The sequence below is a fragment of the Ruegeria sp. CE6 genome (genome assembly GCF_056537485.1).
Genome location: NZ_JBQFRR010000001.1, coordinates 1,014,690 through 1,069,424, shown reverse-complemented (window position 1 = coordinate 1,069,424; position 54,735 = coordinate 1,014,690). Strand labels below are relative to the sequence as shown.

Below are 54,735 nucleotides of genomic sequence, written 5' to 3'. Positions count from 1 at the left end.
TAGGCCAAACTCATGACACGCATTCCGACCAAGCAAGAGGTCCTCGACTGGATCTCGGCGAACCCTACCCTGACCTCGAAACGTGATATCGCCAAGGCTTTTGGCATCAAAGGCGCGGATCGGATCGATCTGAAGCGTATCCTGAAAGAACTTGAGGCCGACGGCCATCTGGAAAAACGCAACCGCAGCTATCGCGATCCGGATCGTCTGCCGCCGGTCAGCGTGTTGCAGGTGAAGGCACCGAACGTAGATGGCGACCTGTTTGCGCGCCCGTTGGAATGGCACGGTGAGGGAGTCGAGCCCATCGTTCTGCTCGTAACGCGTGCCAGCGATCCGGCGCTGGGTGAGGGTGACCGCATTCTGGCCCGCCTGACCGTGGTGCATGAGGAAGATCACAATTACGAAGCCCGATTGATCCGCCGCATCGGCACCAACCCGCGCAAGATCGTCGGCATTTTCCGCAAAGGGGCCGAAGGCGGGCGGATCGTGCCCATCGACAAGGCTGGTCAGACAGAGTGGCTGGTCGCAGACGGGGCCGTTCTGGGGGCCAAGGATGGTGAGTTGGTTGAGGCCGAACAGGCCGGACCCAAGAACCGCATGGGTCTGCCGCGTGCGCGTATTGTTGAACGGCTCGGCGATCCGACCGCGCCCAAGGCTGTCTCATTGATCGCCATCCACCAACACGGTATTCCCGACGACTTACCGGACAAGGTGATCGAAGAAGCCGACAAGGCCAAACCCGTTGGACTGAAAGGGCGTGAAGACCTGCGGGACATGCCGTTGCTGACCATCGATCCTGCGGATGCACGGGACCACGACGACGCATGCTATGCCCATGCCGATGACGATCCCAAGAACCCGGGTGGCCATGTGATCTGGGTCGCCATCGCTGACGTCGCCGCCTATGTGAAACCCGGTACGGCTCTGGATCGCGAGGCGCGCAAGCGGGGCAACTCCAGCTACTTCCCGGACCGCGTAGTGCCGATGCTGCCGGATCGCCTGTCCGGCGATCTATGCTCCCTGCACGAAGGCGTCCCGCGCGCTTGTATTGCCGTGCGGATGCAGATTGATGCCGAAGGCAACAAGATCGGCCACCGGTTCGTGCGCGGCCTGATGCGCTCTGCCGCCTCGCTGAATTATAACGAGGTGCAGGAGGCGATCGACGGCAACCCGAACGACCGCACTGGGCCGCTGTTGGATACGGTGCTGAATCCGCTTTATGCCGCGTATGCTGCGCTGAAAAAGGCACGTACCGTGCGGCAGCCGTTGGAACTGGACCTGCCTGAACGCAAAATCGTACTCAGCGATACGGGTGAGGTGACCAGCGTCGCGTTCCGTGACCGGCTGGATGCGCATAAGCTGATCGAGGAATTCATGATCCTCGCCAATGTCGCCGCTGCCGAGACCCTGATCACCAAACGCCGCCCGCTACTGTTCCGCGTCCACGAAGAGCCCGCGCCCGAAAAGCTGGAAAGCCTGAGAGAGACGGCGCAGGCGGCGGGATTAAATCTCGCCAAAGGGCAGGTATTGCAGACCCGACATCTGAACGCGCTGCTAAACGCCGCCGCTGGTACCGAGGATGCGGAGCTGATCAATCTGACGACCCTGCGGTCGATGGCGCAGGCCTATTACAACCCCGAAAATTTCGGCCATTTTGGGCTGGCTCTGCGGAACTATGCGCATTTCACTTCTCCCATCCGGCGCTATGCTGATCTGATCGTGCATCGCGCGCTGATCTCAGCCCATGGCTGGGGCAAGGACGGATTGACCGAGGATGAGATTGCACGGTTGGAAGAAACGGCGACCCATATTTCGGATACCGAGCGCCGCTCGATGATGGCCGAGCGCGATACGACTGATCGCTATCTGGCGGCCTATCTCAGCGAGCGGGTCGGCAATGAGTTTTCTGGCCGGATCAGCGGTATTGCCCGGTTCGGTGCCTTCGTGAAGATGGACGAGACCGGAGCGGACGGTCTGGTTCCAGTGCGTTCGCTGGGGCGAGAGTTTTTCCATTTCGACCGAGAGGCCGGGACGCTGATGGGCTCGGACACCGGGCTGATCATCGCCATTGGCCAGCGTGTCACGGTGCGGTTGACCGAGGCGACGCCGGTGACGGGCGGATTGGAATTGGAGTTGTTGTCCATCGATGATCAGGCGCTGCCGCGCGGCCGTGGCCCCGCCAAGCGCGGAACGCGGCGCAAGGCCGCCAGCACCAAGCGCAAGAAGGACAAGATCAAGCGCAAGGTCGAACGCAAACGCCGTCAGAGATGATAAGTAAGCGCGCGCGCAATCAGCCAGCCATGGCGCGTAGGATCAATCTGATCGGGCCGGTCGAACAGAATCGCGCGATTGCCGTCGATCCGATCCTCGCCAGGAAAGGCGGAAGTAAAATCCCCCATCAGTCGGCTTTGGCAGTGTACGAACAACGCAAAGCAAGCCGCCTTGTGTCCGCCCAAACGAATCGTCGAGCCTTTGGGCGCCAGATAGGCGGGCTGGCCCCACCGCAACGCTTCTTCCAGAGGCTGAGCGCTTGGCAGCGAGGCCGCAGTTTCGAAGATCAACTCGCGCAGCGCTAGTGCCCCATTGCGCGTCTCTTCCGGTAGCGCCTCATAGGCTGCAGCGACTTTTTTGTCCTCAAAGGCTGTCATGATAGCGGGATCGCCTGCTCCATTCGGTCGATATAGCTGTTGAGCAGTTTATCTTGTTTAATCCGACGGGTCAGGGGGGTGTTTGATGGTGTCGCGCGCATCGCCGCCAGCATTGGACCGACGCTCATGTCCGCCGAGGTAGGTTTCTCTCCCATCAGATAAGGCGATTGCCAAAGATAGGCCGAGATCGCCTCAAAGTCGCGCTCCAGCCGGTCTTGTCGTTCGACGGGCGAAAAGCGGGATACACCTTGAAACGCGAGCCCCTTGAGAACGGATTTCCGGATCGAATTCGAAACCGGCTTGCGGATCAGTGCGGGAATGACGGTAAAGAATGTATCGCGCAGGATTGGCCAAACCTCATCATTGGCCCAACGGTCCTGCACGACATGAAAGTAAAGGTGTTCCTCGGCCATGCGGACCAGTGCGCGGGACTGGGCTTTTTGCAGGTCGGTCAGGCCAGCATCGAAATCGGCCCCCTGAGCCTCAAGCCAGTCGCGGATCAGGTCGCTGTCCGGAATCAGACGTTCAGGCGTGCGCAGAACCGGCAGCTTCTGGTGTGGCATCTTGCGTGGATCCAGCAGATCGGACCGTTGCCAGCGCAGGCCCGCGTTTTGAAGCATCAGGGCCGTTTTCACACAGAATGGGCTGGCGCTGAACAGGCCAAAGGCAGAGGGGAAGGTGAGAAGGGTCAGCATCATCAGCTCCATAGTTGGGACGCCTGATGGATACGCCGGACTGATGACAGATTCTGACATTAGGCTTAGAGTAGACTATACTATGTCCCGCACCGCCCGTCTTTTTCAGTTGATGCAGGCCCTACGATCTGGCCCCTCGCCCAGAACGTCGGTTCAATTGGCGCAGGATTTAGGCGTTTCGCCGCGCACAGTGCACCGGGATATCGATGCATTGCGTGGTCTCGGGGCGATAATCGACGGAGAGGCCGGGTTCGGGTTCACCCTAATCGAGGATGCGACCCTACCGCCGTTGGGTTTCACCAATGATGAGCTCGAAGCGCTGGTGTTGGGCTTGCGCGAGGTGCAATTGATCGGAGACCCGGCGCTGTCGGATGCTGCAAGCGCGGCCCTACGCAAGCTGCAGGGCCGGTTGCCGCAGCGCCAGTCGCATCGGCTGAGCCATGCTGTTCTGACCGCCACGCGATTTGACAGGCCAGCCGTGCCAACAATTGACGTCGCCATTTTACGCCAAGCCGCGTGGGATGAACGCGTGATCGAGTTCGCCTATACCGATGCCAAAGGCGCAGACACCCGTCGTCGGGTCAATCCGCTGAGCATCGTCTATATGGATCGCGCCAGCGTACTGCTCAGCTGGTGTCACTTGCGCCAGGATTTCCGAGTGTTTAGGCTGGATCGTATGCAGGGCATGGATGTGACCGAGGATAGCTTTCGACCCAATCGCGTATCGCTTTTGCGTGATGCCATTGCCCGTATTCGCGCGGAACGTGAGGAACAGGATCACGAAACCTGACGTTCTGCGTTTTGAGAAATCCCGATTGTGCGCTATCATCGGCTCTGAGCAGTAATCAGGATAAAACGGAATGCGTAAGTGTGTAGGTGGCGTTATGACCGCCGCATTATGGGCATCCATCGTGCAGGCGGATACAACAGAAAATTCGATACAGCCTCTGGCCCGACCTATGGTCGACAATGTGCAACTGGCCTCGGCGGACGTGACGGTCTCGGTACGGCCCGTGCTGCGGCCTAAAGTCGAGGTGCAACGTGTATCGGCAGACGGGAATGCCCGATTTCAGGCTTGGCTGGGGGCATTTCGCAAGCGGGCGCAAGAGCAGGGCATCTCGGTCAATACGCTGGATCGGGCGTTGGCTGGGGTGACCTATGACAGTGACATCATCAAACGCGATCGCAATCAGGCGGAGTTTTCCAAACCGATTTGGGAATATCTGGACGGAGCGGTTTCAAAAACGCGGATATCCAACGGTCGCGCTGGGCTAGACAAGCACCGAGAGACTTTGACCCGGATCGAAGCCCAGTACGGCGTCGAAAAAGAGGTCGTGACCGCGATCTGGGGTCTTGAGACTTCGTTCGGCACCTACCGAGGAAGCAAGCAAACCATTCGGTCGCTGGCGACTTTGGCCTTTGATGCTCGACGAGCAAACTTTTTTGAGGGACAGCTGATCGCCGCGTTGCAGATACTGCAGGCAGGGGATGTCGACCCTGAGAATATGGTTGGCAGTTGGGCTGGGGCGATGGGGCATACACAGTTCATGCCGACCTCGTTTCTTGATTACGCGGTTGATTTCGATGGAGATGGGCGTCGCGAGATCTGGTCCGATAATCCAACTGATGCCTTAGCATCAGCCGCTTCTTATTTGGCAAAACATGGATGGACCAAAGGCCAACCTTGGGGGGTCGAAGTGCAACTACCATCCGACTTTGACTACGCCAACGCGCGGCGAGATTTCACTATGATGCCGTCGGAATGGGCGGCCCGTGGGGTTCTTGCTTACTCGGGCAAGGCCGTGCCCGATCACGGTCAAGCGGCAATTCTGTTACCGGCTGGTGGTCGAGGTGTCGCCCTGATGATCTTCAATAATTTCAAAGTGATCGAGGCCTACAACGGCGCCGATGCCTACGTGATCGGCATCGGGCATCTGTCCGACCGGCTTGCAGGAGGCTCTCCGTTTGAGGCCGATTGGCCGCGTGGCGATCGCGTATTGAGCTTTACTGAAAAGAAAGAACTACAGCGTCGGCTGACTCAGGCGGGCTTCGATACACAAGGGATCGATGGGCGCACCGGGCCAAATACGATTAACGCGGTGCGCGCGTTTCAGGTTGCTCAGGGGTTGATCCCGGATGGATACCCGTCGCTCGGCCTGCTGGAAAGGATGCGCTGATAATTAGGGCGGCCCACTTGGGTCGCCCATGATCTAATGATCAGGACGCAGGCTTCATCAGACCTTTTTCGTTGATTTCAACCAACGCATCATCCAACGATTTTTGAATGCGCACGAACATCTCGTCGATTTCGGCCGGGGTAATGACCAGCGGCGGAGAGATGACCAAGCGGTCATCCACATGACGCATGATCAGATTGTTTTTGAAGCAATGTTCGCGGCAGATATATCCGATCGTGCCGGGATCTGATGCGAACTTGGCTCGGCTTGCCTTTTCAGGCGTCAATGCGATGGACCCCATCAAGCCTGCGATCTTTGCCTCTCCGACCAGCGGATGCTCGACCAATGCGTCCCATTTCTTTTTCATATAGGGCGCGGCCACGTTGCGCACATGATCGACGACGTTTTCTTCTTCGAGGATGCGCAGATTTTCGAGCGCAACTGCTGCGGCAACCGGGTGGCCGGAATAGGTGTAGCCATGGTTGAACTCGGTGGCGCTGATGACACGGGCGACTTCGTCGCAGACGATCGATCCGCCAATAGGTGCATAGCCTGAGCTAAGGCCCTTGGCGATTGTCATGATATGCGGTTTGATCCCGACGGTTTGCGAGCCAAACCAGTTGCCGGTTCGGCCAAACCCGCAGATCACCTCATCCGCGATCAGCAGTATATCGTACTTGTCGCAGATGCGCTGAATTTCAGGCCAATATGTGTCGGGTGCGATGATCACGCCGCCTGCGCCCTGCACAGGTTCGGCGATGAAGGCAGCGACGCGATCTTCGCCCAGTTCCTGAATGGCTTCTTCCAGCTCGCGCGCGCGGGCAAGGCCGAATTCCTCCGGGCTCATATCGCCGCCTTCCGCCCACCAATTTGGCTGGTTGATATGGTGGACATTCGGGATTGGAATGCCGCCCTGCGCATGCATTCCTGCCATGCCACCCAACGACGCCGATCCAACAGAAGAACCGTGATAGGCATTCTTGCGGCTGATGATGATGTTCTTGTCCGGCTGACCTTTTTCGGCCCAATAGGTGCGCACTAGACGGATGTTGGTGTCGTTGGCCTCGGACCCGCTTCCGGCAAAGAAGACATGGTTCAGATCACCTGGCGCAAGCTCAGCCAGTTTTGCAGCCAGCGCAATGGCGGGCGTATGGGTCGTCTTGAAGAAAGTATTATAATACGGCAGCTCGCGCATTTGACGTGCGGCTGCATCGGCCAGCTCGTCGCGGCCATATCCGATATTTACGCACCACAATCCGGCCATACCATCCAGAATTTCATGACCTTCGCTATCGGTCAGATAGACGCCCTTGGCACGGGTGATGACCCTGACACCTTCGTCTGCCAGCGCCTCATTGGTCGAAAAAGGATGCAAATGGTGTGCTGCGTCCAGCGCCTGCAATTCGGCAGTGGGCATGTGATTGGTGATGGTGGACATCTCGGATTCTCCAGCAAGCGTCGTTGCCAGATAGAATATGATCAAATTTTATGCTGTCAATCGAATCGCTGGTTTCTAGGTGCTTGGCAAAGCATCGCCCATCATTCCCATACCCTGCTCAATGTCCTGCGCTGTTGCCAACGCGGCCTTTTCTGCATCTCGCTCACGTAGCGCGGCAATAATGTCTTTGTGTCTGTCGGGCAGGCTTTGAGTGCCGAAGCGACCGCAAACGATGCGCAACGAAGGGCCGAATCGCAGCCATAGCCGTTCGGCTAGATCAACAAGTATCGGAGCGTCCGCGTGGGAATACAGAGATTGGTGAAAGGCGTGGTTCAAACGCAGGTAACCCCCTACGTCCCCATCCGCGATCATATTGTCCAATCGTTGATCCAGCTGCTCAAGATAGTCGATCTCGGTTATAGATATGTTCTTTGTGGATCGCCTGGAAAGCTCTGTTTCTATTGAAATTCTTGCAAAAATCATCTGCTCGATGTCGTTGGCTGAAAGCAGCGGGACGCTCACGCGACGATTGCCCTGAAAAATGAGCGCGCCGTCGGAAATCAGACGGCGTATCGCCTCGCGCACCGGAGTCATGCCGACACCAAGCGAATCAGTCAGTCCCTGGATCGTGACCGGCTGCCCGGGCACGAGATCGCCAAACAGAATCTGGGATTTCAGTGTCCGATAGACCTGCTCGTGCGCTGGGCGTTTTTCTTCATCTACCGGAGGTGTATCTGCTTTATTTTTGATCAAATCCAAAAGGTTTGCCCCAATCCAAGTGTTTCTGTCTTGCCAGAATCTTCACCTATTCCGACCATAGGTGAAACCGTCGTGAAACGCAAAACTTGATCAAATCCAAAAAAAGGTCAAAATGGCCGCACAGTTGCAGGGAGAAAAATATGAAACTGAAAACGCTGGGGATGACAGCGATCGTCGCATTGGGGACTTCGGCCGCGTTTGCTGAAGAAGTGCGCGTCTATAACTGGTCCGACTACATCGACGAAGATCTGCTGAGCAAATTCGAAGAAGAAACAGGGCTAACCCTGATCTACGATGTGTTCGACAGCAACGAGGTTCTGGAAACAAAAATGCTGGCCGGTGGGTCAGGCTATGATGTGGTTGTGCCTTCAGGCACGTTCCTACAACGCCAGATCCAGGCCGGCGCATTCCAGGAACTGGATGCCGCCAAGCTGTCGAATGCAGGCAACCTATGGGATGTGATCCAGGAACGAACCGCAGGGTATGACCCCAACAACGCCTACTCGATCAACTATATGTGGGGCACGACAGGTATCGGGTTGAATGTCGGCAAGGTCAAAGAAGTGCTGGGCGACGATGTTGCGCTTAACAGCATGGATCTGGTGCTCAAGCCCGAGAACATGGAAAAGCTGGCCTCGTGTGGGGTGCATTTCCTCGACGCACCGTCTGAGATCATTCCGATGGTGCTGCAGTATATCGGCGAAGACCCTGACAGCCACGACACGGATGTAATTGGGAAAACCGAAGAAATTCTGACCAGTGTGCGCCCGTATGTTCAGAAATTCCATAGTTCGGAATACATCAATGCGCTCGCCAATGGTGATATCTGCGTTGCTGTCGGCTGGTCGGGCGACATCTTGCAGGCACGCGACCGTGCGGCGGAAGCGGATAACGGCGTGGACATTGAATACCATCCCTTTGCGGAAGGCTCGCTGATGTGGTTTGACCAGATGGCTATTCCGGTCGACGCACCAAACCCCGAAGGCGCGCACCAGTTCCTGAACTTTATCTTGGATGCCAACAACATGGCTGCGGCGTCGAACTATGTGTACTACGCCAACGGCAACAAGGCCTCGCAGGAGTTTCTTGAAGAGGACGTGATCGGTGATCCGGCGATCTATCCGGATGATGCGACCATGCAGAACCTCTACATCACCACACCTTATCCGGCAAAGACCCAGCGGGTGGTGACACGTCTCTGGACCAAAGTGAAATCAGGCACCTGATCTGATCATAGCGCAAGGCGGGCCCACTGCCTTGCGCCATTTTTATCCTGACCGATAAACGGGGGCCGCCTTGAATTCTGAAGTCTTTGCGCCGTGGGATGACCCGCAGGCGAAACCCTTGATCCAGTTCCAGAACGTCACCAAGCGTTTTGGCGCATTCACCGCAATCGACAATCTTTCATTGGATATCTACGAGCGTGAGTTCTTTGCGCTGCTCGGCCCGTCGGGCTGCGGCAAGACCACGATGATGCGGATGCTGGCCGGATTCGAAACCCCCTCCGATGGTCACATCCTTCTGGGTGGACAGGATATCGACCCGATCCCGCCCAACAAACGGGCGGTAAACATGATGTTTCAGTCGTATGCGCTGTTTCCTCATCTCAGCATCTGGGACAACATCGCCTTTGGCCTGCGCCGGGACAACATGCCCAAACGCGATCTGGAAGAGCGGGTCGATGAGATGCTGCGCCTAACCCGGCTGGAACAGTTCGCACGCCGCAAGCCGCACCAGATCTCGGGTGGTCAACGCCAACGCGTTGCGCTGGCCCGGTCATTGGCCAAAGCACCAAAACTGCTATTGCTCGACGAACCTTTGGGCGCTTTGGATAAGAAACTCCGTCAGGATACTCAGTTCGAGTTGATGGACATTCAGGAAAAAACCGGCACGACCTTTGTCATCGTGACGCACGATCAGGAAGAGGCGATGACCGTTGCCAGCCGAGTGGCCGTGATGGATCAGGGCAAACTGATGCAAGTGGCAACTCCAGATCGCATCTATGAGACGCCAAACTCGGTTTATGTTGCTGATTTCATTGGGGATGTGAATATCATTGAGGGACGCGCTACCGCAGCAGGCGACGAAAGCTATCAGATTGAGTGGGCAGAAGGGCAGCCCCCGTTAGCGGCGTCTTCTGCGACCCAACTGTCCAATGGTCAGGGCTGTCATCTGGCGATCCGGCCTGAAAAGGTCGCGATCTCTGCCGAGCGCCCGGTCGATGCGATCAACGCCATTCAGGGCAAGGTGCATGACATCGCCTATCTGGGCAACTTGTCGACCTATCATGTCGAACTGCCAAATGGCACGATCATCAAGGCGCAAACAGCGAATACCCGCCGCATCTCGCGCCGCTCGTTCACCTGGGAAGACCCGGTTTGGCTGTCCTGGACAGCGACTGCCGCAGTTCTGCTGGAAAACTGATGCGCCGCGCTGTTCTTATCGCTGTCCCGTATGTCTGGTTGCTGGCACTGTTCTTGGTGCCGTTCTTTATCGTCCTAAAGATATCGCTTTCAGACACCGCACTTGCCATTCCGCCCTACACTCCGACGCTGGACCTATCCGCAGGTTGGGCGGGTATCAGGGATTTCTTCAGCCAGCTTGATCTGGAAAACTTTGTCTGGCTGACTGAAGATGATCTTTATTGGAAGGCCTATCTGTCCAGCGTAAAGATCGCGCTGATCTCAACGGTGTTGACGCTGATTGTCGGGTATCCGATCGCATATGCGATGGCGCGCGCACCTGAAGAGTGGCGACCTACATTCATGATGCTGGTCATCCTGCCGTTCTGGACTTCGTTCCTGATCCGGGTTTACGCATGGATGGGCATCCTCAGCAACGAAGGCTATCTGAACCAGTTGTTGCTGTGGACAGGCATCATCTCAGCGCCGCTGACCATTCTGAACACGAATACCGCAGTTTATATCGGTATCGTTTATACCTACCTACCTTTTATGATCCTGCCGATTTATTCGTCGCTTGAACGGATGGACGGGTCGCTGATCGAAGCCGCCGAAGACCTTGGGTGTTCGCGTCTGCAGGCATTCTGGTTGATCACAATCCCCTTGTCGCGCCCCGGTATTATCGCGGGCTGCTTCCTCGTGATGATTCCGGTGATTGGGGAATTCGTAATCCCCTCGCTACTGGGCGGATCGGGGACCTTGATGATCGGTAAGGTGCTGTGGGAAGAGTTCTTCTCGAACCGCGATTGGCCCGTCGCCAGCGCGGTGGCCGTGGTTCTGTTGCTCATCCTCGTGATCCCGATTGTGCTGTTCCAGCGCAACCAGCAAAAGCAGACGGAGGCAGAACAATGAACAGGCTGAGCTGGTTCAACACAGTCTCGCTGACTCTGGGATTTGCCTTTCTGTATATCCCGATGATCATCCTGATTATCTTCAGCTTCAACGAAAGCAAGCTTGTCACCGTTTGGGCCGGGTTCTCGACCAAATGGTACGGCGAGTTGATGCAGAACGAAGCCTTTCTTGATGCAGCCTGGGTCACGCTGCGCGTTGCCGTATTTTCATCAACGCTGGCCACGATTCTGGGCACCGCAGCGGCCTATGTTCTGGTACGCGGTGGGCGGTTCTTTGGGCGAACGCTGTTTTCCGGGATGATCTATGCCCCTCTGGTGATGCCCGAAGTGATCACGGGCTTGTCGCTGCTGCTGCTGTTCATTGGAATTGGCTTGGATCGGGGTATCCTGACCATCGTACTGGCGCATACGACGTTTTCGATGTGTTTTGTCTCGGTCGTAGTGTCCTCGCGCCTTGTGACCTTTGATCGATCGCTGGAAGAGGCCGCACTGGATCTGGGCTGTTCTCCTGCGCAGGCGTTTCGCTTGGTCACCCTGCCGATCATCGCTCCGGCGGTGATTTCAGGATGGCTACTGGCTTTCACCCTGTCGCTGGATGACCTGGTGATTGCCTCGTTCACATCTGGGCCTTCTGCCACCACCTTGCCGATCAAGATTTTCTCGGCTGTGCGTTTGGGCGTCAGTCCCGAGATCAATGCGCTGTCGACGTTAATGATCGCGGTTGTCACGGTGGGCGTTATTACCGCGTCCCTGGTGACCAAGCGGGCGATGGTTCGGCAGAAACAGGATGAGTTGGCCGCGGCAAGCGCTGAATGAGGCGTATATTTCCTGATTACGCCTACGGACCTGCGCCACGCACGGGTTGTTGGTGGGACGAGACGATCGCGACCCCTGCTTGGCCAAAGCTCGAAGACGATATCAGCGTTGATGTCGCCGTTATCGGGGGCGGGTTTACCGGCTTGTCCGCCGCATTGCATCTGTCCGAGGCAGGGGTTTCGGTCGCTGTGTTCGAGGAGGAAACACCGGGCTGGGGGGCGTCCGGTCGAAACGGGGGCTTTTGTTGTCTGGGCGGGTCAAAGCTCAGCAAGGCTGGTCTGACCCGTCGCTATGGTCAGGTGGCAACGCAGGCCTATTACCAAGCGGAAGAAGACGCCGTTTCACTGGTTGCTGACCTTCTGCGTGATAACCAAATCGACGCCGAAACGCATTCCAAGGGTGAAACTCAACTGGCCCATTCACGGCGCGCGATGGAACGATTGCGCCGGTCGGCCGATCCGGCCGGACAATTGCACGAAATCGGCGAACTGAGGAGCCTTGGGTTGGGCGGTGCGTTTTTCGGCGGCTATACAACTCCGATTGGTTTTGCCCTGAACCCCCGAAAGTATCTGTTCGGCTTGGCAGGCGCTGCCCAGGCAAAGGGCGCAACTCTGTTCCAGAACAGCCCGATCACGCAGATCAAACAGGCCGCCTCTGGATTCGTGCTGACCTCACCTGCGGGTCACATTCGTGCCTCGAACGTTTTGGTGTGCACAAATGGCTACTCAAGCGAGGATCTGCCACCCTGGTTGGCCGCGCGTTATATGCCTGCACAGTCAACGGTTCTTGTGACGCGGCCTCTGACTGATGTCGAGCTGCAGGCGCAAGGCTGGACGTCGGATCAGATGGCCTATGACACGCGTAATTTATTGCACTATTTCCGATTGATGCCTGATCGACGATTTCTGTTCGGGACACGAGGGGGGCTGCTATCATCTCCTGGGGCTGAGGCGCGCATTCGGCAAAAAGCTTTCAGGGATTTCAAGGGGCTATTCCCCGCCTGGAACAGTGTCGATGTCACACATACGTGGTCCGGCTTGGTTTGCCTTGCCCGCAACCTCGTGCCCTTTGTTGGCCCGGTTGCTGAGCATCCGGGGATGTTTGCAGGATTTGCTTACCACGGCAATGGCGTGGCGATGGGAACATATTGCGGTCGTGCTTTGGCGCGACTGGTGCTGGGGCAATCCGCAGACATCCCGTCCCCTATTGCGGGTACGCCGGGGCGGTTTCCTTTTGGCCGTTGGCGTCGCGCTGTCATGCCGCCAGCCTATGCGTATCTGGGTCTGGCGGACCTATAAGGCCTCAACTTCCAGCTCATACCCAATGGCATAATCAGCCGCACCGTTTTCGGCCCGCCAAAGACAATAAGCGGCCATGCGCCAGGCAAACCAAGGCCTCAATGACAGATAGCGTTCGGTGATATCGGGTTGGTCGTAGGCCTTAAGAAACTGCGTCTCTTCGGCCTCGGACAAGGGCGCGCCTCGATAGAGTTGCTGCATCGCAGGTGAAAGGAATATCGCCAAGTCTTCACATGGGTCACCGAAGGCCGGGCATTGCCAATCGATCAGCGTCAGCCCATTTTTCGATTGCAGGATGTTTCCCGCGACCGGATCGCCATGGATCAAGCACCGCGCGGATAATGGCGGTACTTGGGCCTGAGGTTTTTTTGCAAGCAACGATCGCCGCTCTTCCGCGTGGCAATCAGCCAGAATTTGACATGCGTGCTGTTCCAGATCTTCGCTGCCATTGCAGCCGTTAGGGAGGTCCAGATTGACCGGAATTTGGTGCAACCTTCCAAGCAGATGGGCCACGCCCGAAACATCGTCCTGCCAAGGGACGCCCGGTGCGTGGTCATAGTAGACCCAGCTGTCGTCTCCAAAGGAACCCGTGGCACGTAAATTGGGCACGAAGCCAAAGCTGTTGAGCGTGCGCAGACATTCTGACTCAAGCCGGGCATCGTTGCGAAACAAGGGGTTCTGAAACCCGGTGCTGAATAACTTCAGAACGGCATCACTATTGCCGGACAAAACCTTCCAGACATGATTGGTCCGCCCACCGTACAACACCTCGAAGGTCACGTCGTGGCGGATCAAACCTTGGGTGCTGAGCTGGGCAACAAGACCCGGGGGAGGTTGGTGATGATTAGACAGGAGAGATACCGGTTTAGGGGGCGAGTCGCGATGCACCAAGCTTTGGCCCGCCTTGCCTTCTAGATCAAGCACCCGTGCGGATTTGCGTGACCATTTCGGCGGACACCTCTGCACCGCTCTCCAGTTTCAGGATGATGCCACCTTCACTGACCTGTGCCTCTACCACCCGACCGAAGGCAGATGCGGGCGTGCTGGTTAGTAACTCACCTCTTTTGAAGCTCTCCAATGTGGCTGAGTAACTGCCAGCGGGAAAGGGATCACCGGCACTGCTGACCCCGGCCCACTCGAATTCGGCCTTATTAGTAGGCACAGGGATACGATCGACAATGGTGCCCTGGTCATTGCGGATGACCAGCTCGGCCCGGTCGGCAGTGGGTTCGGCCTGAGCAAAAATCAGAACAGGCTGATCTACAAAGCGAAACGGTGCATCGGTTTTGACATTCATCCCAACCCACCCGGTGAGCTGATTAAGATCGACTGCCCCCATTGTCAGCGCGAGACCAGACAGAAGCTCATTGGCTTTGACTTGTTGTTCGACCATCGAGAACTGCGCCAGCTGAGAGGCATATTCGGAGGAATCCAGAGGTTCAAGCGGATCCTGATTGCGCGCCTGCACGGTCAGCATGCGCAGAAAGGTCTCGAAATCTGACGTCAGTGCCGAGCGTTCCGAATTGTTGTTTGCGCCGGGATTTGCACCCGTTGCGGTCACTGAATTGGTCGCTGAAATCATCAATTAAAGCCTCATATCAAGGCCCCTTTCAGGGCCGGCCGAAAGTGTGGGTGCCTTATGGTCCGCGTCACGAACCATTTCGACCGTTTCTGAGGAAGGGTCAGGCTCTGATGGATCACCATGCCGGGACGAGTCCCCGGACATGCTAAGATCAAGCGACAGATCCCCATAACCCAGCTTTTCGAACTCAGCCGACAGAATCGCAATGTGTCGCCGCATCAGGTCCAGTGTTTCGGGCCGTTCGGCCGCGATCGATAGATGAAACCCGTCTTCTCGACCGTTGAGCGTGATTGATACGCGCCCAAGCTCTTCGGGGTTCAGGGCTATTTCAACGCCACCGGTATTTGGTCGGGTCAAAATCGAAGCGGCCAGTTGCCCCGCAATCGTGCGTGCCGTTTCCGCGCGGGCTGCGGCGACGGGCATCGCTTGCGTCGTGTCGCGTATCGTGTGGCCCACCGCTGTGTCTTTGACAGCAAAAAGGTCATCAACTTCCGCGCTGATCGCCGTTTCCGCAATAGCATCGCCCGGAGCCCGGTCGAGATTCCAAGCTGTTGCCTGCGGTTTCAAGGCGGCAGAAATGACAGTTTGCTGGGTTATTCGAGCCTCTACAGGCTCAACTGCGCGTGCGACGAGTGGCACCTCTGTTTCAGGACTTGGCGGTTCCAGTTTCGAAAACGTATCCCCCACAAAGCTAGCATTTAGCGCGTCTGAGGCCGGCATTTGGTGTAGATATCCATTTCCGCTAACATCATGGATCGGAACTTGGGTTGGCGCTCGAAGAACGTTTGCGTCAGGCCTTGGGGCAGCCGCTTCGGGCAAGCCTGTATTTTGTCTTAGCGTTGAGTTTTCAGAGGCCAACTGCGAAATTTGCTGTACCGGGCTGGGCGGAGCGGCAACATGGTTCGTCTCACCGACGGCAAAATCTGCGTGGTGTTTCGGCGCATCTGCGACCTCTTGCGCAGCCACCTGCAGTTGGGCGGGCTCTAGTTCGTCGGTTTTGATTGTCTCAGTTGAATCTGCCGTAGAAACAGATGGAATTTCTGATTGTTCGGATGGCAGGTTTGAATCAGCCACAAACGGATCTACATCCTTCAACTCGATTTGTTCGACATCCTCATTGAGCACTTCCTCAAAGGCAAACCCACCTTTGGTATCACGCTCTTTACCCTGAGATGCCCCCGGTTTGTCACCCGTGGCAGATGCAGGCGACATGATCGTCAGCGGGTTGGTCATTTTTCGCTCCGGGGTTTCTTTGATCTGGCCGGCACTGTGCCCACAGGAAGTTACGTTTATTTTAACCGCTTTCCCCTTTGATCGAGAAAGTTCATAGCAATTTTCGGAGAATCCGATGACGATTACATCTACCAGTGCGACCATGCACTCCGCCCAGATTCCACAGAAGCTGAAAGCCGCCTCTGTTGAGCTGGAAGCCGCTTTTCTGGCTGAAATGCTCAAGTCAGCAGGATTCGGCCAAGCACGAAGTTCCTTTGGCGGTGGCGCAGGCGAAGATCAGTTTGCTTCGTTTCTGGTGCAACAGCAGGCACAGCAAATGGCAAAGGCGGGTGGAATCGGCCTTTCGGAAATTTTGTTCAATGCAATGATGGAGAAGTCCGATGGATAAAGATCTGATTCAGGCACTGGAAGACCTTTTGGATCTGGAGCGCACAGCCCTGGTTCAGGGGGATTTGACCGATCTGGATCGATTGGTGCCTGAAAAAGAGAATCTGATCGATGCAATAAATGATCTGCAGGTGTTGGAAAGCGATGATCTGATCCGGATCCAGACGAAGGTCGTGCGCAATCAAGCCCTATTGAATAGTGCGGCCGAGGGTATTCGGGCTGTGGCGGACCGAATGGCGGAACTGAAACAGGTCCGGCAGGAGTTCAGTACTTATGACGCCTCGGGGCAGCGTAGTGGGTTTGCCTTGCGATCGCGGGCAAAGCTGGAAAAACGGGCATAGCATCAGGTTTGATTCAAATTCGAGATTTCGGATTTGCCCGTCTTAGCACTCCGTTAGGAGATCGGGGGCAAATGTGGCGATGCACCTGAAACAACGGGTGGCGCGAAGGCCACAAGGCACGACGCACAGGTCAGAACGACAGAATGCCTGCCGGTTTGGTGGGTCCAACATGGGCGTCAAACGCGCCCGAACGCTAAGAGGATGACAAATATGTCCAGCATTCTGACGAACAATGGCGCAATGGTTGCGCTGCAAACTCTCAAATCGGTCAACAAGAACCTCGCACAGACGCAAAACGCGATCTCGACCGGCAAGGATGTGGCTACAGCCAAGGATAACTCGGCTGTCTGGGCCATCTCAAAGGTGATGGAATCAGACGTCAACGGCTTCAATGCGATCAAGGACAGCCTGGCCTTGGGTGAATCCACTGTCGCAGTTGCTCGAAACGCCTCAGAAACTGTGACGGATCTGCTGAACCAGATGAAAGGCAAGATCGTTGCGGCGCAAGAAGACAACGTTGATCGTGCTAAGATCAACACCGATGTGGCCGCGCTTAGGGATCAGATCGAATCGGTTGTCGGCGCTGCCCAGTTCAATGGCCTCAATCTGGTGAACGGTGGGGCTGGCGCAAGCATTCTGTCCTCTTTGGATCGAGACAATGCAGGCAACGTGACAGCGTCTTCCATTAGCGTATCGGCGCAAAACCTGTCGACAGGTGGTTACACTGCTGCCGACGTGTTCACTGGAACTGACGGGGTCACTGCGGATACGGCCGACGCATTCGGATTTTCGTTGGATGGAAACGGCGGAAGCGATGATGATGGAAGCATCGTGATCGCTGATCCGGGCACATTGTCCGCTGGTGATACTTTCACGGTCCGACTGGGCGACGATGTCGCGTCTTATACAGTCCGGGCTGAGGATATCGCCGCAGGCAACGCGCCCGAAGAGATCATCGCTGCGGGGCTGAAAGCTGCCATCGAAGCTTCGGATGCCAATGTTTCGGTCGTCTATGATCCGGGTACGAATGCTGCACAGCTCGATATCACCAACGAAGGGTCAGATTCGCTGCAGATCAGCGGTCAATATGCCAACGCCAACTCTGGCGGTCTAGGCGCTCTGGCCTCGATTGATGTGTCGACTTCTGCCGGCGCATCCGCAGCGCTTGGTGCGATCGAAGGCCTCATCGATACTGCGATTGATGCCTCGGCGGCCTTTGGTTCGGCGCAGGGTCGGATCGAGACCCAGAAAGAGTTCATCTCGAACCTGTCTGACTCGTTTAAATCCGGTATCGGCTCGTTGGTTGACGCTGACATGGAAGAAACCTCGGCGCGACTGCAAGCGTTACAGGTCCAGCAACAGCTGGCAACCCAATCGCTATCGATCGCGAACCAGGCGCCACAGTCCATCCTGTCGCTGTTCCGCTAACTTTGGAACTGATCCGGGGCACGCACGCTGTGCCCCGGACTTAATCGCCCGCTGAAGGACAATTGGAAGGATTTCAAGTGACACCGCAAACGCTTGCTCACCGCGCTTATGCGCAATCTGCTGCACCGACGCGAACACCTCGGGATACAGAGTATGAGGCGATTTCCAGGATTACACATCGGTTGAAGGCTGCTTCCACGCGGAAAGCGGCTGATTTCGGAGGGTTCGTTCAAGCCTTGCACGAAAATCGCCGGCTGTGGACTGTGCTGGCAACCGATGTGGCGGATGCGGATAACGGGCTGCCGAGCAATCTGCGGGCGCGGATTTTCTATTTGGCTGAGTTTATCGAACAACACAGCAGCCAGGTGCTGGCGAACAAGGCGACCGTTGAGCCGCTGCTTGAGATCAACATGGCCGTGTTGCGCGGGCTACGTCAAATGAGGGGCAACTGATGGGGGGTCTGGTCCTGAAACTTGCCCCAAAGGAACGGGTTCTGATCAATGGTGTTGTAATCGAAAACGGGGATCGACGCAGTCGGTTTTCGATCATGACACCTCAGGCAAATGTCCTGCGCCTGCGCGATGCCATTCACCCGGAAGAGGTCAACACGCCGGTACGCCGTGTCTGCTATGCCGCGCAGTTGGTTCTGTCAGGCGATACCGAACCTGAGCAGGCGCGCCAGCAACTTCTGCGGCGCGTGGAAGAGCTGAGCCAGGTTTTCACGGATGCCGACAGTCGCCGGGTCCTTGCCAACGCAACTGAAGCATTGGTGGCAGAGCAATACTATAAGTGTTTAAAGGCCTTGCGTTCACTGTTGCCGCGCGAAGAACGTCTGATGGCGTATCAGCAGTGACCTTCCAGCCGGTCATACCTTCAGGTGGTCTGGTTGGCTGGCGCTTTTTGCAGCGTACCTATGAGGCGCAGCTTCAAAGCTATTCTGCCTCGGGGATCAATGAACGGGACTCAAGGTATTTTCTAGACAATATCGGCAAGGTCCAGACGGCCGAGGATCTGGTTTCGGACCGACGGTTGTTGCGGGTGGCATTGGGTGCGTTTGGCTTGGAAAGTGATCTCGACAATCGGTATTTTGTCCAAAAAATCTTGTCCGATGGAACGCAGGCTGACGATGCGCTTGCGAACAGGCTGGCCGACGGCAGGTACCGTGATTTTGCCAATGCCTTTGGACTTGGTCCCGGCGATGTGCGCAAGACCGGATTGGTGGACGCCATGGAAAAGATCGCTGACGACAACTTGATTGCGCGATTTGAAATCTCGGTTGGTGAAGCAGATGAATCGATGCGTATCGCGTTGTACACCCAGCATGCTTTGCGCGATCTGGCTGGCCAGGGTGGCAGTGAGGACAGAAGGTGGTTTGATCTGATGGGGCTGCCTCCCTTGCGCCGCATGATGGAAACGGCATTGGGGCTGCCTTCAGCATTTGCGCAACTGGATATCGACAAGCAGCTTGAGGTGTTCAAAGATCGATTGCAGCGCGTTACAGGGTCATCCGATTTGGCGCAGTTCACTGAAGGTGAGGCAATCGACAAACTGACCGACACGTATCTGGCCCGCAATCAGATCAATCAAATCCAACAGACGATCTCACCTGCGCAGACGGCTCTGATCCTGCTGGGCGGTGGTTTTTGAACCATTGATGTCAACCAGACACGGTGTGTACGGTTTCTCGCGCAAGGCCATAGGTTGACCGATCCGAGATAGTGAGTGGCACAATTTGAGGTTCAACTCTTGCGAAGTAAACTGTCAAATCAGGCATCGGCTGAGGTTTGCAGGGCAAATGATTTGATCGGTTGCGAGACGTTGTGCAGCTTGATCGCCCCTAAAGGGATCGCCTGTTTGCAAACAGGTTCGATATCTTGCGAGACAACAATTCTATGTCCGACGGTTTTGCCATATTCGCCCAATCTGGCAGCGACATTGGCGGCCTGACCGATCACGGTAAAGTCCAACCGTTCGCGTGAGCCCACATTGCCATAGGTGACGCGGCCATAGGCGACACCAATCGAGCAGTCGAAATCATGATCACTTCCGTCACTGCGCAATTCACCCAGTTTTTCGACGATCTCAGTTGCCGAAAGCTGCGCGCTGGATCGGGCTTTGGCGGCATCGTCACCCGCCGGGAAGACGGCAAGAACAGCGTCGCCGATGAATTTCAGAACTTCTCCGTCATGGTCGTGCACGATCCCTGAAACTGTCTCAAAAAACGCATTCAGTAGCTCGATATAGTCATCACGCCCCAGTTTTTCTTCCAATGCGGTTGAATTTCGAAGATCGCAAAACATGATCGCCGCATCTATGTCATCGCCATCACCGCGGCGAATCTCGCCCCCCAGAACGCGCGCACCGCTGCGCTTGCCTACATAGGTTTCCAGCAGAACCTGCGCGTTTTCGCGCTGCATGAAGACCTCGTAGAACCGCGCGATGACAGTAGAGCATTCAAAAACCAGACCCAGATTCTCAGTCGTGAACCCATCGGGATGATCGCAAGTCAGGGTCAGGACATTCGTCCGCCCATCCGAGAAAGGCAGTGGCATGGCAACGTAATCGGTGGCCCCTTTTGCGCGCAGGTCTTCGATGATCGGAAAGCTGTTATGCGGATTGTCGTTGTTCAGGCGCTGGCGGACACCACCCAACCCGTTTGAAACGTGACGCAGAGGGCTATTGGTAAAGGCAGGGTGATCATGAATTTCATAGGTCGGAGTGTGGGTCGAAATCTCAGCCAAGTCTTTCTCCCAGATATAGTGTTTGCCTGCGATCAGCGGATGCAGCGACCAGACCAGAATGCTTAGGCGTTGAATAGCGATGCCATGTTCCAGCATTTTCTCGGCCAGCGTTTTTGTAAAGGCATCAGGAGTGTTAATTTCGGACGCACCGCGCATCAGCCAATCGATCAGGGGGCCGCTGATATTGCCATCGTCGGGTTGACGCAGTTGGTTGTCGCCGAGGTCGATCTGCGTCGCGGTATCCGGCATGAATCCAATATGGCCCTGAATGGCCGCGCTTTCAGGGAAGGCGTCTTCATAAGCCCAAATCGAGTTCGTAAGGCGCTCTTCCGGTAGGCTAATGTCGTGATAGGTTGCGGTACCCTTGAAGGGGCAGAACGTCTGCAATTCGGTCTCAGGGCTGAGTTCGACGCACAGGTCTTCGCGCGGAACATAGATCGCGGGAGGTAGCCGCGTTTCGTACATGACTTTGGCGTTGTGGCTTTCGGCCAGCAGTATATCACCACGGTAGATCGCGATCCGTCCCTGCAGCGGCTCAACTGATATCCCATAGCCTTTGACATTCGGTGTGGCATGGACGTTCATCTGCAACCTCCCTTGGCCAAGCCCTTATATCATGGGTCTTGAGGACGAGAATTCCAAGATGCGCACGTAGATTTTACCGCAATGGCATCCTCAGACCATTTGAATAACGTCTTTCTCAATCGATAGCATATAGCCCTTCTTGGCGATGTTCTTCACCAGCAGCTCACTGACCATCTGATTTCCCAAGGCGTCGCGCAGGCGTTTGATCCGGGTTGCCCCGGCGGCCTCATCGCAATCTGCAGCGTTTCTGCCCGAGATCATCGCTTCGATCTGGGCACCCGACAGGACCTCGTCATCCAGCCGGGATTCAGCCAGAACCGAAAGCGTTTCCATCGCGGCGGGGGTCAACTTAAAATCCATGTTGTTGAGATAAACGGTATTCTCTTCACGGCTGATCAGCAGGGATGTTACCTGGATCCCCGTCCGCTCAATCTGGGCCATGCGGCGGTTCAGCAGAACCAGCATGACCAGAAAAACAAGCGCGGTGATCAGCATGGCGCTGGCAAAGACCAACAGCACGAAGATGACCATTCGATAGCTGGATAGCGTATCGGCAAAGGCGGTGCCCGATTGCGCCAGAATCTCGAGCAGACGGATTTCCGATTGCGAGGTCAGGTCAGCCTCGACAAACAGCCGTTCAACCCGCGCGTTGAAGGCATTTGCGTCCGGTAGCGTCCAGAACAGGAAAACCGCTGCAGTCACCAGGATCGCGACGATTGCCGCAATCCCCAGACCAACCAGCCGAACCCCCGAACGACGCGCCTCAGTAACGGAGATAGTATTTTCCGGCATTGGCCTTCCTTTGATCCAATCCACCCGCCTCGAAAACGGTCATCACGTTCAGCAGGGTCCAGCCGTTTGATTCCAGCCGCTTGGCGACTTCTTTCCGGGCCGAGCCTTTATCGCAGCTTGAGACCTGCATGACGCCATAGTGCAGGCGTAAGGGATTGTCCTGCTTGGCCTTGTAGTCGGCATAGCAATCTGCCGCGATGGCTTGCGACCCAACCGATATCAGGGCCGTCAGAGCCAGAGAAGAGAGGATCTGTTTCATGGGCTGCATCCTGCGCATGGGTTGGGTGGATATTCAATAACCTCAGGGGGTTTGTGGTGCTGATATTGAATAACAGTATGCCGTTATTGCTTGTCTGAACGGGGTGGTCGCAGTGTCAGGTTATCAATTCCGCGGTCGGTAACCGGCCTGCCCATTATCCGAAAGGACACGCATCATGCACCGGAAATTTATCGCTCTGATCATAGCAACCGCCGTCGCCATCACGGGGATCTCGGCGTCGCAGGCACGGGCGGCAGATACCCGAGATATTCTCGGCGGATTGGCTGCGATCGCGCTCATAGGTGCTGCGGTCAACCACTATCATCAGGAGAAAAAGCGCGACGAAGAGGCAGAGCGCCGCAAGCGTCACAAGCAGGCTGAAGCCAAGGCGAAGAAGGCCAAGAAAAATCATGCTGTACGCCCGTTGCCAAAGCGCGTGGCCCGTTATGACCTACCACAGCGTTGCCTGCGCACGTTCAATGCCTATTCGAACAAGCGTCCGCTGCTTGGGCCGAATTGCCTGAAGAAGTACTATAAACATGCCGATAGCCTGCCACACCAATGCAAGGTTGGTTTCTGGAATGGTAAAAAGGTAAAACGGGCATACGAACCCGCCTGCCTGCGCCAGAAAGGATACCGTGTCGTTTACCAGTAACAGGTTTCGAGCAGGAGTGGCGCCATAGAAGCGCCGCGCGGGAGAGGGTGGCGCAAGCTGCCCTCTCTTTTTTCTTGCGAAGCGCTACGAAACGCGATTTGCCAAGGGTATGATGACACCTGATTATGAACTCGAACGGGCTTTGCTGGCACGCGGATATACCCGAATTGCCGGGGTGGATGAGGTTGGGCGCGGTCCGCTGGCCGGCCCGGTTGTAGCCGCAGCGGTTATTTTGAACCCGGATGACATTCCCGCTGGGTTGAACGATTCAAAAAAACTGACGGCCAAGCGTCGCGGCGGTTTGGATGAGATATTGCGCGACCGGGCAGAGGTCGCGGTGGCCGAAGCCACGGTTGCAGAGATCGATGAGCATAACATCCTGCGCGCCTCGCATCTGGCGATGGTACGCGCGGTAGCTGCGCTGGACCCGGCTCCGGATTTCTTGCTGATTGATGGCAACATGATCCCGCGCGGTATGAAATTACCCTCGCAGGCGGTGGTGAAGGGCGACGCACGGTCGGTGTCGATTTCGGCAGCGTCGATCATTGCAAAAATCTGGCGTGATCAGCTGATGGTGGATTTGGCGCAACAGCATCCCGGCTATGGGTGGGAGGCGAATGCCGGATATCCGACAAAACGGCACCGCGAGGCGTTGCAAAATCTTGGCGTGACCCCACACCATAGACGTTCGTTCAAACCAGTCCACAATATCTTGTATCAAGAGTAAATCGTAAGTCGCTGATTCAAAAAAGAAATTGACGGCGAATCATCTTTGACTCATCCTTGTCTCAACCAAATGAGCGCAAAAGCGCCGTGGAACTGAGGCAGTGATATGACCACAATCAAGACAAAGGGCGCAGCCGCGCTCCCTTTAAACACGATTCTATCCGGCGACTGCATCGAGGCGATGAACAGTCTGCCCGAGGCGTCGGTTGACCTGATTTTTGCGGACCCCCCATATAACTTGCAGCTGAAAGGTCAGTTGCACCGGCCTGATAACTCGCAGGTGGATGCGGTCGATGACCATTGGGATCAGTTTTCCAGTTTTGGGGCGTATGACCAGTTTACCCGCGACTGGCTGAAAGCGGCGCATCGTTTGCTGAAACCCAATGGCGCGATCTGGGTGATTGGCTCGTATCACAATATCTTCCGTGTGGGGTCGGCCCTGCAGGACGCGGGTTATTGGATTCTGAACGACGTTGTCTGGCGCAAGTCGAACCCGATGCCGAATTTCCGCGGCAAGCGATTTACCAACGCGCATGAGACGATGATCTGGGCCTCCAAGCGCGAAGGCGCGAAATACACCTTCAACTATGAGGCGCTGAAGGCCCTTAACGAAGGTGTGCAGATGCGCAGCGACTGGGTTCTGCCGATCTGCACCGGGCATGAACGGCTCAAGGATGAAAACGGCGATAAGGCGCATCCGACGCAGAAACCGGAATCACTGCTGCATCGCGTGTTGATTGGTTCGACCAATCCCGGTGACGTGGTGCTGGATCCGTTCTTTGGCACGGGCACCACAGGTGCTGTAGCGAAAATGCTGGGGCGTGAGTTCATTGGGATTGAGCGCGAAGAAAGTTATCGCAAGGTGGCTGAAAAGCGTATTTCAAAGGTCCGTAAGTTTGACCGCGAAGCGTTGGAAGTCAGCGCTAGCAAGCGCGCTGAGCCGCGCGTGCCCTTCGGCCAATTGGTCGAACGCGGCATGCTGCGCCCGGGTGAGGAACTGTATTCGATGAACCAACGCCACAAGGCCAAGGTCCGCGCCGACGGGACTCTGGTAGGGCAGAACGTCAAAGGTTCGATCCATCAGGTTGGCGCGCATCTGGAAAATGCACCGTCTTGTAACGGCTGGACCTATTGGTGCTTCAAACGCGATGGCAAAACCGTGCCCATCGACGTGTTGCGTCAGCAGATTAGGGCCGAATTGCATAACTGAATACCGCCGGTGCCTGTGGCCTGACACAAGGCACTACGCCTTGCCCCGCCGTTACCGGCGGGGTCTTTTGTTTTTGCCTGTGAGATGATTGCATAGGGCAGCCCCTGACAGCCCTTTTGGGAGATAAAGGCAATGACCGAGACCACCGCCAGTCAATCCCGCCTTAGCCGGTTCTTTGTTACGCAACCGGACAACTTCGATCTGGACAACAAATATACTGAGGCAGCACTGGAACGACACAAGCGAGAGGGGCTTGAACTGGCCGTTCGTGCACGCTGGATCGCGATGGCGTTGACCGGGCTTTTGCTGATCTATCTGAATCCCCAGTGGGAGGTCCTATGGTACCATTTCATCCTGCTTCTGATCTGCGCCAATGGTTGGCTGATCCAACGCGCGGGTCGTGTGGGGCAATCCCGGACCGAGTTGCTTTTGATCTTCGTCGATCTGCTGATCATGACGCTGGGGATGATTGTGCCCAACCCGTTCAGCGACGATGTGCGACCACTGGCGATGCAGTATCGGTTCGACAATTTTCAATATTTCTTCATTATCCTAGCAGCAGGGACGCTTGCCTATTCTTGGCGCACTGTCATTGCGATCGGTTCGTGGACGGCGATGATGTGGACGGCTGGATGGGTGATCGCTTGGTGGGTCGCCACCCCGATCCCCGGGATTAGCGAGCGTGTGGCCGAGGCTTTGTCAGGCTACCCGGATGTGGCCGAGTTCATGGATCCCAACAGTTTCATGCCAACCCTACGCATCCAGCAGGTGATCGTTTTTGTCATGGTCGCAGTGACGCTTGGGGTGTCGATGCGCCGCCTCAATCGCTTGCTGATGTCCAATGCTGGGCTTGAACGTGAACGTGCTAATCTGTCTCGATACTTTTCGCCGAATGTGGTGGATGAGCTGAGCCAGAACGACGAACCTCTGAAGCAGGTCCGCAAAGAGGATATCGCGGTTCTATTTATCGACATCGTTGGCTTCACCAAGTTTTCGGCTGGCCGTGATCCATATGAGGTTATTGAAGTTTTGCGTGGTTTCCACGCCCGAATGGAGACCGAGGTGTTTCGCCATCACGGAACACTCGACAAATACTTGGGCGATGGGCTGATGGCCACGTTTGGAACCCCCGTACCCGGAGAGCTGGATGCAAGCAATGCACTGGCGTGCGCGCGGTCCATGGTCGAGATGATCGACCGTTGGAATTTGGAGCGCAAGCGCGCGGGTGAGCCAGAGATTCAGATCGGGGTCGGGGTTCATTATGGCTCGGTCGTACTGGGGGATATCGGTGCAAACCGGCTGGAATTTGCAGTGATCGGCGATGCGGTGAATGTTGCCGCGAAGCTAGAGGCCCTGACGCGCGATTTTCAAGCGCGCATCATTGTCAGTGATGCATTGCGGTCTCAGGCCCTAAGCGAGACGCCAAATGCGCAAGACATGATGACCGGGTTTGCACAGTACTCGGACCAGCCTGTTCGCGGTGTTACAGCCCCGATGGATGTCTGGGTGCTGTAGCAACCAGGGCTCCCGCCTGTCAGCACCGCATCTAAGATGCGATCCTTCCCGTTGGGCCGGGCAGCGCGCTGCAGTCAGGTGCGAGGGGCAGGGTTGTGCGCTTTGTTGTAAGGCTTCCAGTTGGTGATTTCGGGATAGTATTGACGCCGCCAAGCGCGGACCCTCGGATTCATGATACGCCGCCACAAGGGCGGAATCATCGCGGCAAGGGTCATGACCGGATATCCATGAGGCAGTTGCGGCGCTGCGTCCTGCGTATGGTGTTGCAGCAATGGGAAGCGGCGGTTGGGCTTGTAGTGGTGATCCGAGTGGCGTTGCAGGTTGATCAACAGCCAGTTTGAAGCCTTTTGTGACGCGTTCCAGGAATGGCGCGGGTGCACATGCTCGTACTTGCCATCGCCCAGATATTTGCGCGTCAGCCCGTAATGTTCGACATAGTTGACGAGTTCAAGCTGCCAGATCGCGGTGCCGGCCTGTACCAAAAACAGGCCTAGCCCTGCCCATCCGCCGATCAGAAATGCTAGCAGCAGCATGGCTCCTTGCAGGCCCCAATAGCGCCAGAACGGGTTTGCCGGGTCGGTCCACGGGCGGTCTTTGCGGGCCAGTTTTTCCCGCTCGGCGCGAAAGGCTGAGATGAGGCTTTGGCGCAGAACGCGCGGATAGAACCGGTGGAAACCTTCGTTGTAGCGCGCGGTTACCGGATCGCGCGGAGTTCCGACGTAGCGGTGGTGAACCAGCAGGTGCTCGGACCGGAAATGGGAATAAAGGACCATCGACAACAGGAAATCGCCCAGCCAGCGTTCCAGTTTGCCTTTCTGATGCATCAGCTCGTGGCTGTAGTTGATCCCGATCGTTCCGGAAAGGACGCCCATGCCGAAGAACACGCCGATTTTTTCGACCGAGCTCATATCTACGGCTCGGGTAGTGTACCAGATCAGCCCATAGAGCGTGAGGAATTGCACCGGTGCCCAGGCTTTGGTCAGCCAGATATACCATTGCAGCCCCGCATCTGGCGTATCCGGGTCGGCGTTTTCAAGGTTTAGGCCGGTCAGCCGGTCAAGCACCGCAAAGACCCACCATGTCGAAAGCGGTACCAGCAGGACCCACCATCCGCCTGCAGTGGTGGTCATCCAGATCAGTGGGATCAGGAGGTATGAGACCCAAAAGGGAAGGGCGGATTGCCAGCGGGACAGGGTGTCAGATGCGATCATGTTGAGGCTCCGAAACGTTGGCGGCACCGTAGACCGCGCACTGGGCTTTGCCCAGCAGTCTATTGGCCGCGCCAGAGGTCAAAAGCCTTGCGCATAACCGTGGGCAGGTCGCTGGGCCTGAATTGGTGTTTGTCCATGACAGTCAGACCGTTCGGATCGCAACCGTCTGGCAATTCGGTTGTCCAAATACGCAGGATCAGGTGAAAGTGGGTGAAGGTGTGTCTCACTTCACCGGGGATTTCGTGCCATCGCGCCGGGAACGGAGGGCTTTCCAGCGGTGTTTCGGACCAGTCCGAGCCAGGCCAGCCCAACATTCCGCCCAGCAAACCCTTATCGGGGCGGCGTTCCAACAGCAGGGCACCATCTCCGCGTTGGGCGATGTAGATGTGGCCCAGCCGGGTGGGTTTGGGCTTCTTGGGCGTTTTTTGCGGCAGTTCCACCTGCGTCCCCGCCTTCCGCGCCAGACAGGCCGCATGTAGGGGGCAAATACCGCAAGTCGGAGATTTTGGAGTACAGATCGTTGCACCCAAATCCATGACAGCCTGCGCGTAATCTCCAGGCCGGTGCTGCGGGGTCAATGCCGCGGCTTTTTTCTTTAACAGGGGTTTTGAGGCGGGCAGGGGTTCGTGAATATCATAGAGCCTTGCCATGACCCGTTCGACATTGCCGTCCAGGACAGTTTCGGGTCGATCAAATGCGATGGCTGCTATGGCCGCCGCCGTATAGGGGCCAATGCCCGGCAGTTCCAGTAGTGCATCGTAATTGTTGGGAAACTGCCCGTCATGCGCGGACGCAACCACCCGCGCGCATTTCAGAAGGTTGCGGGCGCGGGCGTAATAGCCCAGGCCAGCCCATTCCCCCATGACCTGATCATCTTGCGCATTGGCAAGGGCTTCGACGGTTGGCCAGCGCGTGGTGAAACGAACAAAATAGTCGCGAACAGCGGCAACGGTCGTTTGTTGCAGCATCACTTCGGATAGCCAGACGCGGTAGGGGTCTGGTGCTACGCCTGCGGCACGCGCTGCCGGGCCAATACGCCAAGGCATTTCACGTGCGTGGCGGTCGTACCAATCCAGCAGCGTATTGCTCAGGTCAGATTCGGTGCAGTCACGCAAGTTTTATGTAACTCTCTGTCGGGTTTCACTGGCGTCCGGGTATCAGCCTATTACAATAGCGGCGCAGGAGTTGGAAACCAGATGCAACGCAGACGTTCCTCGACCCGCGGGTTCAAGCGCACCGCCACTTTGCTGAACGACCGGATCAGGCAGGCCGGGGAAAGCCGGGGATTTGCCGTCTCGCGCCTTTTGACCCATTGGGCCGAGATTGTGGGCCAGGACATCGCGTCGATCGCCCGGCCGGTGAATGTGGGATACGCCAAGGGTGGCTTTGGCGCGACACTGACGGTGCTGACCACCGGGCCGCAGGCGCCAATGCTGGAGATGCAGAAAGAACAGCTGCGCGACAAAGTGAATGCGGTCTATGGTTACAACGCGATCAATCGGGTGCGTATCACCCAGACCGCGCCTACCGGATTTGCTGAGGGGCAGGCGAGTTTCGATCACAAACCGAAACAGACGAAACCGGTTGTTTCACCAGAAATCGCAGCTGAGGCCGACAATGTGTCGCGCGCGGTTGATGATGAAGATTTGCGCGCGGCCCTTGAACGTTTGGGCCGCAACGTTTTATCCAGACAGAAACGCTAAGAAAGGGCTGATGAATGAGCCGGATTGCAACCGTAATATGTGCGGCTGTCGCCGTGGCCGCTGGCGGCTATTGGCTGACAACGTCGAGTAACACGATCCCTTCGAACCCGCTTGTTGGCGCTGCTGAGGCGCAAGAGGCGGATTTGGACACCTCGACCATCGTCGAGATGGTGCAGGGGGCCGAAGACGCGCCAGTCGAGATCATCGAATATGCATCGTACACCTGCCCGCACTGCGCGAATTTCCATCAGGGCGCGTACAAGCAGCTCAAAAAGGACTTCATCGATACCGGCAAGGTAAAGTTCACTTACCGCGAGGTGTATTTCGACCGCTATGGCCTGTGGGCCTCGATGGTCGCGCGCTGTGCAGGACCTGACAAGTTCTTTGGCATCACCGACCTGCTGTATGAAGGCCAGTCGGAATGGACCCGTGCCGGAGGTCCTGCCGAAATCGTTGATGAACTGCGCAAGATCGGGCGTCTCGCTGGCATAGACAATGATCAGCTTGAGGCTTGCCTGCAGGACGGTACCCGCGCGCAGACACTGGTGGCCTGGTATCAGGAAAATGCCGAACGCGATGGAATTCAGGCGACGCCTACTTTCGTCGTGAATGGGAAGAAGGTTGAAAATCAGCCTTATGACGACTTCAAGACGCTGATCGAAGCCGAGCTTGGCAGCTAAATCCTGAATGGTCAGCCTGTTTTGGGCTGGCCATCTGCCTAAGGTGAAGGCGCGGCCTTCGCCAACAACTCTTTGACTTTGTCATCCTGATTGATTTGCAACCGAACCGGTAGGGTCAGAACTTTGCTGCGGAAAGTGGCGGGCAGGCGCACGGCGTCTTTCTCGGTTGTCACCAGTTGCGCGCCCAGTGCTTTGGCCTCGTTCTCAAGCCGCGTCATCAGCGCTGAAGTCAGTGGTTGGTGATCATCCAGTGCCTCGGCCCGCAGCAGTTTAGCGCCTTGCTGTCGCAGAGTTCCAAAGAACTTGTCCGGATAGCCTATGCCCGCAAAGGCCAGAACGGGTGTATTGTTCCAGTCCATTCCGGTTTGGAGCGGATACACCTCGCCGGTGGCGTGTGGGACCGTCAGGGCAGGTTCCCATCTTTCTGAAAATGTTGACTGCGCTGCGGCGTCCCCAAGCGACAACACGAGATCGGCACGTTTCAATCCAATGGCCACAGGCTCTCGCAGTGGACCAGCAGGAAGGCAAAGGCCATTGCCAAATCCGCGCTGCGCATCCACCACGATGATGGAAAAATCCTTGGCAACTGCGGGGTTCTGAAAACCGTCGTCCAGCACGATCGCGGTTGCCCCTGCCGCTGCGGCTGCCTGCGCGCCCGCTGCACGATCTTTGGCGACCCAGACCTCGGCAAACGCGGCGAGTAACAGGGGTTCATCCCCGACCTGAGCCGCTGTGTGTTTGCGCGGGTCGACCTGCACCGGGCCTTCCAGCGAGCCACCATGGCCTTTGGTCACGACATGAGGTTGATGCCAGGTATCCCTCAAATATTCCAAAACCCAGATCACCGTCGGTGTCTTCCCTGTGCCACCGGCATTCAGGTTGCCAACGCAGATAACCGGTACGCCCGGCGAGATGCCTTGCCCGCTCGCCACGCGACGAGCGGTTGCAGCGGCATAGAGGCGACCAAGTGGCGCCAACAGCCTGGCGCGCAGATCCAACCGATCAGGGGCTGAGTTCCAGAAGTCAGGTGCCCGCATCGTCACGCCCTCGCCGGTCCAGTGTATCCTGTACCATATCGATCAGTTGGTCCGCCTGTGGAGCCCCTTCGGTGACAATCCGCCATCCGGCCAATGCCATGTCTGCTGTGCGGTCAGGTGCCAACAATTCGACAACGCCATCGCCCAACTCTGTTGCGGTTCGTATCTTCAACGCGGCTTTTGCCTGCCCCAATCTGTCATAGAGACTGCGATGCTTGCTGACATGAGGCCCATGGATTACCGCAGATCCCAAGGCGACTGCGGTCAGAGGGTCGTGCCCCCGCGCCCCGCGTTCCAGTGAACTTCCCATGAAGGTAACTGCGGATACACGATGCCAAAGGCCCAGATCCTCGGGCTCGGCTGTTAGAATCACTTGTGTGGTGTCTTCGATTGGATGGCCTTCATCCCAGTTGGCGCATCGAAGGTCCATCGCTTCGAGGCGTTTAAACAGGGGCGATGCCTCGGACATATCCGCCACATGCAGGACCAAAGCCAGACGTGGCAGCATCCGCAAGGCCTGACGATGGGCCGTCAGAACCGAGATGAATTCCTTGTCCTGAACCCATGCGGCCAGCCAAACTGGGCGCCCGGCCATTGTGTGAGTGGTCTCGATCAATTCATCTTCGGGCCAGGGCTCTGGGTTGGGGCTGATATGAAGTGGTGGCGCGACCGAGATTTTTGCCGAGTTCACTCCCACGCGTCGGATTTGGCGTGCGCTGTCATCATTGGGCGCAAGTATCGCTGTAAAGCAATCCAGCGTGTATCGCGTGATATCAGGTAGCCAACGTCCACCCCTTGCGGTTTTCACGTCGACCACAGCCTCAAGCAAAATTAGCGGAATGCCCCGCTCCTGTGCGCGTGTTATGACATTGGGCATCAGCCCACCGCCAAACCACAGCCCCATATCAGGGCGCCAGTGATCCAAGAACGTGCGCGCCGCGCCGGTATGCTCGGCGGGCAGCATTGTGATCGGGGTATCGCAATCTTCCCAGTCCTTCAGATCAACATCGGGTGGGGCGGTCAGCAACAGCGAAAGTTCTGGTCGCACAGACAGCAGCCGACGGCAAATATTGTCGACGGCCCGCAACCGATCGGGTGTACTGACATGGACCCACAGAAGTTCACCTTCCGGGCGCGCAATCTCGGGGTGACCCGTGCTTTGCGGGACGCCCCAGGACAGGACTCGATAGGCCGCAAGGCTCAGAGATCGCGGCTTGCTCATGCCGGAATTCCGGCCCCATTCGGGTTAAGTCGGGTCTGAAGGTCCGAATGCACCGCTGAACCTGCCGCCACCACGCCGTTCAGGCGCGGGTGGGTATTGTTGAAGCGCAGAGGTTGCCCCAAACGATCGGTACAGAGCCCGCCTGCCTCGCGCAGGATCAGATCTCCGGCGGCGATATCCCATTCCCAACTGGGTCGCAACGTCAGCATCCCGTCAAACCGTCCCTGCGCAACCAGCGCCATCCGATAGGCCAGAGACGGGCGGTATACACGGCGAAAGTCAGGTGCAGCACCGGATTGCCAGTGGCGCGGATCTAGATTGGGTTTTGCCGCCAAAATCTCGGCTTCGGGCAGGTGCGCTTGCCCTGACACTTGGATGGCAGTGCCATTCAACGTTGCACCTTGCCCTTTTGCAGCCGCATACAGCAGATCACGTAAGGGCAGGTAGATGACGGCTGCCGTGACCTCACCGTTCTCGGTTACGGCCAGCGAATGGGCCCATGTGCGCGACCCCTCGGCAAAACTGCGGGTGCCGTCGATGGGATCGATGACGAAGACCCGATCACGGGCCAGACGATCGGGTGAATCCTCGGTTTCTTCGCTCAGCCAGCCATAATCCGGGCGGGCCGCCTGCAGATCACGTTCTAGCATCGCGTTGACGGCCAGATCGGCCTCGGTCACCGGGCCTGCGCCTTCGGGTTTATCCCAGCGCTGGGCATCAGGACCCGAATAGCGCGTGGCGATCTTTCCGGCCTCAAGCGCAGCGTCGATCAGCAGGGGCAGGTCAGTTGCCGGCAAGTGTCATCCCTTCGATCAACAGCGAGGGTACAACGCGCGATAGGTAAGGCCGCGCATCGTTTGCCGGAATGATTCGCATCAGCATGTCGCGAAGATTGCCAGCGATGGTACACTCGTTGACGGGATGGGTGATCTCGCCGTTCTCAACCCAAAATCCCGAAGCGCCGCGTGAATAGTCGCCGGTATTCGGATTGATGGTCGATCCGATCATCGAAGTGACCAAAAGCCCGGTACCCATGTCGCGCAACAACTCGGCGCGGGTCTTCTCGCCTTGCGTCAGGCTCAGGTTCCAGTTGCTGGGCGACGGCGGCCCGGATACGCCGCGCGCTGCGTTGCCGGTCGAGGTCATTCCCAATTTGCGGGCGCTGGACAGGTCTAACGTCCAGCCGGTCAGTACGCCATCTTCAACGATCGCCCTGCGCCGTGTTGCCAGCCCTTCGGCATCGAACGGGCGCGAGCCCGAAATGCGCGGGCGATGCGGGTCTTCAATCAAAGACAAATGTGCCGGTAGAACCTGTTGCCCAAGGCTTTCCTTCAGCCACGAGGCCCCGCGGGCTATCGCCGCGCCATTGCTGGCGGCCAGCAGATGGCCGATCAGGGATGATGAAATCCGTTCGTCGAACACCACCGGAAAACTGCCGGTCTGGGGCTTGCGTGCTCCCACGATCTGAACCGCACGTTCACCAGCCGTGCGACCAATCTCGGCGGGGCTGCGCAGGTCAGACTGAAAAGTCCGGCTGTCACCGTCATAGTCACGCTCCATTCCCGTCCCTTCGCCGGAAATGGCGACGCATGAGGTTGAACGGCTGCTGCGCATGTAGCCATCCGAAAAGCCGTTTGTTGCGGCAAGATGGACCCGGTGGGTACCATAGGCGGCCGCAGCGTCGGACACCTGTGAGACTCCCGCAACGTCCAGCGCTGCTGCCTCTGCCGCCAGCGCATCCTGCATCAGAGCTTCAGCGCCGGGTTCAGGGGCTGGGTCAAACAGCTCCAGCGCGTCGATATTACAGTCGGCGACCAATTGGTCAGGCGCGGCCAAGCCGGTGAACGGATCTTCGGGCGCTTCCCGTGCCATGGCCACGGCGCGCTCGGCCATCGCGGCAAGCGTATCGGGGCGACTATCCGAACTGGATACGATTGCCTGCTGTTTGCCAAGGAAGACCCGCAGCCCTAGATCGGTCGCTTCCGAGCGTTCGGCATGTTCCAATGCACCACTACGTACTTCCACAGAAACGGATGAGCCATCAATTACTATGGCATCCGCTGCCTCGGCACCTGCCTTGCGGGCTGCATTCAGCAGCTCTTCACTGATTGTTTGAGGTGTTCGCGTCATGAGGCCTCCGGTCTTGTTGTTCTGGACCTAGCCTCGGATAGTCTGTCCCGCAAGGCCTGCAGCCCACTGGCTTTATGTGCCTCGGGCGGGAAAGGCCAGCGCAGCGGCCTTTCCCAATTTGTTTGTCACTTGATACGCTGACCGTTGGCCAGGATCTGTCCATCCTCGGTAAACTCGATTTTCGAGTTCAACGTGTCCGGTTCTTCACCCGGAACAGCCATCAGACCCATCATCATACGCGCGCCCAGCGCGTCGTTTTCCGACACAAAGCCCATGCCGATCAGCTTGTCCAGCAGAGCGTTGGCCCCAACAAGTTTCAAGTTGGCAACACCTGACGGGGCAGGCAGGCCATCAAACTCTTCCGTGTTGGAGTTGTCGAACGCAAAGTCGCCATCACCGCTCAATTGGGCTCCGACCAATGATACGAGAAGCTTGTTGATCTTCAGCGAATGCAGTTCGCCCGGAACGATATCAGATGTCTCAAGCTCTTCGACGGCTTCCGGGTCCATGAAATCGACCAGAACTTTGGCGGTGCCGGTTGCATCCAACGCGATGGTCGCCGGATCGCGCGGCAGCGCACTAGCAGGGTCGAACATGCTCCACAATACGTCGGACATGGTGAAATCCGTCAGGTTCATGCCAAACCCAAATGGCTGGATTTCTTCCGAGGCCTGCACCGGAAGCTCGAATTTCAGTCCTGCATTTGCCATCGCGATTTCGATTGGAAAAGGCAGATCCGACGTGGTGACGGCTAGTTTGGTGCTGTTCTGCGCAAGATCGTAGACAAGGCGCTGTGCATCGATGCTGCCGGTAAAGCTGCCTCCTTCGGAACTGCTGCTGAGCGAGAATGGCTCACCCTCGGCAGTGCCTGCCATTTCGGTGCTGCCCGAGGCGTATGTGAATGTACCTGAAGCGGCGAACCCGGCCTTGTAGATGTCTTCAATGTTGGCGACATCCATACCGGGTGGAATGATTGTATCGCCATCAAATTTCAAACCATCTAATTTACCGCTGATCCGGCCCGTGTCTTCACTTTCGGGCTCGTTGAAGGCCACATCATAGGACAGGCTGCTGGCCGTGAACTGCTGCGCGATATCGCGCATCTCGCCGATCTGCATCTGCGATGTGCCTGCGATTTCGTTCATCTGAACGTTCAAGGCAAACATGTCGCTGGATACGGTTTCGCCATCAAACTCCATCGAGTCCATCGACAGAGTCAGGCTGTTCGCCGTATAGTCATATGTCATGTTTTCGGGGGTACCCGAAACGACCATTTCCAAGGCGTCGTGAGCGTACATCAGATCAGCCGAAAATGTCTCGCCCTCGGCTTCACCGGAAATTGTCATCGGGAAGCTGGCAGGAAAGCCGATATTGACTGTACCGTCGCCATTTTCGGTCAACGTCATCTCGGGGATGACCATGTCGAAGGTGCCTTCGGTGTCCGGAATGGCCATGGCCATCGTCATGTTCGCGATGGTGGTGACGTTGCCGGAAACGCTCTGATCGCCAGTGACGTCATAGCCCATGCCGCCCAGATAAGCCTGCCAATCGGCCCAGACATCATTGGCGGTAACATCTGCAAACGCGCCGTTGGTTGCAACAGCATAGGCCAAAGCTGCACCGCAGCTACGGCGAAGGAAAACAGTCATAAGAGAACCCTTCTTGATCAATTTGCCGGCATGGTCGTGCCTGTAGCGGCCAGCGTCAAGGGGGAAGGGGTGGACCAATTCCCCATTTGCAGGGTACGAGTTAAGACAATTTCAAATGCAGGGATTTAAACGATGCATATGCAAGGGAAAACGGTACTGATCACAGGGGCAAGCCGAGGCATTGGAGCGGAAGCCGGGCGCGTTTTTGCCGCAGCTGGGGCCAATGTGGCCTTGGTCGCACGCAGCCGCGATCAGATTGACGCTCTGGCTGCGGCATTGGGTGAAAATGCCATGGCGCTGGCCTGCGATGTCAGCGATTTTTCCCAGGTCGAACAGACAGTTGCCGATTGCATCGACCGGTTCGGCAAGCTGGATGTGCTAATCGGGAACGCGGGCGTCATTGATCCGATCTTTCATCTTTCGAATGCCGACACCCGGGCCTGGAGCCAAGCAATCGACATCAACTTGAAGGGTGTCTTTTATGGAATGCGTGCCGTCCTGCCCATCATGCGGGCAGCAGGCGGCGGGACCGTTCTGACAGTCTCGTCCGGTGCCGCGTCGAACCCGGTCGAAGCCTGGAGCCACTATTGCGCATCAAAAGCCGGGGCCAAGATGCTGACCGAATGCCTGCATCTGGAAGAGGCGCATCACGGTATTCGCGCAATGGGCCTGTCCCCGGGAACTGTGGCCACAGATATGCAGCGGGTGATCAAGGCCAGCGGAATCAATCCAGTAAGTCAGCTGGATTGGGACGATCACATCCCCGCAGACTGGCCCGCGCGGGCGTTGATGTGGATGTGCTCGGCAGATGCGGATGAGTTCTTGGGGACCGAGATATCGCTGCGCAACGAAGACATCCGAAAAAGGGTTGGGCTGACGTGATCGAACTGACACAGGATAATGGGCTGTGGACCGTCACGTTGAACAATCCGGATAAGGCCAATGCGCTGACCTCAGCGATGCTAAGCGAATTGGTTCGCATCGCAGAGGCGGCGACCGAGGCACGTGCATTGATCCTGACGGGGGCGGGCCGGGTCTTCAGTGCGGGCGCCGATCTTGAAGAAGCGCGGGCGGGCCTTGCGACCTCCGATCTTTGGGAGAGGTTGTCGGGTGCCATTGCCGCCTTGCCCTGTCTGACGGTGGCCGCGCTCAACGGCACTTTGGCCGGTGGAGCCAACGGTATGGTGCTGGCCTGTGACCTGCGTATCGCAGTGCCCTCGGCCAAGTTCTTTTACCCGGTCATGAAGCTGGGATTCTTGCCGCAGCCCTCGGATCCCAAGCGGATGGCAGAGTTGATCGGCCCGGCCAGAACCCGGCTTATACTGATGGCTGGACAGAAGATTTCTGCAGAAGAAGCCTATAGTTTTGGGCTGGTTGATCGGGTGGTTGAGCCCGAACATTTGATACCAACTGCACAAGAACTTGTAGCCGACAGCCTGTCCGCAGATCCGTCGGTTGCTGCGGGCATAGCCGGATTGTGCCCATGAGGTTGGCCGCGCTCCGATTGCGGGTGGCGGACCCGGATGCGTTGGCGGCGTTTTATCGTGATGCGCTTGGCATGTCTGTCAGGGTTGAAGGCGCCAATCGTCGTCTTGGATATTCCGGTCAGGATGCCGATCTGTTGCTGATGCCGGGTGGCGGGGGCTACCGCCACGACCCGGGGCAGCGGTATTGGAAGATCGGGATCACGTTGCCGGATGTTGATCTTGCCGCAGAACACCTGCGCCAGAAGGGTATCCCGGTCAGCGCGCCGCGGCAGTTTCTGGATATCGGCTATATGTGCCATCTGAATGACTCCGAAGGGTTTGCCATTGAACTGCTTCAGCAGGATTTCGAGGGCAACCGACCGGTTGATGCTACAAGCCCGGACGCCCCCTTCGCGAAGGCCTGTATCGGCCAGATCACTTTGCGAACCGGCGATATTGCAACCGAAGATGTGTTTTGCCGATCCATGGGACTGTCTTTGCTGTCTCTGCAGGATGTCGAACCTCATGGGTTCGATCTGCATTTCTATGCGTTCACCGCAGAGGAGCCTCCCAACCCCGATCTCTGGGCGGTTGAGAATCGCGAATGGCTGTGGAAGCGCCCATATACCACGTTGGAATACCAGCATATTCCGAACGCTCGGTTTGCTCCGGTGCCGGATTATCTTGGGATCGAGGTTGAAGGGCTGACCGACCCGAAAAAGGATGTGTTCGGTGATCCCTGGCTTCCGGCCTGATCAACGTCTGCGCCGTTTGCCCGGCACTTTTGAGCGAAACCCCGGCGGGCGTTTGCGCACCCAATTCAGGAACTTCTCAAGCCTCGGATGTTTGCGCAGTGCATCGACAGTGTGGAAGTCACGCGCCAGTTCGGCCTCGGTCAGTGTCGCGTGAATCTCTTTGTGGCATATCTGATGCAATAAAACCGTGGGCCCGCCCTTGCCTCCCTTAAGCTTTGGGATCAGATGGTGCAGGCTTCCACCACCTTCGGGGATCGGACGGTTGCAGAGCGGGCAGATCGGATCGGAATTTGCCATGACCTAACTTCGCGCTGATGCGTGTACAGGGCAAGAGGGACACAATGGCGCAAACCATGGTCATCGGGGCAGGACCAGCGGGGCTAATGGCCGCCGAACAGCTTGCCGCCGCCGGGCACGAGGTTGTAGTGGCCGAAGCCAAGCCGTCTGTCGCGCGTAAATTCCTGATGGCGGGTAAGTCCGGCCTGAACCTGACCAAGGATGAGCCTTTTGACATGCTTATGGGCGCATACGGGGATGCAAAGGATTGGTTGCATCCGATGATACAAGCGTTTGACGCACAGGCGGTGAAGGCTTGGGCCGGTGATCTTGGGCAAGAGATGTTCACGGGCTCTACCGGGCGCGTGTTTCCGAAAGTCATGAAGGCCTCACCCTTGCTGCGGGCTTGGCTGGCCAGATTGGATCAGGCCGGTGTTCAGATCAGGACACGCTGGCGCTGGCAGGGATGGCAAGGTGGCGCGTTGGCTTTTGAGACGCCAGATGGCATGCAGTTTTGCTCGCCCGACGCGACGGTTTTGGCATTAGGGGGCGCCAGCTGGGCGCGGTTGGGTTCGGATGGCGCTTGGGCCCAGTGGCTTGCGGACAGCGGAGTTGATCTAACACCGTTTGCACCGGCTAACGCCGCTCTGTCAGTCGATTGGAGCCCCTATATGCAGCCACATTTTGGCGCGGCGCTCAAGTCGGTGCGGTGGATGGCGGGCGATCTGGATAGCCGTGGTGAGGCCACTATTTCCGCAAAAGGCCTGGAAGGTGGCGGTATGTATGCCCTGACCCCTGCGCTGCGGATGGGGGCGCCGCTGTTTGTTGATCTGGTCCCGGATGTGACGGCTGAAGGGATGCAGGCGCGATTGGACGCGAAGAAATCAAAGGCAACGCTTTCGCATTGGTTGAAGAATGGTCTGCGACTGTCTCCGCAAAAGGTCGCTTTGTTCCACGAAATGACTAAGGGCCGCGCATTGAAGCAAACGCAATGGATCGGTGCGCTGAAAAACCTGCCCATCAGGTATGCTGGGCTACGCCCGATGGATGAGGCGATCTCAACCGCTGGCGGGGTAGCATTGGGTGCAGTGGACAGCGGTTTGATGCTGATTGCATGTCCGGGCGTTTTTTGCGCGGGCGAGATGCTGGATTGGGAAGCCCCGACCGGTGGTTATCTTCTGACCGCCTGTCTGGCGACGGGACGTTGGGCCGGTCAGTCGGCGGCAACGTGGTTGGCGCGCTAGGCCTTAACCCGATCGGGCCAGCATCGCCAGACGGATCATGGCACGCTCGACCAGTGCCATCGCAGGTGCGGTTTGACCTGCCGAGCGCAAGGATAGGTCCGTATCTGTAAGGACGGTTAAAGCGGTCTGCAGCTTGGGCGCCCCCCATCCCTGAGCTTGCCTCAGGATCCGGTCACGTCGTTTGCCATAGACCGGAGGGCGCAGCTTGCCGATACCCTGCGCGGCGCCTCCAGGGTCGGATGCGCAGGCATAGAGCGTTCGGAAATGCCGCGTCGCCCCAATACACAAGGTGACCCCGTTGGTGCCCTGCGCCTGCAGGCGTCGGATAAGGGGGCCGATTTCCTGTGCTCGGCCCTCGGCAACGACGTTCAATACATCATCCAGCGCCGCCTCGGTCGACCGCGGCGCACAGGCTTCAATGTCTTCAATCGTCAGTTCACCGGCGTCACCGCGTTTGTAAAGCGACAGTTTGTCAACTGATTGAGTGAAATCACCAGGGCTGAGCGCCATTGCAAGTTCGCTTAGCGTCGACATCGAATCGCGCGGAATATTCTTCAATCCGGCTTGCGCCAGAATGCGCTCCACCTCGGCGCGCGAGGGCGGGTCATCGTAGATGCCAACAGCGTATGCGGCAGGGTTCGCTTCGAATGCTTTGCGGATTTTCGAGCTGGGTTTGAGCTGCCCGGCCGTCACGATGATCTGTGCATCGCCATGATCCCAGTCTTCAAGGGCTGTGAGAATCGCAGGCGCTGCGACATCGGTGGCGTCTTCAACAAACACCGCGCGGGGACCGGGGAAAAATCCGACAGCCTTGACCGCGTCCAGCAACAGGGCCGGATCGCTGCGTAGATCGCTTCCGGGAATGCGGGTCAGGCGCATTTCCTCTTCGGCGCCAGGTCCCAGCAAAGCCGCCAGCACCTGTTGGCGCTTCAACGCAACGCGCATCGCGTCCGCCCCGTAGATCAGCAATCCGGCTTTGTCCGCGTCCGGCTTGGAAAAATACCCTTCAGCCTCACGCGGGCTCAACTTCATGTGGACAGGCCCGGCGTGGCGTAAAGGCGGTTCACGATCTGATCGGCTAGAATCACCATCAGCCGCTCGGTCGCATCACGCTCATCTGCCAGTGTAGACACGGTCGAGCCTGCAGCAGAATAACCGACAAACTCGGTAACGTTGCCCGAGGCAATGACTTGCCCGGTTGCGTTGGATTTCAGCGCGTAAGTCGCATTCCCGTCGATCGTATAGCGATTGGTTTCATTCGCTGTGGTGATCGAGGCCCTGCGGGTGACCGTCGAAACCCCCACATCCAGCTTGTATTCGTTGCCCGAGGTCGCGCTTCGACCTAATTTGCGTTCCAGATTCTGGACAAGCAGAAAGCTTTCGACGGTATTCGGCGCTGACACCTCGACCTTGCCATCCAAGGCCGAGCCTGATCCTCCGGGCGCATAAACCGGCTCGAACCCGCAAGCGGCGAGCGCCAGCGGCATCAACAACAGGGTTCTACGATCAAACGACGACATTAACGATCCGGCCCGGAACAACGATCACTTTCTTCGGTGCAGCGCCATCCAGCGCCTTTTGCACAGCTTCGGTGCTGAGGGCGATTTTTTCAACCTCTGCTTTATCCAGATCTTTGGCTACGCTGATCTCGGCCCGACGCTTGCCGTTGATCTGAATCGGTAGGGTTATGGTGTCATCGATCAGCATCGTCTCATCCGCGATGGGCCAGGGCGCGGTTGCAACCAGGCCTTCGCCGCCCAGCATCTGCCAAAGTTCTTCGGACAAGTGTGGCGTCATCGGCGACATCAGCTGCGCTAGTGTCTTGGCTGCCTCGCGCTTGACTGCAGAGCCCGCTTTGGATTTGGCAAGCGTGTTGGTGAATGCATAAAGCTTTGCGATAGATGCGTTAAAGCCAAAGGATTCGACCCCGCCCGATACGTCATGAATGGCTTTGTGCATCTCACGTAGCAGCGTTTCGTCATCTGCTGTGGCCGGCAAGTCCGATTCTGCGATTTCTGCGGCGATGCGGTGCACGCGGCTGAGATGTTTGAACGCGGCTTCGGCGCCCGACGCGGTCCATTCCACGTCGCGCTCAGGTGGGGAGTCGGACAGAACAAACCAGCGCGCAGTATCCGCACCAAAGGCCGAGATGATGCTGACCGGATCGACGACGTTCTTTTTCGACTTGGACATTTTGGCTGAGGGGATGATTTCAACCTCGGTGCCGTCGGTCAGCTTGCCGTCGGTCACGTCTTCGGGCAGGTGATAGACCGGGCGACCGTTGGCGTCGCGTGTTTGATAAATTTCATGAGTCACCATGCCTTGAGTGAACAGCGCGTTGAACGGCTCAATCGCTTTCTTCGGCAAATGACCAGTGATGTTCATCGCCCGCGCGAAGAAGCGCGAATAGAGCAGGTGCAGAATCGCATGCTCAATACCACCGATATATTGGTCGACATTCATCCAATACTCGGCTTCGGCAAGATCGGTGGGCGTTTCCGCGCGTGGAGCGGTGAAACGGGCGAAGTACCACGACGAATCGACAAATGTGTCCATCGTGTCAGTTTCCCGCTTGGCTGGAGCGCCGCAGGAAGGGCAAGGGGTGTCGCGCCAGCTGGGGTGGCGGTCCAGCGGGTTGCCGGGGATCGAAAAATCTATGGGTTTGCTGTTGCCGTCATCATAAGGCAGCTCGATCGGCAGATTATCTTTCTTCTCGGGGACCGTGCCGCATTGATCACAATGCACAACAGGAATCGGGCAGCCCCAATAGCGCTGGCGGCTGAGCCCCCAATCGCGCAGGCGGTATTTGGTAACACCTTCACCCCAACCGGCCTTTTCGGCGAAATCAACGGTGGCATTGATGGCCTCGTCACCCGTTGCCTCGGTGAGACCCGCAAAATGATTCACCCAGCGGACTTTCTCGGTTTTCGGCGGAACAAACGCGATCTTGTCGACCGGAGTGTCATCATCCAGTGCAAAGAATGTGTCGACCACAGGCAGGCCGTATTTACGACAGAAATCGAGGTCACGTTGATCATGAGCTGGGCAGGCAAAAATGGCGCCGGTGCCATAGTCCATCAGGATAAAGTTGGCGATCCAGACCGGCAGCTCCCAGCTGGGGTCGAGTGGATGTTTTACACGTATGTCGGTGTCATAACCCAGCTTTTCGGCGGTTTCGATCGCCTCTTCGGTGGTGCCGCCCTTGCGGCATTCAGCAACGAATTCAGCGACTTTCGGGTTTTCTGCCTCAAGCTGCTTGGCAATCGGATGATCGGGCGAGATGCCAACAAACGACGCGCCCATCAGCGTATCGGGCCGTGTCGTGTAGACGGTGATCGGCTCACCTCCATCGGTGCGTTCGAACCCGAATTGCAGGCCACGGGACTTGCCGATCCAGTTCTCTTGCATCAGGCGTACCTTGGCGGGCCAGTTATCCAGCGTATCCAGCGCGTCGAGCAGTTCCTCGGAATAATCGGAAATCTTGAAAAACCACTGAGTCAACTCGCGACGCTCAACCAAGGCGCCTGAACGCCAGCCACGGCCGTTTTCTACCTGTTCATTGGCCAAAACAGTCATATCGACTGGGTCCCAGTTCACCACGGCGTTCTTGCGATAGACCAGACCGGCCTCGAGCATATCCAGGAACAAAGCCTGCTGCTGGCCGTAGTATTCCGGATCACAGGTGGCGAATTCACGAGACCAGTCGATCGACAGGCCCAGCGGCTTCATCTGTCCGCGCATGTCGGCGATATTGCCGTAGGTCCAATCTTTGGGGTGGCCACCACTGGCCATTGCGGCGTTTTCCGCAGGCATCCCGAACGCGTCCCAGCCCATCGGGTGCAGCACGTTATGACCGGTTGCGAGCTTGTGGCGGGCGATCACATCTCCCATCGTGTAGTTGCGTACATGCCCCATGTGGATACGGCCAGACGGGTAGGGGAACATCTCAAGCACATAGTATTTCGGCTTGTCCGCCTTGTGATTGGCGGTGAAGATTCCGGCCTTGTCCCAGGCCTCCTGCCATTTTGCTTCGATTTCGTTGGCCGAGTAGCGCGACATCATGCGGTCCTTCGTGAATGAAAACGCCGGGTAGGAACCCGGCGTGGTAATAGTGTGATTTTTGTCGGGTTTCTAGAACTTGTTGTCCGCAATGCGTAGCTGACGCGCGCGAGACAGGATCGCATCTTCGACGGCGCGCGACGTTGCAGCGCTGACCGGAGAACCGCCACTGGTCTGAAGAGCTACGGACAAAGAACGCGCTTCCAAAGCGGGATCACTGATGTGAACTGTCGCGCGATAGGAACGCCCGCCGCCGGGCGGTGTGCCATAACCCGTTACGATCACTCCGGTAAACGGATCGACCTCTTGGATCGGTAAGAAATTCAATACATCCAGCGATGCGGCCCACAGATAGCGATTTACCTGAGTGACCTGCTCTGAGGTGTTCGGGCCAAATACATCCCAAATCGTCGAACGATTCGGGTCATTCAGTTCGCGTTCCTCGGTCGAGCTGCCATCAGCGGTCAACACACTTGCATCGCCAGGCGGTGGCCCTCCGCAGGCTGATAAGGCAGCCGTTACCATGATCAAACCTGGAATCGTAATACGGCGCATCGTTGGAAGGTCCCGTGTCACTTGTTTTGCTCTGTCGAGTGATACTCCTAGACAAGGACCCGTACAGCAACAACCCTATTCTTTTATGATCGACTCGCGCGAACCGCACGATCCGTTGAATTCGACTGTGGCATCCTTGCACCAATTTGGGCCGAATGACGTCTTTGCGTTTATGCCAAGCTTGCGCAACGGGGGCAAAAAAAGCGAAACGGTGTCCGTGCTGAGACGCGTGCTTTGCATGTGTCGAGTAGAAAATCTTTGAAACCGAGGGAAACAAGATGAAAAAAGTTCTCTTCGCAACGACCGCACTGATTGCAACCGCAAGTGTTGCAGCGGCCGAAGTAAAGTTCAGCGGTTACGGCCGCTTTGGTCTGGGATACCTGGAAGACCGTACAGGTACCGTTGACGCAATTGGTGGTGGTGAAGCGACCGGCGTAGAAACCGACGAAACCATCCTGGTCTCGCGCTTCCGTCTGAACATCGACGGAATCGTTGAAACTGACGGCGGCGTTCGCTTTGAAGGCCGTGTTCGTCTGCAGGCAGACGAAGATGCCGGCAACGGCGAAGCAAACTCCGCTGGCCTCAACGGCGCACGCTTCTCGGTCATCTTCGGTGGTCTGCGTGTTGACGCCGGTAACGTAGCCGGTTCGTTCGACAACTTGGCAAACTACTACGGTAACGAGCCTGGCCTGGAAAGCTTCATTGGTCAGTACTCGGGCGTCGACTATGACTTCCTGGCGTATTCGTCGACCGGTTCGGGCGCAAACGCTGTGTTCTTCCAGTACGCAGTTGGCGACTTCGCCTTCGGCGCGTCGTATGACCAGCGTACATTTGCTGACGAAGCTGTTGCGGGTGCGGACACTGATGATGCAGACCGCTGGGACATCAGCGCAACCTACACCTTCGGTAACGTAACTGCCGCTCTGGCCTACGGTCAGACCAGCGGTCTGGGCGACGCCGACAAGCAGAGCCTGACCGTTCTGACCCTGGGTGCAGAATTCGGTGACTTCTCCGGTACTCTGTTCGTTGCAGACGATGACGTTGCAAACGATGACCGCAACGGCACCGCATACGGTCTGTCGGCAGCCTACAACCTGGGCGCGGCAACCACTCTGACCTTCGCTTACGGTGACGGTTCGGCAGACGACGATCTGCAGCAGTACGGCATCGGTGCCATCTACGACCTGGGTGGCGGTGCATCGCTGCGCGGTGGTATCGGCAACCAGAAGCGTGGCGACGGCGACAGCCAGCTGCGTGCCGACTTTGGTGCTCAGTTCAACTTCTAAGTTGATCTGAACCACAAGGTTCAAGGGCAGGTCTTCGGACCTGCCCTTTTCTTTTGCCGCCACATGGTGTTTTGCTGCTTCAGACGCAGAATGAGGGACCCATGTCGCTGCAAGAAATCACCGATCGAATAGCCAAAGCTGAATCTGCGGCACGACGCGCCGAAGGCTCGGTGCAATTAATCGCGGTTTCCAAGGTGCAACCTAACGACCGGGTCGAAGCCGTGTTGAAGCAGGGCCACCGGTGTTTCGGAGAAAACCGTGTGCAGGAAGCCGCTGGCAAATGGCCTGCATTTCGCGAGAGTTTTCCGGACATCGATCTGCATCTGATCGGTCCATTGCAAACAAACAAGGCACGGCAGGCGATTGATCTTTGCAATGCCATCCATTCAGTTGATCGACCAAAGCTCGCCAAAACATTGGCGCGATTGGCACAAGAAATGGGTAAGTGCCCCGATCTTTTTATACAGATCAACACAGGCGAAGAGGATCAGAAGGCCGGTACTCTCCCACAAGATGCTGATGCGTTCATTGCAGAATGCCGCGGCATGGACCTGCCCGTCCGAGGTTTGATGTGCATTCCACCGGTTGAAGAGGAGCCCGCGCTGCACTTCGCGCTATTAGCAAAAATCGCCGAGCGGAATGGGCTGGAGGGTTTGTCGATGGGAATGAGCAGTGATTTTGAATCGGCAATCGCCTTGGGTGCCACACACGTCCGTATTGGGTCTGCCATATTCGGGGCGCGGGTTAAGCCTCAGGGATGATCAGCCGTGTGCCCGGCGTGATTTTTTGGGCAATCCAACGTAGGTGGTCGCGCCTGAATGCGATGCAGCCTTCGGTCGGAAACCGTGGGCGTCGCCATTGATGCAGGAAGATGGCCGATCCCCGGCTGGGTTCTGAATTGGGATAGTTCCAATCGGTTATCAAGATCAGGTCATAAAGCGGATCTGGGCGACGCAGTTTTTCGTGACTGAAATCATGAGGCGCCCGCACCAAATGGTTATACGCATCGTCCTCTACGTCGTCTGACCATAAATCGCGCGGTCCGATCGGTCGTGCCCAATGCGCCGGCCGTGGCATTCGGTCTGCGCGATAGAGCATACCCACAATGTGATGCACACCTGTTGGTGTTGTTCCGTCACCTTCCTGCTTGGTTGGGCTCAAGCCCCCTTTGCCTATAGCGCAGGGGAACAGGTGCCCGAGAAACCGAATGCCACGTGGTGTAAGAACCAGATCGCTTGGTGTCACAGCAGGTGGCCTGACTTTGCCGCTTTGGTCGCCAGATACGCGCGGTTGAAATCTGTTTCACCTACTTTCAACGGAACACGTTCGGTGACGGCGATACCTGTGCGTTCCATCATCGCGATTTTTGCAGGGTTGTTGGTCAGCAGACGGACCGAATTGAAGCCCAGCGATTTCAGGATATCCGAGCCGAGCCTGAAATCCCGTTCATCGTCTTCGAATCCAAGCCGGTGATTGGCCTCGACTGTGTCAAATCCCTGATCCTGAAGAAAATAGGCGCGCATTTTGTTGGCGAGCCCGATCCCACGTCCTTCCTGATTCAGATATAGCAGGACACCCGCACCCTCGTCCCCCATCTGGGCCAAGGCCCCGCGCAGTTGCGGGCCACAGTCACATTTCAGGCTGCCCATGAGATCGCCAGTAAAACAGGCCGAATGCAGCCGCGCGAGGACGGGCTTGTCGCGGTCGGGGCGACCGATTTCAACCGCGTAGTGTTCCTCTCCACCATCTTCGGGGCGGAATACATGCAGGCGCCCGGCCTCCGACACTTCCATCGGCAGGCGTGCGGCGACGACAGGGTGCAGAGCACTGCGATCTGTCAGATGTGGCGCGGCCCGGGCATGGTCAATGCAGGTCAGACCATGATCTGCCGCAAATTCGCGCCCGTCTTGAATAGGGGCGACGACGGCGGCCGGGAGCAAGTGCGCCGACTTGGCCAACGCAATAGCGATCCGGTGCAGATTTGCGCTGCCTTGCCGTTCGGTCATCAGCGGGCCCTTCATCGGGGCGTTCAGATCATCGGACGGGTCGGCCACCGCCTGCACCCAGCTCAGCCCAGCATCCGCCGGGATCATGACGCGAGCAAGATCGCCGTCATATGCACGCGCTTTAAGTGTTTCAGCGCGCCGAACCGTGATGGCGACAACGGGATCCCCGCCCAAGCCGCGCAAATCGGCCAACCTTTGCGGGCTCAGGGTCTCGGTGGCGAATGCGAGTACTCCAAATCCCAGTTCGTCGGTCAGAACAACGGGAACACCCATACGCAGGTCAGCCCGCGCCCGTGCCAGCAATTCGGTGATGTCGGGAGTGAGACTCATGCAGTTTACCTTGAAACGATCAGACCCTGTCCTACCCCGATCACTGGAAAATGTGAAACATTTCCTCGGCGTCAGACACGAGGGCGTGAGACGACTGCAGTAAATCTTGCTGATTGCATTCTTCATACGCAAGTGATGGAAAAGGCTTAGGAGGACCGTACATGGCTCAGCTCAAGAAAATCCTGCTGGTGGATGACGACGAAGACCTGCGCGAAGCGCTCAGCGAGCAACTTGTCATGACCGAAGACTTTGACGTGTTCGAGGCGTCCGATGGCGCGTCGGCAATGGAACGCGCGCGCGAAGCAATATACGATCTGGTGATTCTGGATGTCGGCCTGCCGGATACCGATGGCCGTGAGCTGTGTCGCCTGATGCGCAAGCAGGGCGTCAAAAGCCCGGTGCTGATGCTGACTGGGCACGACAGCGATGCTGACACGATCCTGGGTCTTGATGCTGGCGCAAATGATTATGTCAGCAAGCCTTTTAAATTTCCGGTTCTTCTTGCCCGGATTCGGGCCCAACTGCGCCAGCATGAACAATCCGAGGATGCGGTCTTTGTTCTGGGGCCCTACACCTTCAAACCGGCCATGAAGATGCTGATGACCGAAGATGATCGCAAGATCCGCCTGACCGAGAAAGAGACTAACATTCTCAAGTTCCTCTATCGATCAACTGACGGCGTTGTTGCACGTGATGTTCTTTTGCATGAGGTCTGGGGTTACAACGCAGGCGTTACAACGCACACGCTTGAAACCCATATCTATCGTCTGCGTCAGAAGATTGAACCCGACCCGTCGAATGCGCGCCTTTTGGTCACAGAATCGGGCGGATATCGCCTTGTTGCTTGACTAATGGTGGATTGACTTGGATCAAAGTGATACTCTGTAGGTATCTTTAGATTACTCCCAACCCGCGCATGTCCGGGTTATGACATGCACCTCCCTGTTGGACTGCCGGGCCTGATGGCCCGGCTTTTTTTTGTAGGGTGCAACTGTATCGTGCAGGGCGATATCGGCACCGGGCATCCGATTTCATTCAATGAAATCGGGCCGGAAACTTTGCAAGTTTCCGTCACCGCCGGGTCAGGCAACATTGCTTTGTTTTTCGATGGCACCTCGCTTGGCGCCGCGCTAACCTGCGGCAACTTCGACAAAGGAACCCCCGGATATGCCCTTCACCCTTGCCACATGGAACATCAATTCGGTCCGCCTGCGCGAGCCTATCGTTCTGAAATTGCTGCAGGAAGAGGCACCGGATGTGCTGTGTCTACAGGAATGCAAATCGCCGGTCGACAAAATCCCGACCGAAGGGTTCGCCGAGCTGGGCTATACGCATATGATTGCGCGGGGCCAGAAGGGGTATAACGGCGTCGCCATACTGTCGCGCCTTCCGCTTGAGGAAGTAGGGGATAAGGATTTCGCGGGTCTGGGTCATGCGCGACACATTGCGGGGCGGTTGGAGAATGGCGTGACCATTCATAATTTCTATGTCCCCGCTGGGGGCGACGTGCCGGATCGCGAAGTGAACGAGAAGTTTGGCCAAAAGCTGGATTACCTCGCTGACATGCGCGATTGGTTCCGTGCGGAAAAGCCGAAAAAATCCATTCTGGTAGGCGATCTGAATATTGCGCCCCGCGAAGATGATGTCTGGTCGCACAAGCAGTTGCTGAAGGTGGTTTCACATACGCCGATCGAGGTTGAAACGCTGGCCGAGACTCAGGATGCAGGTGGCTGGGTCGATATCACCCGGCAGGATATTCCCGAGGGCCAGCTATACAGCTGGTGGTCTTATCGGGCACGAGATTGGGATGCCGCCGACAAGGGACGCAGGCTGGATCATGTCTGGGCTACGCCTGATATCTCGAACGCGGGTCATTCCAGCCGCATTCTGCGCGACGCGCGCGGATGGGAAAAACCCAGTGATCATGCCCCGGTATTTGCCACGTTTGACGTCTGACCGAAGCAAATTCGCCGAACTCTCCCCTTGGTTTCTGCCGCATTGGACTGCATATAGGGCGCAAGTTCGAACCAGAGAGTATAAGCCATGGACCTTCTGAACGGCGCAGGCAGCCCCCAAGCCACTGATCTGATTAAAGACGGGACCGAGGCCACCTTCATGGCCGATGTGGTCGAAGCCTCACAAGAGACGCCGATCATCGTTGACTTCTGGGCGCCTTGGTGCGGCCCCTGCAAAACGCTGGGCCCGGCGTTGGAAGAGGCCGTGACCGCTGCCAAGGGTGCGGTCAAGATGGTCAAGATCAACGTGGACGAAGCGCAGATGATTGCAGGACAACTGCGCATCCAGTCGATTCCGATGGTCTATGCATTTCACAAAGGCCAACCGATCGACGGGTTTCAGGGCGCTTTGCCAGGGTCCGAGATCAAGGCCTTTATCGATCGTGTGATCGAAGCCGCGGGCGGTGAAAGCCCGGGTGGTCAACTGGATGATGCTGTGCAGGCTGCCGAAGAAATGTTGACCGAGGGGGCCGCTGTAGACGCGGCACAGACTTTTGCCGCCATACTGGGTGAAGACCCCAATCACGCCGCCGCTTATGGCGGGTTGGTGCGCGCGCATATTGCATCGGGGGATCTGGATCAGGCTGAGGCGATCCTCAATGGTGCGCCTGCCGAGATTTCCACTTCACCCGAGGTTGAAGCGGCCCATGCGCAACTGGAATTGGCCAAGCAGGCTGCAGATGCTGGTCCGGTAGGTGAGTTGACTGCAACAGTTGAGGCCGAGCCAGACAACCATCAAGCCCGTTTCGATCTGGCGCAGGCCCTGCATGCCAATGGCGATGTCGAAGAGGCAGTGGCTCAACTGTTGGAATTGTTCCGCCGCGATCGCGAGTGGAATGATGGGGCAGCAAAGGCGCAGCTCTTCACAATTTTCGATGCGCTCAAGCCCAATGACCCGATTGTTCTGAACGGGCGGCGCAAGCTCAGCTCGATGATATTTGCCTAATCTCCGATCAGAACTAAACTCGGGTACATGATGCATCCTGCCGATTTGCCGGAAACGGTATCCGTTTTCCCTTTGCCCGGAGCGCTGCTGCTGCCACGGTCTCGCCTGCCGCTGCATATTTTTGAGCCGCGCTACCTGCAGATGCTGGACGACGCGCTGAAAACGCAAGAACGCCTGATCGGGATGGTTCAACCGAATACCTGTCAGGGGGACGAAACTAAGTTGCACCAGATTGGATGCGCTGGACGGGTCACCCAGTTTTCCGAGACCGAAGACGGCAGGTATCTGATTACGCTGACGGGAATCTCTCGGTTCAGGGTCAAATCAGAGTTGGACAGTTTCACCCCGTATCGCCGGGTTTCGGTGTCTTGGGACGGGTTTGACCGTGATCTGGGCAAGGCCGAGGTAGATGACGGTTTTGATCGGAACAGGTTCCTGCGGCTGTTGGAACGGTTTTTTTCGTCCCGTCAGTTGTCCACCGATTGGGACACGATGAAAGATGCCGATGACGAGCTTTTGGTCAATTCCCTGTCAATGATGCTAGAGTTTGACCCCGAGGAAAAGCAAGCCCTGCTTGAGGCCCCCTGCCTGCGCACCCGGCGCGAGACATTGGTGACATTGATTGAATTCGCCATGCGCGGCGGATCGAATGAGGAAAAACTGCAATGAGCGATACCGAACACGCCTTTGACCGCCATATGCTTGAGGCGTTGATTTGTCCGCAGACCCACACGACGCTGCACTATGATGCCGAACGGCAAGAGCTGGTGTCAAAAGCCGCCGCTCTGGCCTTTCCAATCCGCAACGGTATTCCAGTGATGCTAGTGGATGAGGCCCGAGAGCTGGACTAGATCGGGTGTCCCTGCAGCAGCTTAGGTAGATCGCCGGTCAAACCTGCCGCTTCGCGCACAAAGCCTCGGCGCAGTCCGGGCAGCGACCCGACAATACCCATTCCAATATCCCGACCTATGCGGAGCAGGGGATTGTCGTTCGAAAACAGCTTGTTGAACACATCAGTCGCCATCGCAAGCGAGGCTGTGTCGAACCGGCGCCACTCTTGATAGCGCTCCAGCACAAGCGTTGATCCGATATCCTCGCCACGTCGTCCCGCAAGGGTCAGAACCTCGGCCAATGCACCGACATCACGCAGGCCTGCGTTCAGGCCTTGCCCGGCGATGGGGTGCATGCCATGGGCGGCGTCTCCGACCAAAGCCAACCGGTCCGAGATGAAGGAATTGGCGATGGTCAGGTTCAACGGGTATGTGAACCGGTCACCCTGCAGGCGGATATCCCCCAGGAAATCGCCAAAGCGCGGGCGCAGAACTTGTAGGTAATCTGCCTCGGGCAGCGCATTGATCTGCGCGGACGTCTCAGTGCGTTCGCTCCAGACGATGGAACTGCGGTTCCCTGTCAGCGGCAGAATCGCCAACGGGCCGGGGGGCATGAAGAACTGATGGGCGATACCGTGATGCGGTAGCTCGTGTTCAATGGCGCAGACCAGAGCGGTCTGGCCATAGTCCCAGCCGGTTCGTTTGATTCCGGCGCGCATAGCGGTGCCGCTGCGGCGGCCATCGCAACCCACCAGTAGGCTGCCGGACAAGGTGGCACCGTCATCTAGCGTCAGCGTTGCCCCGTTTGCCGAGATGTCCTGATACACGACCGTTTTGCCGCTGATTTCGGTAATCCCGTCTTGTTCGGTCATGGCCTCCAGAAAAGCCCGCCGCAGGTGGCGATCTTCAACCATATAGCCCATCGGGCCTTCTTCGATCTCGGCATGATCAAAATGCATGAAGAACGGGGAAGGTCCGGCACCGGCATGGCCATCCGTTACCTTGATCTCCAGCATCGGCTGGGCGCGCTCTTCCACCTTTTCCCAAACGCCTATCGCGTCGAGCAGACGTTGCGACGCCAATGCCAGCGCATAGGCGCGCCCGTCGAAGGCCGCATTCTTGCGCACTTTCTCTGCCAGAGCGTCAACAACCACGACTGAATGCCCGGTCTGGGCCAGCGCCAGCGCAAGGGCAGGGCCGTTCAGGCCACCACCAACGATCAGGATATCGGATCTGTGTTCCATGTGCTGCAATATGCGCGCCCTTTCGGGATTGTCCATGTGCGGTCCTGTCGCTACCGTCCGATCACGGAACTACTCGGGAGGGGACCGGATGCAAGACTGGCTGACCATGACGGCATGTGATTTGGGCCGTGGTATCGGAATGGGGCAGATCGATCCGGTTGAACTGACAGAAACTTATCTGAGCGCGATTGACGCCCATCCACATCGCGATCGGATCTATGCCCGGGTGACCCACGATCGCGCCCGCGCCGAGGCCCTTGCGGCGCAAGAGCGGGCCAAGCTTGGCCTGCGGCGGTCTTTGTTGGATGGCGTCCCGATCAGCTGGAAAGACCTGTTTGACACGGCAGGCGTAGGGACCGAGGCCGGTTCGGCCCTGTTGGAAGGCCGCGTGCCCGAATCCGATGCGCAGGTGGTGCGGAACGCGACCGCGATGGGTACGGTCTGTCTGGGTAAAACGCATATGAGCGAATTGGCGTTCTCGGGTTTGGGTCTAAACCCTGTGACGGCTACGCCTCCATGCGTGAATGACGAAGACGCAGTGCCGGGCGGCTCATCTTCAGGTGCAGGAGCTTCGGTGGCTTGGGGGCTTGCTGCAGGCGGCGTTGGCTCGGACACGGGTGGATCGGTGCGGATTCCCTCGGCCTGGAACGATCTGGTGGGGCTGAAAACCACGGCGGGGCGCGTTAGCCTTGAGGGCGTCGTGCCGCTCTGCCTGAAATTCGATACCGTTGGGCCTCTGGCGCGATCAATTGAGGACGCCGCACATATGCTTGCCGCGCTTGAGGGCACCGCCCCGGCTGACCTGCGCGGGGCGTCATTGATCGGTCGCCGCTTTGCTGATTTACAGAACGTCGCCAAGGACGATCTGCGCGAAGCACCCGCTAAGGCCTATGATGAGGCGCTGGCGCGCCTGAAAGAGGCCGGGGCCGAGATCGTTCCGCTTGACGTGCCTGAGCTGAACGAAGCGATGAGCCTGTCGGGTGTGCTCTATACAACCGAAGCCTACGGCTTGTGGCGAGATGTGATAGAAGCGAACCCCGAAGCGATGTATCCCGAAATCCTTGAACGGTTCCGAATGGGCAAGGCCTATTCCGGCCCCGATTACGTGGCCGCTTGGTCGAAACTAACCGCTTGTCGACAGGCTTGGGATGCGGCCACTGCGGGCTTTGACGCCGTGCTTGCGCCGACGGCCCCGATCCTACCGCCCAATCTCGACCGGTTGATGAATGATCATGACTACTATGTTACCGAAAATCTCTTGGCTCTCCGCAACACCCGGATCGGCAATCTGATGGGGCTTGCGGCACTGACTTTGCCCACGGGAACACCCGGTTGCGGGCTGATGATGTTGGGCTATCCGGGGTCGGAAGAGGCCTTGTTACGGCTCGGCTCAGCAGCCGAAAGGGCTTTGACCTGAATGCCACAATCCCCTGATTCGGCACCTCTTTGTCTGGACGAAGCCCGGGTCGATCTGTAATCTGCCATAAAACGGG

57 protein-coding genes are annotated in these 54,735 nt (G+C 57.4%); 32 read left to right on the top strand and 25 right to left on the bottom strand.

Annotation, left to right across the window (positions count from 1 at the left end):
- Nucleotides 1–12 precede the first annotated feature (12 nt).
- Nucleotides 13–2,271 (top strand): ribonuclease R, encoded by a 2,259-nt coding sequence (gene rnr / locus ACR0DK_RS05310; RefSeq protein ID WP_480735051.1) that lies wholly within the window; start codon nucleotides 13–15, stop codon nucleotides 2,269–2,271.
- Here the strand turns inward: rnr and ACR0DK_RS05305 are convergent.
- Together ACR0DK_RS05305 and ACR0DK_RS05300 are read right to left on the bottom strand one after the other, a co-directional pair.
- Entirely contained in the window at nucleotides 2,262–2,648 is a 387-nt protein-coding gene (locus tag ACR0DK_RS05305; RefSeq protein ID WP_223117158.1) for a DUF1801 domain-containing protein, read from the bottom strand. The two genes, rnr and ACR0DK_RS05305, sit on opposite strands and share 10 nt — an antisense overlap.
- Entirely contained in the window at nucleotides 2,645–3,343 is a 699-nt protein-coding gene (locus tag ACR0DK_RS05300) for a glutathione S-transferase family protein (protein ID WP_255611943.1), read from the bottom strand. The genes ACR0DK_RS05305 and ACR0DK_RS05300 overlap by 4 nt, the downstream gene beginning before the upstream one ends.
- An 82-nt stretch (nucleotides 3,344–3,425) precedes the next feature.
- On the opposite strand from ACR0DK_RS05300, the gene ACR0DK_RS05295 reads away from it, so the two are divergent.
- A complete protein-coding gene (locus ACR0DK_RS05295) occupies nucleotides 3,426–4,133 on the top strand; it encodes a helix-turn-helix transcriptional regulator (protein WP_170514888.1) in 708 nt (235 codons plus the stop codon).
- A 70-nt stretch (nucleotides 4,134–4,203) separates the two neighbouring features.
- The gene (locus tag ACR0DK_RS05290; RefSeq protein ID WP_480562284.1) at nucleotides 4,204–5,520 is read left to right on the top strand and encodes a lytic murein transglycosylase; all 1,317 of its coding nucleotides are present in this window, start codon (nucleotides 4,204–4,206) and stop codon (nucleotides 5,518–5,520) included.
- Between the two features lie 40 nt (nucleotides 5,521–5,560).
- Here ACR0DK_RS05290 and ACR0DK_RS05285 read toward each other — a convergent pair whose 3' ends face one another.
- The gene (locus tag ACR0DK_RS05285) at nucleotides 5,561–6,958 is read right to left on the bottom strand and encodes an aspartate aminotransferase family protein (RefSeq protein ID WP_170406785.1); all 1,398 of its coding nucleotides are present in this window, start codon (nucleotides 6,956–6,958) and stop codon (nucleotides 5,561–5,563) included.
- 75 nt (nucleotides 6,959–7,033) lie between these two features.
- The gene (locus ACR0DK_RS05280) at nucleotides 7,034–7,717 is read right to left on the bottom strand and encodes a GntR family transcriptional regulator (protein WP_170406782.1); all 684 of its coding nucleotides are present in this window, start codon (nucleotides 7,715–7,717) and stop codon (nucleotides 7,034–7,036) included.
- A gap of 140 nt (nucleotides 7,718–7,857) precedes the next feature.
- On the opposite strand from ACR0DK_RS05280, the gene ACR0DK_RS05275 reads away from it, so the two are divergent.
- The 5 genes from ACR0DK_RS05275 to ACR0DK_RS05255 all read left to right on the top strand — a co-directional run bounded on the left by ACR0DK_RS05275 (nucleotide 7,858) and on the right by ACR0DK_RS05255 (nucleotide 13,144).
- Nucleotides 7,858–8,943 (top strand): polyamine ABC transporter substrate-binding protein, encoded by a 1,086-nt coding sequence (locus tag ACR0DK_RS05275; RefSeq protein ID WP_170508945.1) that lies wholly within the window; start codon nucleotides 7,858–7,860, stop codon nucleotides 8,941–8,943.
- A 70-nt stretch (nucleotides 8,944–9,013) separates the two neighbouring features.
- Nucleotides 9,014–10,141: an ABC transporter ATP-binding protein gene (locus ACR0DK_RS05270; protein WP_170596769.1), complete on the top strand. Its 1,128-nt coding sequence runs from the start codon at nucleotides 9,014–9,016 to the stop codon at nucleotides 10,139–10,141.
- The gene (locus tag ACR0DK_RS05265) at nucleotides 10,141–11,031 is read left to right on the top strand and encodes an ABC transporter permease subunit (protein ID WP_170406776.1); all 891 of its coding nucleotides are present in this window, start codon (nucleotides 10,141–10,143) and stop codon (nucleotides 11,029–11,031) included. Before ACR0DK_RS05270 ends, ACR0DK_RS05265 begins: the two co-directional genes overlap by 1 nt.
- On the top strand, nucleotides 11,028–11,846 hold the full coding sequence (locus ACR0DK_RS05260; protein WP_170398984.1) for an ABC transporter permease: 819 nt from the start codon (nucleotides 11,028–11,030) through the stop codon (nucleotides 11,844–11,846). Before ACR0DK_RS05265 ends, ACR0DK_RS05260 begins: the two co-directional genes overlap by 4 nt.
- Nucleotides 11,843–13,144 carry an NAD(P)/FAD-dependent oxidoreductase gene (locus ACR0DK_RS05255; RefSeq protein ID WP_480735045.1) on the top strand — a complete coding sequence of 434 codons (1,302 nt, stop codon included), beginning with the start codon at nucleotides 11,843–11,845 and terminating at the stop codon, nucleotides 13,142–13,144. The genes ACR0DK_RS05260 and ACR0DK_RS05255 overlap by 4 nt, the downstream gene beginning before the upstream one ends.
- Here the strand turns inward: ACR0DK_RS05255 and ACR0DK_RS05250 are convergent.
- The 3 genes from ACR0DK_RS05250 to ACR0DK_RS05240 all read right to left on the bottom strand — a co-directional run bounded on the left by ACR0DK_RS05250 (nucleotide 13,139) and on the right by ACR0DK_RS05240 (nucleotide 15,959).
- Nucleotides 13,139–13,939: a phosphotransferase family protein gene (locus ACR0DK_RS05250; RefSeq protein WP_480735043.1), complete on the bottom strand. Its 801-nt coding sequence runs from the start codon at nucleotides 13,937–13,939 to the stop codon at nucleotides 13,139–13,141. The two genes, ACR0DK_RS05255 and ACR0DK_RS05250, sit on opposite strands and share 6 nt — an antisense overlap.
- A gap of 121 nt (nucleotides 13,940–14,060) precedes the next feature.
- Nucleotides 14,061–14,726 (bottom strand): flagellar hook capping FlgD N-terminal domain-containing protein, encoded by a 666-nt coding sequence (locus tag ACR0DK_RS05245; RefSeq protein ID WP_480735041.1) that lies wholly within the window; start codon nucleotides 14,724–14,726, stop codon nucleotides 14,061–14,063.
- 3 nt (nucleotides 14,727–14,729) lie between these two features.
- Nucleotides 14,730–15,959, bottom strand: coding sequence for a flagellar hook-length control protein FliK (locus tag ACR0DK_RS05240; RefSeq protein WP_223117152.1), 1,230 nt, complete (start codon nucleotides 15,957–15,959; stop codon nucleotides 14,730–14,732).
- Between the two features lie 115 nt (nucleotides 15,960–16,074).
- Between ACR0DK_RS05240 and ACR0DK_RS05235 the strand changes: the two genes are divergently transcribed.
- The 6 genes from ACR0DK_RS05235 (at nucleotide 16,075) to ACR0DK_RS05210 (ending at nucleotide 19,762) form a co-directional block, all read left to right on the top strand.
- On the top strand, nucleotides 16,075–16,347 hold the full coding sequence (locus tag ACR0DK_RS05235) for a rod-binding protein (RefSeq protein WP_480735038.1): 273 nt from the start codon (nucleotides 16,075–16,077) through the stop codon (nucleotides 16,345–16,347).
- Nucleotides 16,340–16,687, top strand: a complete 348-nt coding sequence (locus tag ACR0DK_RS05230; protein WP_223117151.1) for a flagellar biosynthesis protein FlgN — start codon at nucleotides 16,340–16,342, stop codon at nucleotides 16,685–16,687. Before ACR0DK_RS05235 ends, ACR0DK_RS05230 begins: the two co-directional genes overlap by 8 nt.
- A 210-nt stretch (nucleotides 16,688–16,897) precedes the next feature.
- Entirely contained in the window at nucleotides 16,898–18,115 is a 1,218-nt protein-coding gene (locus tag ACR0DK_RS05225) for a flagellin N-terminal helical domain-containing protein (protein ID WP_170406757.1), read from the top strand.
- Nucleotides 18,116–18,192: 77 nt separating this feature from the next.
- On the top strand, nucleotides 18,193–18,567 hold the full coding sequence (gene flaF / locus ACR0DK_RS05220; protein ID WP_223117150.1) for a flagellar biosynthesis regulator FlaF: 375 nt from the start codon (nucleotides 18,193–18,195) through the stop codon (nucleotides 18,565–18,567).
- Nucleotides 18,567–18,968, top strand: coding sequence for a flagellar biosynthesis repressor FlbT (flbT, locus tag ACR0DK_RS05215; RefSeq protein ID WP_170398959.1), 402 nt, complete (start codon nucleotides 18,567–18,569; stop codon nucleotides 18,966–18,968). The genes flaF and flbT overlap by 1 nt, the downstream gene beginning before the upstream one ends.
- A complete protein-coding gene (locus tag ACR0DK_RS05210; RefSeq protein ID WP_480735035.1) occupies nucleotides 18,965–19,762 on the top strand; it encodes a DUF1217 domain-containing protein in 798 nt (265 codons plus the stop codon). Before flbT ends, ACR0DK_RS05210 begins: the two co-directional genes overlap by 4 nt.
- A 119-nt stretch (nucleotides 19,763–19,881) precedes the next feature.
- Here ACR0DK_RS05210 and ACR0DK_RS05205 read toward each other — a convergent pair whose 3' ends face one another.
- From ACR0DK_RS05205 to ACR0DK_RS05195, 3 genes are all read right to left on the bottom strand, one after another.
- Nucleotides 19,882–21,441: a DUF427 domain-containing protein gene (locus tag ACR0DK_RS05205; protein ID WP_480735032.1), complete on the bottom strand. Its 1,560-nt coding sequence runs from the start codon at nucleotides 21,439–21,441 to the stop codon at nucleotides 19,882–19,884.
- A gap of 90 nt (nucleotides 21,442–21,531) precedes the next feature.
- Nucleotides 21,532–22,233: a winged helix-turn-helix domain-containing protein gene (locus tag ACR0DK_RS05200; protein ID WP_170398951.1), complete on the bottom strand. Its 702-nt coding sequence runs from the start codon at nucleotides 22,231–22,233 to the stop codon at nucleotides 21,532–21,534.
- On the bottom strand, nucleotides 22,205–22,492 hold the full coding sequence (locus ACR0DK_RS05195; protein ID WP_480735029.1) for a hypothetical protein: 288 nt from the start codon (nucleotides 22,490–22,492) through the stop codon (nucleotides 22,205–22,207). The genes ACR0DK_RS05200 and ACR0DK_RS05195 overlap by 29 nt, the downstream gene beginning before the upstream one ends.
- 175 nt (nucleotides 22,493–22,667) lie before the next feature.
- On the opposite strand from ACR0DK_RS05195, the gene ACR0DK_RS05190 reads away from it, so the two are divergent.
- The 4 genes from ACR0DK_RS05190 to ACR0DK_RS05175 all read left to right on the top strand — a co-directional run bounded on the left by ACR0DK_RS05190 (nucleotide 22,668) and on the right by ACR0DK_RS05175 (nucleotide 26,598).
- Nucleotides 22,668–23,147 (top strand): hypothetical protein, encoded by a 480-nt coding sequence (locus ACR0DK_RS05190; protein ID WP_480735027.1) that lies wholly within the window; start codon nucleotides 22,668–22,670, stop codon nucleotides 23,145–23,147.
- A gap of 109 nt (nucleotides 23,148–23,256) precedes the next feature.
- Complete coding sequence (locus ACR0DK_RS05185; RefSeq protein WP_223117146.1) at nucleotides 23,257–23,874, top strand: ribonuclease HII; 618 nt, start codon at nucleotides 23,257–23,259, stop codon at nucleotides 23,872–23,874.
- A 105-nt stretch (nucleotides 23,875–23,979) separates the two neighbouring features.
- Complete coding sequence (locus ACR0DK_RS05180; protein ID WP_223117145.1) at nucleotides 23,980–25,083, top strand: site-specific DNA-methyltransferase; 1,104 nt, start codon at nucleotides 23,980–23,982, stop codon at nucleotides 25,081–25,083.
- Nucleotides 25,084–25,215: 132 nt separating this feature from the next.
- Nucleotides 25,216–26,598 (top strand): adenylate/guanylate cyclase domain-containing protein, encoded by a 1,383-nt coding sequence (locus tag ACR0DK_RS05175; RefSeq protein WP_170425881.1) that lies wholly within the window; start codon nucleotides 25,216–25,218, stop codon nucleotides 26,596–26,598.
- Nucleotides 26,599–26,672: 74 nt separating this feature from the next.
- Here ACR0DK_RS05175 and ACR0DK_RS05170 read toward each other — a convergent pair whose 3' ends face one another.
- Nucleotides 26,673–27,809, bottom strand: a complete 1,137-nt coding sequence (locus ACR0DK_RS05170; protein WP_223117144.1) for an alkane 1-monooxygenase — start codon at nucleotides 27,807–27,809, stop codon at nucleotides 26,673–26,675.
- A gap of 59 nt (nucleotides 27,810–27,868) precedes the next feature.
- Complete coding sequence (gene mutY / locus ACR0DK_RS05165; RefSeq protein WP_255611933.1) at nucleotides 27,869–28,924, bottom strand: A/G-specific adenine glycosylase; 1,056 nt, start codon at nucleotides 28,922–28,924, stop codon at nucleotides 27,869–27,871.
- A gap of 81 nt (nucleotides 28,925–29,005) precedes the next feature.
- Between mutY and ACR0DK_RS05160 the strand changes: the two genes are divergently transcribed.
- A complete protein-coding gene (locus ACR0DK_RS05160; RefSeq protein ID WP_170398930.1) occupies nucleotides 29,006–29,512 on the top strand; it encodes a DUF721 domain-containing protein in 507 nt (168 codons plus the stop codon).
- Between the two features lie 14 nt (nucleotides 29,513–29,526).
- Nucleotides 29,527–30,192, top strand: coding sequence for a DsbA family protein (locus tag ACR0DK_RS05155; protein ID WP_170406731.1), 666 nt, complete (start codon nucleotides 29,527–29,529; stop codon nucleotides 30,190–30,192).
- 38 nt (nucleotides 30,193–30,230) lie between these two features.
- Here the strand turns inward: ACR0DK_RS05155 and lpxK are convergent, their stop codons facing one another.
- The 5 genes from lpxK to ACR0DK_RS05130 form a co-directional block, all read right to left on the bottom strand.
- Nucleotides 30,231–31,229 carry a tetraacyldisaccharide 4'-kinase gene (lpxK, locus tag ACR0DK_RS05150; RefSeq protein WP_480735023.1) on the bottom strand — a complete coding sequence of 333 codons (999 nt, stop codon included), beginning with the start codon at nucleotides 31,227–31,229 and terminating at the stop codon, nucleotides 30,231–30,233.
- Nucleotides 31,216–32,451, bottom strand: coding sequence for a 3-deoxy-D-manno-octulosonic acid transferase (locus ACR0DK_RS05145; RefSeq protein WP_480735022.1), 1,236 nt, complete (start codon nucleotides 32,449–32,451; stop codon nucleotides 31,216–31,218). The genes lpxK and ACR0DK_RS05145 overlap by 14 nt, the downstream gene beginning before the upstream one ends.
- Nucleotides 32,448–33,248, bottom strand: coding sequence for a 3'(2'),5'-bisphosphate nucleotidase CysQ (locus tag ACR0DK_RS05140; RefSeq protein WP_170406723.1), 801 nt, complete (start codon nucleotides 33,246–33,248; stop codon nucleotides 32,448–32,450). The genes ACR0DK_RS05145 and ACR0DK_RS05140 overlap by 4 nt, the downstream gene beginning before the upstream one ends.
- Nucleotides 33,235–34,581 carry a TldD/PmbA family protein gene (locus tag ACR0DK_RS05135; RefSeq protein ID WP_223117140.1) on the bottom strand — a complete coding sequence of 449 codons (1,347 nt, stop codon included), beginning with the start codon at nucleotides 34,579–34,581 and terminating at the stop codon, nucleotides 33,235–33,237. Before ACR0DK_RS05135 ends, ACR0DK_RS05140 begins: the two co-directional genes overlap by 14 nt.
- A gap of 125 nt (nucleotides 34,582–34,706) precedes the next feature.
- Nucleotides 34,707–36,230: a DUF2125 domain-containing protein gene (locus tag ACR0DK_RS05130; RefSeq protein ID WP_170398911.1), complete on the bottom strand. Its 1,524-nt coding sequence runs from the start codon at nucleotides 36,228–36,230 to the stop codon at nucleotides 34,707–34,709.
- A gap of 132 nt (nucleotides 36,231–36,362) precedes the next feature.
- Between ACR0DK_RS05130 and ACR0DK_RS05125 the strand changes: the two genes are divergently transcribed.
- The 3 genes from ACR0DK_RS05125 to ACR0DK_RS05115 are packed head-to-tail and all read left to right on the top strand — an operon-like array spanning nucleotide 36,363 to nucleotide 38,451.
- On the top strand, nucleotides 36,363–37,112 hold the full coding sequence (locus tag ACR0DK_RS05125) for an SDR family oxidoreductase (RefSeq protein ID WP_170398908.1): 750 nt from the start codon (nucleotides 36,363–36,365) through the stop codon (nucleotides 37,110–37,112).
- Complete coding sequence (locus ACR0DK_RS05120; protein ID WP_170425866.1) at nucleotides 37,109–37,717, top strand: enoyl-CoA hydratase/isomerase family protein; 609 nt, start codon at nucleotides 37,109–37,111, stop codon at nucleotides 37,715–37,717. The genes ACR0DK_RS05125 and ACR0DK_RS05120 overlap by 4 nt, the downstream gene beginning before the upstream one ends.
- Nucleotides 37,714–38,451, top strand: coding sequence for a VOC family protein (locus ACR0DK_RS05115; protein WP_170646752.1), 738 nt, complete (start codon nucleotides 37,714–37,716; stop codon nucleotides 38,449–38,451). The genes ACR0DK_RS05120 and ACR0DK_RS05115 overlap by 4 nt, the downstream gene beginning before the upstream one ends.
- On the opposite strand, the gene ACR0DK_RS05110 is transcribed toward ACR0DK_RS05115, so the two are convergent.
- Entirely contained in the window at nucleotides 38,452–38,748 is a 297-nt protein-coding gene (locus tag ACR0DK_RS05110) for an HNH endonuclease (protein ID WP_170646751.1), read from the bottom strand.
- 44 nt (nucleotides 38,749–38,792) lie between these two features.
- Here ACR0DK_RS05110 and ACR0DK_RS05105 point away from each other — a divergent pair, with 44 nt between their 5' ends.
- Nucleotides 38,793–39,971, top strand: coding sequence for a TIGR03862 family flavoprotein (locus tag ACR0DK_RS05105; protein ID WP_480735018.1), 1,179 nt, complete (start codon nucleotides 38,793–38,795; stop codon nucleotides 39,969–39,971).
- 3 nt (nucleotides 39,972–39,974) lie between these two features.
- Here ACR0DK_RS05105 and holA read toward each other — a convergent pair whose 3' ends face one another.
- The 4 genes from holA to ACR0DK_RS05085 form a co-directional block, all read right to left on the bottom strand.
- Entirely contained in the window at nucleotides 39,975–41,003 is a 1,029-nt protein-coding gene (gene holA / locus ACR0DK_RS05100; RefSeq protein WP_170732534.1) for a DNA polymerase III subunit delta, read from the bottom strand.
- Entirely contained in the window at nucleotides 41,000–41,491 is a 492-nt protein-coding gene (gene lptE, locus ACR0DK_RS05095; protein ID WP_170732533.1) for an LPS assembly lipoprotein LptE, read from the bottom strand. The genes holA and lptE overlap by 4 nt, the downstream gene beginning before the upstream one ends.
- On the bottom strand, nucleotides 41,478–44,030 hold the full coding sequence (gene leuS, locus ACR0DK_RS05090) for a leucine--tRNA ligase (protein ID WP_480735015.1): 2,553 nt from the start codon (nucleotides 44,028–44,030) through the stop codon (nucleotides 41,478–41,480). Before leuS ends, lptE begins: the two co-directional genes overlap by 14 nt.
- A 72-nt stretch (nucleotides 44,031–44,102) precedes the next feature.
- The gene (locus ACR0DK_RS05085) at nucleotides 44,103–44,585 is read right to left on the bottom strand and encodes a DUF3576 domain-containing protein (RefSeq protein WP_170398884.1); all 483 of its coding nucleotides are present in this window, start codon (nucleotides 44,583–44,585) and stop codon (nucleotides 44,103–44,105) included.
- 278 nt (nucleotides 44,586–44,863) lie between these two features.
- On the opposite strand from ACR0DK_RS05085, the gene ACR0DK_RS05080 reads away from it, so the two are divergent.
- Together ACR0DK_RS05080 and ACR0DK_RS05075 are read left to right on the top strand one after the other, a co-directional pair.
- Nucleotides 44,864–45,871, top strand: coding sequence for a porin (locus ACR0DK_RS05080; protein WP_170398881.1), 1,008 nt, complete (start codon nucleotides 44,864–44,866; stop codon nucleotides 45,869–45,871).
- Between the two features lie 101 nt (nucleotides 45,872–45,972).
- Nucleotides 45,973–46,632 (top strand): YggS family pyridoxal phosphate-dependent enzyme, encoded by a 660-nt coding sequence (locus ACR0DK_RS05075; protein ID WP_480735013.1) that lies wholly within the window; start codon nucleotides 45,973–45,975, stop codon nucleotides 46,630–46,632.
- Here ACR0DK_RS05075 and ACR0DK_RS05070 read toward each other — a convergent pair.
- A complete protein-coding gene (locus tag ACR0DK_RS05070) occupies nucleotides 46,616–47,116 on the bottom strand; it encodes a L,D-transpeptidase family protein (protein ID WP_170406691.1) in 501 nt (166 codons plus the stop codon). The genes ACR0DK_RS05075 and ACR0DK_RS05070 overlap by 17 nt on opposite strands.
- On the bottom strand, nucleotides 47,113–48,207 hold the full coding sequence (gene ribA / locus ACR0DK_RS05065) for a GTP cyclohydrolase II (RefSeq protein ID WP_170425856.1): 1,095 nt from the start codon (nucleotides 48,205–48,207) through the stop codon (nucleotides 47,113–47,115). Before ribA ends, ACR0DK_RS05070 begins: the two co-directional genes overlap by 4 nt.
- A gap of 161 nt (nucleotides 48,208–48,368) precedes the next feature.
- Here ribA and ACR0DK_RS05060 point away from each other — a divergent pair, with 161 nt between their 5' ends.
- The 5 genes from ACR0DK_RS05060 (at nucleotide 48,369) to ACR0DK_RS05040 (ending at nucleotide 52,019) form a co-directional block, all read left to right on the top strand.
- Nucleotides 48,369–49,055: a response regulator transcription factor gene (locus ACR0DK_RS05060; protein WP_170398869.1), complete on the top strand. Its 687-nt coding sequence runs from the start codon at nucleotides 48,369–48,371 to the stop codon at nucleotides 49,053–49,055.
- A gap of 319 nt (nucleotides 49,056–49,374) precedes the next feature.
- On the top strand, nucleotides 49,375–50,163 hold the full coding sequence (locus ACR0DK_RS05055; RefSeq protein WP_170596801.1) for an exodeoxyribonuclease III: 789 nt from the start codon (nucleotides 49,375–49,377) through the stop codon (nucleotides 50,161–50,163).
- An 87-nt stretch (nucleotides 50,164–50,250) separates the two neighbouring features.
- Entirely contained in the window at nucleotides 50,251–51,168 is a 918-nt protein-coding gene (locus tag ACR0DK_RS05050) for a thioredoxin family protein (protein WP_170398864.1), read from the top strand.
- Between the two features lie 27 nt (nucleotides 51,169–51,195).
- A complete protein-coding gene (locus tag ACR0DK_RS05045; protein ID WP_170398861.1) occupies nucleotides 51,196–51,837 on the top strand; it encodes an LON peptidase substrate-binding domain-containing protein in 642 nt (213 codons plus the stop codon).
- The gene (locus ACR0DK_RS05040) at nucleotides 51,834–52,019 is read left to right on the top strand and encodes a Trm112 family protein (protein ID WP_170398842.1); all 186 of its coding nucleotides are present in this window, start codon (nucleotides 51,834–51,836) and stop codon (nucleotides 52,017–52,019) included. The genes ACR0DK_RS05045 and ACR0DK_RS05040 overlap by 4 nt, the downstream gene beginning before the upstream one ends.
- Here the strand turns inward: ACR0DK_RS05040 and ACR0DK_RS05035 are convergent.
- Nucleotides 52,016–53,242, bottom strand: a complete 1,227-nt coding sequence (locus ACR0DK_RS05035; protein ID WP_480735008.1) for an FAD-dependent monooxygenase — start codon at nucleotides 53,240–53,242, stop codon at nucleotides 52,016–52,018. The two genes, ACR0DK_RS05040 and ACR0DK_RS05035, sit on opposite strands and share 4 nt — an antisense overlap.
- An 88-nt stretch (nucleotides 53,243–53,330) precedes the next feature.
- Here ACR0DK_RS05035 and ACR0DK_RS05030 point away from each other — a divergent pair, with 88 nt between their 5' ends.
- Nucleotides 53,331–54,659: an amidase gene (locus ACR0DK_RS05030; protein WP_480735006.1), complete on the top strand. Its 1,329-nt coding sequence runs from the start codon at nucleotides 53,331–53,333 to the stop codon at nucleotides 54,657–54,659.
- Nucleotides 54,660–54,735 lie beyond the last annotated feature (76 nt).

What these genes read in the sequence shown, in the direction of transcription:
- ACR0DK_RS05160 (WP_170398930.1), top strand. Translation starts at nt 29,006, where the DNA reads ATGCAACGCAGACGTTCCTCGACCCGCGGGTTCAAGCGCACCGCCACT.
- ACR0DK_RS05265 (WP_170406776.1), top strand. Translation starts at nt 10,141, where the DNA reads ATGCGCCGCGCTGTTCTTATCGCTGTCCCGTATGTCTGGTTGCTGGCA.
- ACR0DK_RS05170 (WP_223117144.1), bottom strand. Translation starts at nt 27,809, where the DNA reads ATGATCGCATCTGACACCCTGTCCCGCTGGCAATCCGCCCTTCCCTTT.
- ACR0DK_RS05205 (WP_480735032.1), bottom strand. Translation starts at nt 21,441, where the DNA reads ATGAACGTCCATGCCACACCGAATGTCAAAGGCTATGGGATATCAGTT.
- ACR0DK_RS05045 (WP_170398861.1), top strand. Translation starts at nt 51,196, where the DNA reads ATGATGCATCCTGCCGATTTGCCGGAAACGGTATCCGTTTTCCCTTTG.
- ACR0DK_RS05190 (WP_480735027.1), top strand. Translation starts at nt 22,668, where the DNA reads ATGCACCGGAAATTTATCGCTCTGATCATAGCAACCGCCGTCGCCATC.
- rnr (WP_480735051.1), top strand. Translation starts at nt 13, where the DNA reads ATGACACGCATTCCGACCAAGCAAGAGGTCCTCGACTGGATCTCGGCG.
- leuS (WP_480735015.1), bottom strand. Translation starts at nt 44,030, where the DNA reads ATGTCGCGCTACTCGGCCAACGAAATCGAAGCAAAATGGCAGGAGGCC.
- holA (WP_170732534.1), bottom strand. Translation starts at nt 41,003, where the DNA reads ATGAAGTTGAGCCCGCGTGAGGCTGAAGGGTATTTTTCCAAGCCGGAC.
- ACR0DK_RS05085 (WP_170398884.1), bottom strand. Translation starts at nt 44,585, where the DNA reads ATGCGCCGTATTACGATTCCAGGTTTGATCATGGTAACGGCTGCCTTA.
- ACR0DK_RS05055 (WP_170596801.1), top strand. Translation starts at nt 49,375, where the DNA reads ATGCCCTTCACCCTTGCCACATGGAACATCAATTCGGTCCGCCTGCGC.
- ACR0DK_RS05245 (WP_480735041.1), bottom strand. Translation starts at nt 14,726, where the DNA reads ATGATTTCAGCGACCAATTCAGTGACCGCAACGGGTGCAAATCCCGGC.
- lpxK (WP_480735023.1), bottom strand. Translation starts at nt 31,229, where the DNA reads ATGCGGGCACCTGACTTCTGGAACTCAGCCCCTGATCGGTTGGATCTG.
- ACR0DK_RS05185 (WP_223117146.1), top strand. Translation starts at nt 23,257, where the DNA reads ATGATGACACCTGATTATGAACTCGAACGGGCTTTGCTGGCACGCGGA.
- ACR0DK_RS05125 (WP_170398908.1), top strand. Translation starts at nt 36,363, where the DNA reads ATGCATATGCAAGGGAAAACGGTACTGATCACAGGGGCAAGCCGAGGC.
- ACR0DK_RS05050 (WP_170398864.1), top strand. Translation starts at nt 50,251, where the DNA reads ATGGACCTTCTGAACGGCGCAGGCAGCCCCCAAGCCACTGATCTGATT.
- ACR0DK_RS05130 (WP_170398911.1), bottom strand. Translation starts at nt 36,230, where the DNA reads ATGACTGTTTTCCTTCGCCGTAGCTGCGGTGCAGCTTTGGCCTATGCT.
- ACR0DK_RS05275 (WP_170508945.1), top strand. Translation starts at nt 7,858, where the DNA reads ATGAAACTGAAAACGCTGGGGATGACAGCGATCGTCGCATTGGGGACT.
- ACR0DK_RS05115 (WP_170646752.1), top strand. Translation starts at nt 37,714, where the DNA reads ATGAGGTTGGCCGCGCTCCGATTGCGGGTGGCGGACCCGGATGCGTTG.
- ACR0DK_RS05230 (WP_223117151.1), top strand. Translation starts at nt 16,340, where the DNA reads ATGGATAAAGATCTGATTCAGGCACTGGAAGACCTTTTGGATCTGGAG.
- ACR0DK_RS05030 (WP_480735006.1), top strand. Translation starts at nt 53,331, where the DNA reads ATGCAAGACTGGCTGACCATGACGGCATGTGATTTGGGCCGTGGTATC.
- ACR0DK_RS05135 (WP_223117140.1), bottom strand. Translation starts at nt 34,581, where the DNA reads ATGACGCGAACACCTCAAACAATCAGTGAAGAGCTGCTGAATGCAGCC.
- ACR0DK_RS05145 (WP_480735022.1), bottom strand. Translation starts at nt 32,451, where the DNA reads ATGAGCAAGCCGCGATCTCTGAGCCTTGCGGCCTATCGAGTCCTGTCC.
- flbT (WP_170398959.1), top strand. Translation starts at nt 18,567, where the DNA reads ATGGGGGGTCTGGTCCTGAAACTTGCCCCAAAGGAACGGGTTCTGATC.
- ACR0DK_RS05040 (WP_170398842.1), top strand. Translation starts at nt 51,834, where the DNA reads ATGAGCGATACCGAACACGCCTTTGACCGCCATATGCTTGAGGCGTTG.
- ACR0DK_RS05180 (WP_223117145.1), top strand. Translation starts at nt 23,980, where the DNA reads ATGACCACAATCAAGACAAAGGGCGCAGCCGCGCTCCCTTTAAACACG.
- lptE (WP_170732533.1), bottom strand. Translation starts at nt 41,491, where the DNA reads ATGTCGTCGTTTGATCGTAGAACCCTGTTGTTGATGCCGCTGGCGCTC.
- ACR0DK_RS05260 (WP_170398984.1), top strand. Translation starts at nt 11,028, where the DNA reads ATGAACAGGCTGAGCTGGTTCAACACAGTCTCGCTGACTCTGGGATTT.
- ACR0DK_RS05195 (WP_480735029.1), bottom strand. Translation starts at nt 22,492, where the DNA reads ATGAAACAGATCCTCTCTTCTCTGGCTCTGACGGCCCTGATATCGGTT.
- ACR0DK_RS05105 (WP_480735018.1), top strand. Translation starts at nt 38,793, where the DNA reads ATGGCGCAAACCATGGTCATCGGGGCAGGACCAGCGGGGCTAATGGCC.
- ribA (WP_170425856.1), bottom strand. Translation starts at nt 48,207, where the DNA reads ATGAGTCTCACTCCCGACATCACCGAATTGCTGGCACGGGCGCGGGCT.
- ACR0DK_RS05300 (WP_255611943.1), bottom strand. Translation starts at nt 3,343, where the DNA reads ATGCTGACCCTTCTCACCTTCCCCTCTGCCTTTGGCCTGTTCAGCGCC.
- ACR0DK_RS05285 (WP_170406785.1), bottom strand. Translation starts at nt 6,958, where the DNA reads ATGTCCACCATCACCAATCACATGCCCACTGCCGAATTGCAGGCGCTG.
- ACR0DK_RS05290 (WP_480562284.1), top strand. Translation starts at nt 4,204, where the DNA reads ATGCGTAAGTGTGTAGGTGGCGTTATGACCGCCGCATTATGGGCATCC.
- ACR0DK_RS05225 (WP_170406757.1), top strand. Translation starts at nt 16,898, where the DNA reads ATGTCCAGCATTCTGACGAACAATGGCGCAATGGTTGCGCTGCAAACT.
- ACR0DK_RS05235 (WP_480735038.1), top strand. Translation starts at nt 16,075, where the DNA reads ATGACGATTACATCTACCAGTGCGACCATGCACTCCGCCCAGATTCCA.
- ACR0DK_RS05305 (WP_223117158.1), bottom strand. Translation starts at nt 2,648, where the DNA reads ATGACAGCCTTTGAGGACAAAAAAGTCGCTGCAGCCTATGAGGCGCTA.
- ACR0DK_RS05175 (WP_170425881.1), top strand. Translation starts at nt 25,216, where the DNA reads ATGACCGAGACCACCGCCAGTCAATCCCGCCTTAGCCGGTTCTTTGTT.
- ACR0DK_RS05060 (WP_170398869.1), top strand. Translation starts at nt 48,369, where the DNA reads ATGGCTCAGCTCAAGAAAATCCTGCTGGTGGATGACGACGAAGACCTG.
- ACR0DK_RS05035 (WP_480735008.1), bottom strand. Translation starts at nt 53,242, where the DNA reads ATGGAACACAGATCCGATATCCTGATCGTTGGTGGTGGCCTGAACGGC.
- ACR0DK_RS05080 (WP_170398881.1), top strand. Translation starts at nt 44,864, where the DNA reads ATGAAAAAAGTTCTCTTCGCAACGACCGCACTGATTGCAACCGCAAGT.
- ACR0DK_RS05110 (WP_170646751.1), bottom strand. Translation starts at nt 38,748, where the DNA reads ATGGCAAATTCCGATCCGATCTGCCCGCTCTGCAACCGTCCGATCCCC.
- ACR0DK_RS05295 (WP_170514888.1), top strand. Translation starts at nt 3,426, where the DNA reads ATGTCCCGCACCGCCCGTCTTTTTCAGTTGATGCAGGCCCTACGATCT.
- ACR0DK_RS05255 (WP_480735045.1), top strand. Translation starts at nt 11,843, where the DNA reads ATGAGGCGTATATTTCCTGATTACGCCTACGGACCTGCGCCACGCACG.
- ACR0DK_RS05155 (WP_170406731.1), top strand. Translation starts at nt 29,527, where the DNA reads ATGAGCCGGATTGCAACCGTAATATGTGCGGCTGTCGCCGTGGCCGCT.
- ACR0DK_RS05075 (WP_480735013.1), top strand. Translation starts at nt 45,973, where the DNA reads ATGTCGCTGCAAGAAATCACCGATCGAATAGCCAAAGCTGAATCTGCG.
- ACR0DK_RS05240 (WP_223117152.1), bottom strand. Translation starts at nt 15,959, where the DNA reads ATGACCAACCCGCTGACGATCATGTCGCCTGCATCTGCCACGGGTGAC.
- ACR0DK_RS05200 (WP_170398951.1), bottom strand. Translation starts at nt 22,233, where the DNA reads ATGCCGGAAAATACTATCTCCGTTACTGAGGCGCGTCGTTCGGGGGTT.